The organism is Trichocoleus sp. FACHB-262 (assembly GCF_014696035.1).
In the GTDB taxonomy this organism is placed as follows: Bacteria; Cyanobacteriota; Cyanobacteriia; order FACHB-46; family FACHB-46; genus Trichocoleus.
On record NZ_JACJPK010000086.1, the window covers coordinates 1 to 57,671 of the forward strand.

At 49.6% G+C, this 57,671-nt stretch carries 50 protein-coding genes (1 of these 50 running past the window's edge); 27 read left to right on the forward strand and 23 right to left on the reverse strand.

Features of this window, described 5'->3' with window-relative positions:
• Window positions 1-68 precede the first annotated feature (68 nt).
• The 3 genes from H6F68_RS17570 to H6F68_RS17580 form a co-directional block, all read right to left on the reverse strand.
• Complete coding sequence (locus H6F68_RS17570; protein ID WP_190560990.1) at window positions 69-698, reverse strand: helix-turn-helix domain-containing protein; 630 nt, start codon at window positions 696-698, stop codon at window positions 69-71.
• Window positions 699-951: 253 nt separating this feature from the next.
• Window positions 952-1,770 carry an AIM24 family protein gene (locus H6F68_RS17575; RefSeq protein WP_190560992.1) on the reverse strand — a complete coding sequence of 273 codons (819 nt, stop codon included), beginning with the start codon at window positions 1,768-1,770 and terminating at the stop codon, window positions 952-954.
• 79 nt (window positions 1,771-1,849) lie between these two features.
• Window positions 1,850-2,161, reverse strand: coding sequence for a hypothetical protein (locus tag H6F68_RS17580; protein WP_190432285.1), 312 nt, complete (start codon window positions 2,159-2,161; stop codon window positions 1,850-1,852).
• Between H6F68_RS17580 and H6F68_RS17585 the strand changes: the two genes are divergently transcribed.
• Both H6F68_RS17585 and H6F68_RS17590 read left to right on the forward strand, forming a co-directional pair.
• The gene (locus H6F68_RS17585; protein WP_190560994.1) at window positions 2,160-2,963 is read left to right on the forward strand and encodes a class I SAM-dependent methyltransferase; all 804 of its coding nucleotides are present in this window, start codon (window positions 2,160-2,162) and stop codon (window positions 2,961-2,963) included. The genes H6F68_RS17580 and H6F68_RS17585 overlap by 2 nt on opposite strands.
• A gap of 154 nt (window positions 2,964-3,117) precedes the next feature.
• A complete protein-coding gene (locus tag H6F68_RS17590; RefSeq protein ID WP_190560996.1) occupies window positions 3,118-3,867 on the forward strand; it encodes a phosphoadenylyl-sulfate reductase in 750 nt (249 codons plus the stop codon).
• Window positions 3,868-3,999: 132 nt separating this feature from the next.
• Here H6F68_RS17590 and H6F68_RS17595 read toward each other — a convergent pair whose 3' ends face one another.
• Complete coding sequence (locus H6F68_RS17595; protein ID WP_190560998.1) at window positions 4,000-4,647, reverse strand: class I SAM-dependent methyltransferase; 648 nt, start codon at window positions 4,645-4,647, stop codon at window positions 4,000-4,002.
• 128 nt (window positions 4,648-4,775) lie between these two features.
• Here H6F68_RS17595 and H6F68_RS17600 point away from each other — a divergent pair, with 128 nt between their 5' ends.
• Complete coding sequence (locus H6F68_RS17600; protein ID WP_190561000.1) at window positions 4,776-4,988, forward strand: hypothetical protein; 213 nt, start codon at window positions 4,776-4,778, stop codon at window positions 4,986-4,988.
• On the forward strand, window positions 4,985-5,149 hold the full coding sequence (locus tag H6F68_RS17605; protein ID WP_190561001.1) for a hypothetical protein: 165 nt from the start codon (window positions 4,985-4,987) through the stop codon (window positions 5,147-5,149). Before H6F68_RS17600 ends, H6F68_RS17605 begins: the two co-directional genes overlap by 4 nt.
• A 42-nt stretch (window positions 5,150-5,191) precedes the next feature.
• On the opposite strand, the gene H6F68_RS17610 is transcribed toward H6F68_RS17605, so the two are convergent.
• Entirely contained in the window at window positions 5,192-5,341 is a 150-nt protein-coding gene (locus H6F68_RS17610; protein WP_190432275.1) for a hypothetical protein, read from the reverse strand.
• A gap of 212 nt (window positions 5,342-5,553) precedes the next feature.
• Window positions 5,554-7,356 (reverse strand): sensor histidine kinase, encoded by a 1,803-nt coding sequence (locus H6F68_RS17615; protein ID WP_190561002.1) that lies wholly within the window; start codon window positions 7,354-7,356, stop codon window positions 5,554-5,556.
• A 232-nt stretch (window positions 7,357-7,588) separates the two neighbouring features.
• On the opposite strand from H6F68_RS17615, the gene H6F68_RS17620 reads away from it, so the two are divergent.
• The 5 genes from H6F68_RS17620 to purF all read left to right on the forward strand — a co-directional run bounded on the left by H6F68_RS17620 (window position 7,589) and on the right by purF (window position 15,933).
• Window positions 7,589-10,072, forward strand: a complete 2,484-nt coding sequence (locus H6F68_RS17620; RefSeq protein WP_190561003.1) for a VIT domain-containing protein — start codon at window positions 7,589-7,591, stop codon at window positions 10,070-10,072.
• A gap of 78 nt (window positions 10,073-10,150) precedes the next feature.
• Window positions 10,151-11,035, forward strand: a complete 885-nt coding sequence (locus H6F68_RS17625) for an alpha/beta fold hydrolase (RefSeq protein WP_190561004.1) — start codon at window positions 10,151-10,153, stop codon at window positions 11,033-11,035.
• Window positions 11,036-11,100: 65 nt separating this feature from the next.
• A complete protein-coding gene (locus tag H6F68_RS17630) occupies window positions 11,101-11,781 on the forward strand; it encodes a Uma2 family endonuclease (protein ID WP_206755536.1) in 681 nt (226 codons plus the stop codon).
• A 76-nt stretch (window positions 11,782-11,857) separates the two neighbouring features.
• Window positions 11,858-14,212 (forward strand): phosphoribosylformylglycinamidine synthase subunit PurL, encoded by a 2,355-nt coding sequence (gene purL / locus H6F68_RS17635; RefSeq protein WP_190561006.1) that lies wholly within the window; start codon window positions 11,858-11,860, stop codon window positions 14,210-14,212.
• A gap of 185 nt (window positions 14,213-14,397) precedes the next feature.
• Window positions 14,398-15,933, forward strand: coding sequence for an amidophosphoribosyltransferase (purF, locus tag H6F68_RS17640; protein WP_190561007.1), 1,536 nt, complete (start codon window positions 14,398-14,400; stop codon window positions 15,931-15,933).
• Between the two features lie 132 nt (window positions 15,934-16,065).
• On the opposite strand, the gene H6F68_RS17645 is transcribed toward purF, so the two are convergent.
• From H6F68_RS17645 to cysS, 3 genes are all read right to left on the reverse strand, one after another.
• A complete protein-coding gene (locus tag H6F68_RS17645; protein WP_313930187.1) occupies window positions 16,066-17,448 on the reverse strand; it encodes a TldD/PmbA family protein in 1,383 nt (460 codons plus the stop codon).
• Window positions 17,445-18,884 carry a TldD/PmbA family protein gene (locus H6F68_RS17650; protein WP_190561008.1) on the reverse strand — a complete coding sequence of 480 codons (1,440 nt, stop codon included), beginning with the start codon at window positions 18,882-18,884 and terminating at the stop codon, window positions 17,445-17,447. The genes H6F68_RS17645 and H6F68_RS17650 overlap by 4 nt, the downstream gene beginning before the upstream one ends.
• 149 nt (window positions 18,885-19,033) lie before the next feature.
• Window positions 19,034-20,509, reverse strand: a complete 1,476-nt coding sequence (cysS, locus tag H6F68_RS17655; protein ID WP_190561009.1) for a cysteine--tRNA ligase — start codon at window positions 20,507-20,509, stop codon at window positions 19,034-19,036.
• A gap of 377 nt (window positions 20,510-20,886) precedes the next feature.
• On the opposite strand from cysS, the gene H6F68_RS17660 reads away from it, so the two are divergent.
• From H6F68_RS17660 to H6F68_RS17670, 3 genes are all read left to right on the forward strand, one after another.
• Window positions 20,887-22,056: a GTP-binding protein gene (locus H6F68_RS17660; RefSeq protein WP_190561011.1), complete on the forward strand. Its 1,170-nt coding sequence runs from the start codon at window positions 20,887-20,889 to the stop codon at window positions 22,054-22,056.
• A 116-nt stretch (window positions 22,057-22,172) separates the two neighbouring features.
• Window positions 22,173-22,472 (forward strand): ferredoxin, encoded by a 300-nt coding sequence (locus tag H6F68_RS17665; protein ID WP_190561013.1) that lies wholly within the window; start codon window positions 22,173-22,175, stop codon window positions 22,470-22,472.
• Between the two features lie 195 nt (window positions 22,473-22,667).
• The gene (locus tag H6F68_RS17670) at window positions 22,668-23,273 is read left to right on the forward strand and encodes a hypothetical protein (RefSeq protein ID WP_190561015.1); all 606 of its coding nucleotides are present in this window, start codon (window positions 22,668-22,670) and stop codon (window positions 23,271-23,273) included.
• Here H6F68_RS17670 and H6F68_RS17675 read toward each other — a convergent pair.
• Entirely contained in the window at window positions 23,248-25,296 is a 2,049-nt protein-coding gene (locus H6F68_RS17675; RefSeq protein ID WP_190561017.1) for a serine/threonine-protein kinase, read from the reverse strand. The two genes, H6F68_RS17670 and H6F68_RS17675, sit on opposite strands and share 26 nt — an antisense overlap.
• A 123-nt stretch (window positions 25,297-25,419) precedes the next feature.
• Window positions 25,420-27,558, reverse strand: coding sequence for a serine/threonine-protein kinase (locus H6F68_RS17680; RefSeq protein ID WP_190561019.1), 2,139 nt, complete (start codon window positions 27,556-27,558; stop codon window positions 25,420-25,422).
• Between the two features lie 304 nt (window positions 27,559-27,862).
• On the opposite strand from H6F68_RS17680, the gene H6F68_RS17685 reads away from it, so the two are divergent.
• The 4 genes from H6F68_RS17685 (at window position 27,863) to H6F68_RS17700 (ending at window position 30,729) form a co-directional block, all read left to right on the forward strand.
• On the forward strand, window positions 27,863-28,453 hold the full coding sequence (locus H6F68_RS17685) for a Panacea domain-containing protein (protein WP_190561021.1): 591 nt from the start codon (window positions 27,863-27,865) through the stop codon (window positions 28,451-28,453).
• On the forward strand, window positions 28,425-28,802 hold the full coding sequence (locus H6F68_RS17690) for a hypothetical protein (RefSeq protein ID WP_190561023.1): 378 nt from the start codon (window positions 28,425-28,427) through the stop codon (window positions 28,800-28,802). The genes H6F68_RS17685 and H6F68_RS17690 overlap by 29 nt, the downstream gene beginning before the upstream one ends.
• A 174-nt stretch (window positions 28,803-28,976) precedes the next feature.
• Entirely contained in the window at window positions 28,977-29,339 is a 363-nt protein-coding gene (locus H6F68_RS17695) for a VOC family protein (protein ID WP_190561025.1), read from the forward strand.
• Between the two features lie 31 nt (window positions 29,340-29,370).
• The gene (locus H6F68_RS17700) at window positions 29,371-30,729 is read left to right on the forward strand and encodes a recombinase family protein (RefSeq protein ID WP_190561030.1); all 1,359 of its coding nucleotides are present in this window, start codon (window positions 29,371-29,373) and stop codon (window positions 30,727-30,729) included.
• Between the two features lie 68 nt (window positions 30,730-30,797).
• Here H6F68_RS17700 and H6F68_RS17705 read toward each other — a convergent pair whose 3' ends face one another.
• On the reverse strand, window positions 30,798-32,126 hold the full coding sequence (locus tag H6F68_RS17705) for a sensor histidine kinase (RefSeq protein WP_199300152.1): 1,329 nt from the start codon (window positions 32,124-32,126) through the stop codon (window positions 30,798-30,800).
• Window positions 32,127-32,416: 290 nt separating this feature from the next.
• Between H6F68_RS17705 and H6F68_RS17710 the strand changes: the two genes are divergently transcribed.
• Entirely contained in the window at window positions 32,417-33,883 is a 1,467-nt protein-coding gene (locus H6F68_RS17710; protein WP_190561034.1) for a 1-acyl-sn-glycerol-3-phosphate acyltransferase, read from the forward strand.
• Window positions 33,884-33,893: 10 nt separating this feature from the next.
• Here H6F68_RS17710 and H6F68_RS17715 read toward each other — a convergent pair whose 3' ends face one another.
• Together H6F68_RS17715 and H6F68_RS17720 are read right to left on the reverse strand one after the other, a co-directional pair.
• Complete coding sequence (locus tag H6F68_RS17715; protein WP_190561036.1) at window positions 33,894-36,137, reverse strand: hypothetical protein; 2,244 nt, start codon at window positions 36,135-36,137, stop codon at window positions 33,894-33,896.
• 839 nt (window positions 36,138-36,976) lie between these two features.
• Window positions 36,977-37,375 carry a hypothetical protein gene (locus H6F68_RS17720; RefSeq protein WP_190432234.1) on the reverse strand — a complete coding sequence of 133 codons (399 nt, stop codon included), beginning with the start codon at window positions 37,373-37,375 and terminating at the stop codon, window positions 36,977-36,979.
• 336 nt (window positions 37,376-37,711) lie between these two features.
• On the opposite strand from H6F68_RS17720, the gene H6F68_RS17725 reads away from it, so the two are divergent.
• Window positions 37,712-39,640 carry a chloride channel protein gene (locus H6F68_RS17725; protein WP_190561038.1) on the forward strand — a complete coding sequence of 643 codons (1,929 nt, stop codon included), beginning with the start codon at window positions 37,712-37,714 and terminating at the stop codon, window positions 39,638-39,640.
• 333 nt (window positions 39,641-39,973) lie between these two features.
• On the opposite strand, the gene H6F68_RS17730 is transcribed toward H6F68_RS17725, so the two are convergent.
• On the reverse strand, window positions 39,974-40,369 hold the full coding sequence (locus H6F68_RS17730; protein WP_190432230.1) for an AbrB family transcriptional regulator: 396 nt from the start codon (window positions 40,367-40,369) through the stop codon (window positions 39,974-39,976).
• Window positions 40,370-40,887: 518 nt separating this feature from the next.
• Here H6F68_RS17730 and H6F68_RS17735 point away from each other — a divergent pair.
• Window positions 40,888-41,331, forward strand: coding sequence for an RrF2 family transcriptional regulator (locus H6F68_RS17735; protein ID WP_190561040.1), 444 nt, complete (start codon window positions 40,888-40,890; stop codon window positions 41,329-41,331).
• A gap of 147 nt (window positions 41,332-41,478) precedes the next feature.
• On the opposite strand, the gene H6F68_RS17740 is transcribed toward H6F68_RS17735, so the two are convergent.
• On the reverse strand, window positions 41,479-42,045 hold the full coding sequence (locus H6F68_RS17740) for a CU044_2847 family protein (RefSeq protein WP_190561043.1): 567 nt from the start codon (window positions 42,043-42,045) through the stop codon (window positions 41,479-41,481).
• 99 nt (window positions 42,046-42,144) lie between these two features.
• On the opposite strand from H6F68_RS17740, the gene cbiB reads away from it, so the two are divergent.
• The 4 genes from cbiB to sppA all read left to right on the forward strand — a co-directional run bounded on the left by cbiB (window position 42,145) and on the right by sppA (window position 46,967).
• Window positions 42,145-43,203 carry an adenosylcobinamide-phosphate synthase CbiB gene (cbiB, locus tag H6F68_RS17745; RefSeq protein WP_190561045.1) on the forward strand — a complete coding sequence of 353 codons (1,059 nt, stop codon included), beginning with the start codon at window positions 42,145-42,147 and terminating at the stop codon, window positions 43,201-43,203.
• 57 nt (window positions 43,204-43,260) lie between these two features.
• The gene (pyrR, locus tag H6F68_RS17750; protein ID WP_190561047.1) at window positions 43,261-43,818 is read left to right on the forward strand and encodes a bifunctional pyr operon transcriptional regulator/uracil phosphoribosyltransferase PyrR; all 558 of its coding nucleotides are present in this window, start codon (window positions 43,261-43,263) and stop codon (window positions 43,816-43,818) included.
• 116 nt (window positions 43,819-43,934) lie between these two features.
• Window positions 43,935-44,984 (forward strand): type 2 isopentenyl-diphosphate Delta-isomerase, encoded by a 1,050-nt coding sequence (fni, locus tag H6F68_RS17755; protein WP_190561048.1) that lies wholly within the window; start codon window positions 43,935-43,937, stop codon window positions 44,982-44,984.
• Between the two features lie 168 nt (window positions 44,985-45,152).
• Window positions 45,153-46,967: a signal peptide peptidase SppA gene (gene sppA / locus H6F68_RS17760; RefSeq protein ID WP_190561051.1), complete on the forward strand. Its 1,815-nt coding sequence runs from the start codon at window positions 45,153-45,155 to the stop codon at window positions 46,965-46,967.
• Window positions 46,968-46,982: 15 nt separating this feature from the next.
• On the opposite strand, the gene H6F68_RS17765 is transcribed toward sppA, so the two are convergent.
• On the reverse strand, window positions 46,983-47,267 hold the full coding sequence (locus H6F68_RS17765; protein ID WP_190561053.1) for a lipopolysaccharide assembly protein LapA domain-containing protein: 285 nt from the start codon (window positions 47,265-47,267) through the stop codon (window positions 46,983-46,985).
• 35 nt (window positions 47,268-47,302) lie between these two features.
• Here H6F68_RS17765 and H6F68_RS17770 point away from each other — a divergent pair, with 35 nt between their 5' ends.
• Window positions 47,303-47,452, forward strand: a complete 150-nt coding sequence (locus tag H6F68_RS17770; RefSeq protein WP_190561055.1) for a hypothetical protein — start codon at window positions 47,303-47,305, stop codon at window positions 47,450-47,452.
• Here H6F68_RS17770 and H6F68_RS17775 read toward each other — a convergent pair.
• The gene (locus tag H6F68_RS17775) at window positions 47,449-48,888 is read right to left on the reverse strand and encodes a phosphoglucomutase/phosphomannomutase family protein (RefSeq protein ID WP_190561697.1); all 1,440 of its coding nucleotides are present in this window, start codon (window positions 48,886-48,888) and stop codon (window positions 47,449-47,451) included. The genes H6F68_RS17770 and H6F68_RS17775 overlap by 4 nt on opposite strands.
• Before the next feature lie 497 nt (window positions 48,889-49,385).
• Here H6F68_RS17775 and H6F68_RS17780 point away from each other — a divergent pair, with 497 nt between their 5' ends.
• On the forward strand, window positions 49,386-50,423 hold the full coding sequence (locus H6F68_RS17780; RefSeq protein WP_242065557.1) for a hypothetical protein: 1,038 nt from the start codon (window positions 49,386-49,388) through the stop codon (window positions 50,421-50,423).
• Here H6F68_RS17780 and H6F68_RS17785 read toward each other — a convergent pair.
• Both H6F68_RS17785 and H6F68_RS17790 read right to left on the reverse strand, forming a co-directional pair.
• Window positions 50,420-51,133, reverse strand: a complete 714-nt coding sequence (locus tag H6F68_RS17785; RefSeq protein WP_199300154.1) for a hypothetical protein — start codon at window positions 51,131-51,133, stop codon at window positions 50,420-50,422. The genes H6F68_RS17780 and H6F68_RS17785 overlap by 4 nt on opposite strands.
• A 7-nt stretch (window positions 51,134-51,140) precedes the next feature.
• Entirely contained in the window at window positions 51,141-51,455 is a 315-nt protein-coding gene (locus tag H6F68_RS17790; protein ID WP_190561059.1) for a hypothetical protein, read from the reverse strand.
• Between the two features lie 156 nt (window positions 51,456-51,611).
• On the opposite strand from H6F68_RS17790, the gene H6F68_RS17795 reads away from it, so the two are divergent.
• The gene (locus tag H6F68_RS17795; RefSeq protein WP_242065558.1) at window positions 51,612-52,562 is read left to right on the forward strand and encodes an alpha/beta fold hydrolase; all 951 of its coding nucleotides are present in this window, start codon (window positions 51,612-51,614) and stop codon (window positions 52,560-52,562) included.
• Here the strand turns inward: H6F68_RS17795 and H6F68_RS17800 are convergent.
• From H6F68_RS17800 to H6F68_RS17810, 3 genes are all read right to left on the reverse strand, one after another.
• Window positions 52,559-53,953: an LCP family protein gene (locus tag H6F68_RS17800; protein WP_190561061.1), complete on the reverse strand. Its 1,395-nt coding sequence runs from the start codon at window positions 53,951-53,953 to the stop codon at window positions 52,559-52,561. The two genes, H6F68_RS17795 and H6F68_RS17800, sit on opposite strands and share 4 nt — an antisense overlap.
• Window positions 53,954-54,235: 282 nt before the next feature.
• A complete protein-coding gene (locus H6F68_RS17805) occupies window positions 54,236-54,595 on the reverse strand; it encodes a hypothetical protein (protein WP_190432210.1) in 360 nt (119 codons plus the stop codon).
• A 2-nt stretch (window positions 54,596-54,597) separates the two neighbouring features.
• On the reverse strand, window positions 54,598-55,092 hold the full coding sequence (locus H6F68_RS17810) for a DUF427 domain-containing protein (protein WP_190561063.1): 495 nt from the start codon (window positions 55,090-55,092) through the stop codon (window positions 54,598-54,600).
• A 325-nt stretch (window positions 55,093-55,417) separates the two neighbouring features.
• On the opposite strand from H6F68_RS17810, the gene H6F68_RS17815 reads away from it, so the two are divergent.
• A protein-coding gene (locus H6F68_RS17815; RefSeq protein WP_190561065.1) for a response regulator crosses the window boundary here: on the forward strand, window positions 55,418-57,671 show its 5' portion. Its footprint extends 1,193 nt past the window's final position; the window shows 2,254 of its 3,447 coding nt (coding positions 1-2,254); its start codon is at window positions 55,418-55,420; its stop codon lies beyond the right edge, outside the window.

Sequence of the window (57,671 nt, forward strand, 5' to 3'; positions counted from 1 at the left end):
TGGTGGTGGCAATGAATTGCTGGAGTGAATCCATTTCTTGTGAGTTAGTTACGAGTCCTTCTCTCAGCCTAATAACTTCTCCTTATCCTTACAACTTGATTAGGATTGCTATAGTTAATCAAGATACATTTTCCAGCTATGGGATGTTTGATATACAAACCAGAAATATTTGAGTTGCTCAGCTCACGACGAAAAACATGAAATCCCAAACTACGGAAGTCATCGTAGACATCACGACCAACTTGGTTATAGGAGTAACCTAAATGATTTCGAAGTCTTGCTGCTGCTTGTTCTGCATGACCTTTGAAGTAAGTTCCAACTTTAACAAATTTGAATGGTTTGCAATCTATTCTAGGAATCAAGCCAAGCAAAAACTCTTCACACTCACACAGAAACAAGAATTCTTGAACAGCCCAACGATCCTGCTTTAAAAACTCATTGCCATACCTTCTGAACATGGTTTCAGTTTGCTCAAAAGGTGCTAATTGTTCATTTGAGATAAAGAATTGATAATCGCATTTATAGTAATCTGCAAGAATCAAGACTTCATCACCTGTTGGTCGCTTCCCTCCGCTCTCTAAAGCAGTTAGAGTTGGGATTGAAATACCCGTTAGTGTTGATACTTCATCAATTGAAAAGTCAAACTGCTCTCTGTATCTTTTCAGCTTTGAACCAAAGAGGGACAGGTCAAAAGTCATAGAGCTGCATCCTTGCAGATCACTTTTTTTAGCATAGCTTCTAGCTAGTGGCGAAAACCAGCACTTTTACTCATCCCAATTAGGGCATGCACACATGGAGACAGAATTCACATAGATAACCTTCAGGCTACCTGTCCCAACCGAGGACGAAGCAGGCTAAAAACTGTTAGACCAAGTGCGAGATGCTGTTCGAGTTAGGGCAGAGAGCGATCGCCAACATATACCAACACAGGCGATCGCCCTACCTTACCCGTCAAGTAATTGGAGTAGAGGTAGATAACAAGCCACCCATTCTGGCATAGAGAGGTTGGGTTGGGGCGATCCACACCTTGCCGGTACCTCGGAACGTTTGGAGGAGACCTTCACCGCTAGTAAGGGCACCCAAAAAAGAAGTAGAAGCTTTCTCCACACTGAAATGCACCTCGGCGGTACGGAGGAGCGCAAAGGAGCCATCTACCTGGAGCGTTTCATTATTCAGTGTCAGCTCTAAGATTTCACTACGAGGTACGGGGATACGAAAAACGACTACCCCGGTGCCGCTGACCTTAGTTTGGTAGCGTCCTTCACCTCCCGCCACTCGCGCCGAAAAACTCTCAACCTTGTGGGCATCTACTTTAATCGCATCTTCGCAGCAGCAGAATAAACCTTGGTCAGCAAACAAAGTTTGCCCCTTCAACTGCATCAGCCAGTAGTGCCCAAAACTCGGTTCTAAGTAAAGTTCGCCAGTGCCTCGATACAGCGGCTTAAAGATCGTTTCTCCGGTGCGGGCTGCGGCAATCGCTCCTTTCATGAACCCGCCAACTCCCCCTCCTGCGCCCGTTGAGCTTTCCATCTCGATGTTGCCCTTGAGGAACTGCAACACCCCTGGCTCAGTTCGCACCGCATCATTCTGTAAACGAACTCGGAGTTGACGCAGATGCACTCCAGCCCGATTTAGCGAATAAACCTGTTCCGCGATCGCCAGAGAATCGCTCCCAGCCAAAGGTTTATACTCCAAAAGTTCAAAGACAGTACCGCCACGAGTTACGCTCTCTGTTACCTGGAAAGGGAGATGGTTTTCGGGAGTATTCATACCTGTCAAACCCCTAAAGCGCTACTGCTGGCAGCTTAACACGCAGGTCTAGAGAGGCATCTGACTATGAACAAACGTGTCACTCTGGGTCTACTTTGGTAAACAGTTCTAACAAACCTACAGTGCCGACAAAAAAAGTGTAAACCCCGTATTGCAGCGGTCTTTGTTGCCGAGAAGATGCAAAAACAGCTGCAACAATTCCCTCTACAAGATGTACCGCAACCGCAAAGCGCTCAATCGCAAACACTATGTTCAGGCTGCTGGGCACAGGGATATTCGCTAATCCCGCATAGAAATTCCAGGATTCCAAAGCGATCGCCCCTGTAATCAGAACGATAGAGATAACCTTGATCCAGGCAGACAAAGTTTTCTTGGCATCATTGAAATTCATGCAATCCGCTCAGAGCTTGGGGCAGTTCTTATTAAAACCGATTCTTAGCATCTTTATAGGAGCCGACAAGCTGCAATGGTTGGAAACGATTGATTGGCAGCAGGAGAGCGATCGCTTTTGCCAAGCCAACCTCACCTATCCCCACTACTACAGCAGCCAAAACTTTCATGGCATTACAGGTGGTTATCTCAATGCGATCGCGGCCATTACTTACGATGCTGTCACCGCTTTTGCCTCTCCGCCCAGTGAAACTTGGATTCGGCAGCAATTGATCCAGGCGATCGTAGGTCAACCTACCAGAATTTTGGATTTAGGCTGCGGCACAGGCTCAACCACTTTAATGCTGAAGCAAGCCTTTCCTCAAGCCGAGGTGATTGGGTTAGATTTGTCCCCCTACATGCTGGTGATGGCAGACTACAAAGCGCAACAAGCAGCGCTAAACATTATCTGGCAGCATACCTCAGCAGAAGATACTGGCTTTGATGCAGGCACTTTTGATTTAGTCACAGTTGCTTTCATGTTTCATGAAATGCCACCTAACGTGTCGCAACTAGTTCTGCAAGAATGCTTTCGGCTGCTGAAACCAGGCGGACAACTGCTGATTCTCGATGGGCATCAACCCAAATTACGTCGGACCAACTGGTTGATTACCCTCTTCCAAGAGCCTTACTCCAAAGTTTATGCCGCAGAAAGTGTCGATGATTGGCTAAATGTGGCTTATTTCGAGGCGATCGCCACCAAATCTGTAGGCTGGATTAGCCAATTGACCAGCGCTAGAAAACCAGAGGCAGAAAAACAGTAGCCTGAAGGCGATCGCCTAATAGCCTAAAGAACTAGGCCAAAGGTACTAGTGATAAAGCATGCCTCATGGTAATGACTACGGCTTGATAGAATAGTTTGATGCAATCAGACGATCCTTTGCTGGGGAGCAAACACCCTTTTAGGAAGAACACATCATGGCGCAGTTGACCGAGCAGACCCCGACTGAACTGAATATTCCTAGCCTCGACACAGAGCTTTCGACTCAAAGCCCACAAAAAATTCTGGAACGCGCCTTGAGCCTATACGACAACATTGCCATTTCTTTCAGTGGCGCAGAAGATGTTGTCCTGATCGACATGGCGTACAGAATCAAAAAAGACATCAAAGTTTTCAGCCTGGATACAGGTCGTTTGCATTCTGAAACCTACCAGTTTATCGATCGCGTCAGAAAGCATTACGGCATCACCATTGAGATGATGTATCCCGATACCGCTCAGGTAGAAGCTTTAGTCACAGAAAAAGGTCTCTTCAGCTTCTATGAAGATGGGCACAAAGAATGCTGTGGTATCCGTAAAGTTGCGCCTCTGCGTCGGAAGCTAGGCACCTTAGATGCTTGGATTACCGGACAGCGCAGAGATCAAAACCCATCCACTCGCGCAACTGTACCAGTGATTCAAGTTGATACCGCTTTCTCTAATGATGAACGCCAATTGATTAAATTCAACCCCTTGGCGAACTGGTCATCAGCAGAGGTTTGGATGTACATCCGGGCCTTTGAGCTTCCCTACAATCCTCTGCATGAGCGCGGCTTTATCAGCATTGGCTGTGAGCCTTGCACTCGCGCAGTCCTCCCCAACCAGCATGAGCGGGAAGGCCGTTGGTGGTGGGAGGACCCAAACAGCAAAGAGTGTGGCTTACATGCCATCAACCCCACCCAAGGTTGATCGAGAACCATACCATTTTTGTAGGGGCAGGTCTTGTGCCTGCCCACTGCTTATTTAGGGCACTCACCGGAGGTATCCCTACAATCGTTTTGAATGGCAGGTGGCTCAAAGACTGACGCATTGACCATACTTTTAGCCTTTGGCATTTTTCAGTAGCAGCTGACAGCCACAGGAAAAAGGATTAGCACTTTCAATGCGATCCTCTGCCAAAACCTCGATCGCTAAATTGCTGCGGTAGATCAACTCGTCATAGTCCATCAAAGCATTCCACTTGACCTTGCCTGTGGGAAAGCCCAACTGGGAACTGGCATCAGAGATCAACTCCTGCCATTTCTGTACTTCAGGATCGCGCGACTTGCAGTAATCCACAATCGCAATCAAGGCACCAGGCTTCGTCACTCGTAAAATCTCTTGCAGCGATCGCACAGGATCTGTCACGACACAGAGGGTAAATCCAGATGCTGCTGCATCAAAGCTGTCGTCAGGAAACTCGAGATTTTGTAAATCCATAATTTTGAGGGCAACATCTGCCTTGACCGACTTTTGCTGAGCCAGTTCCAGCATCTGTTCCGACAAATCTACGCCCACTACCTGCACTCCAGCAGGATATGCAGAGAGATTCAGCCCAGTGCCCACGGCGGCATCGAGGACGCTCTGCCCCGAACGCAACTGTAAGGAAGCAATCAGCGGTGCGCGATCGACGTGCCAGTAGCGCTGCATGATGGCATCATAATCAGCCGCTCCTTGATTGTAAGTTTCGATTACCTTATCTGTTTGCATACAGTTTCTACCCAGTGGAATTGTCTGCGAATCTCGATCGCCTCAGATCTTCAGCCAAGATAATCGCCAATTCCTCTGTTTACTACCACCAGAGGAATAAATTTACATAGTTAAAAGCTCCAATCAACTTGGGCGGAGATGACATCTACATCACCTGCCACTTTGCCTCTGAGCGTGCCCGCACCTGGGACCGATTGCTTAATCTCGCGATCGCCAAAAAACAGCTCAATTTGCCCCCTAAAGCTGAGGTTTTAGCACAACAAGTTCCTTTATTTATGAGTTACACGCAAATATGGCGTGTCCCATTGTTTACAGAAGCCAAGTCTAGAGGCACCAAATGACCGAGAAAAATGTTGAACAACAAGCTGCGGAAATTAATCAGGAGGTACAAGCCCTCGTGGAGAAAACTGACGAATGTGCCGCTCAGATTAATATGGAAGAAATGCTCAAGGTAGGAAAAAAACAGCTCAAGAGTTGCAACAGCCTACTGAGGGCTAGTTGATCAACTTCTTGCTCTGAAATCTTTGAATCTGCTTAACAAAGCTTAACTCTCTTTGTCAGATTGCTCTGATTGCTCTGGCTCTGATAGTTCTGCTTGCTCTTGCTCTCTTTCGGCTTCCATTTCTTTCAAAGCCTTATAAATCCAAAGCTTAGACAACTCCAGGGTGCTGATGCAATCGGGGATAACTGACATACTCAAAGACTCTGTAGGGTTAATACTTTAAGCATAGCGAGAGTGTGGCATTCGTTCCTGAAGATATATACCTAAAGTTGTACAAAAAATTGAGTTTCTTTGACTGAGGCGATCGCAACCCTATGATCGTGTACCCATGAAAACAATGGAAGAGGGTTTGGCTCTCGTCACTGAAGGGACGCAGTTCCGTCACAGCCTTGCTCTTACTCAGTTTAGACCTGAGCGACCGAGGGCGCAGAGACAGGTGCGGTTGCTTCCACCGGAGAGGACTTGATGGGTAGGGCGATCGCAAACTCAGTCCCGACTCCAGCAGTAGAGTGGCACTCTAAAGTCCCCCCATGCTTTTCAACAATAATTTGGTGGCTAATAGCCAGTCCCATGCCCGTGCCCACGCCGCGCGGTTTGGTGGTGAAGAACATATCAAACACTTGAGCTTGCACTTCCGGTGGCATGCCCATGCCGTTGTCGATAATTTTCACCATCACTCGGTCGGTGTCTAAACGCTCGGTAATAATCGTGATTTGCCGACTGCCCTGCTCCACGGGCTTCTCTTCTAGCGCATCGATCGCATTACTCAACAAGTTCATAAACACTTGGTAGAGCAAACCCGCAAATCCTTCTATCACAGGCAGATCGCCATAATTGCGCATTACCACAAGATCTTTTTTGATGCGGTTGTTGAGAATCAATAAAGTGCTATCGAGACAATCGTGCAGATTGACTGGATGTGGTTCGGTATCGTCTAGACGGGAGAAGTTTTTCAAGCTGAGGACAATCTGTCGCGCGCGATCGGCTCCTAGCTTCATTGAGTCCAAAACTTTTGGCAAATCTTCGGCCAAAAACTCTAAATCAATATCCTCAATTTGGTCTTGAATGGCTGGCGGTGGGTCAGCAATTTCCGTTTCGTAGGTGCGGAGTAACTTGAGCAAGTCTTCCATGTAGTTGTGAGCATGGCTCAAGTTGCCATAGATAAAGTTGACGGGGTTATTAATTTCATGGGCTACCCCTGCCAGCATGCGCCCCAAACTAGACATCTTCTCGCTCTGAATGAGCTTGGCTTCCTGCATTTCCCGTTCCCGTTCTAGGGCAGCAGCTTGTTCTTCGAGCAACTGCTTCACCCGCTGCACCAGTTGGTTAAAGGAAACTGCTAAAAGTCCAATTTCATCCCGTGTGGTGATAGGTGCTTGCAAGTCGAAATTCGATTCTTTTGTAATCTTCTGGGTGACGCGCGTGAGGGATTCGATGGGACGGGAGATGGTGCGGCTGGTCAGGAATGCCAGGATAGCGGCGATCGCAATGGATAATCCCACACTAGCCAGGATGATCTGGGCTTGTAAGACAGTGGCACGGCTTTGCTCCTCGTCAGCCGCTGCCTGTTTTTGGCGCACTGTTCTGGCATATTCTGCCAGCTCATGAATAAACTGATGGAACTCTATCGTTTCTGGAGCCGCGACTGTGCCGGAGAGCACCTGCTGGACTCGGGGGATTTCTTCTGGTGGCAGATTCGCTAAATCAATGCGGCTAATTTGAGCTTCTAGGTAGCGGGTGTAAGCCTCAACCGTATTGCCATACTGCTGTAGAAAAGCACTCAATTTCACATCGTTGTTAATCTGAGCAAATTCTCTCAGCTCAGCTAATAGCTCCTGAACCCCGCTGACATGACCCAACAAGTCTTGATTCGTTTGTTGAAAAGCTTGCGGCTGTGCAATTTGGAGGGCTAGCTCTCGTTGATGGGTCTGGATTTCTAGCAAGCCACCCTGCAAACTACTCAACATGCCACCTTCATCATCCGCCACATCCATTTGATGCCTTGCTTGCTCGTAAGCGCGATGGCCCTGAACTAGCCCCACTGTTGTGCCAATCACGGCGATACTGAGTGCTAAGGCATAACCACAGTTGATTTTGGCGCTCACACTAAAGAAGCGATTCAATCTATTAAGAGGCGGAGCAGACAAAGCTGGAGCTGAATTGTCGTCCGCTTTAGCAAGATTGGTGGAGTTAGGTTGAGTAGCCATTGCAATTTGTGAAGTGACTAGTTCTATTGGTAGAGTGCCCGCCGCTTCCCATAACTACACGCGATGTTTCACTCTTAACGGCAACCCCTGAACTTTTAGCGATCGCTGACACAAGCCAGCTTCACAACCCTGAGCACTGGTGAGCACCTAAGTGAGCACAAAGCTGAGCATGGTTAGTGAATAGACGTAACTACGCTGAGAATAACAAACAATAGCGTCGGAGGTTGCCGCCATGACTCAGACAACAGAACGCCAATTGAGTGGTTTATATGTCCAGACTGCCGAGCGTCAGCAACTCGCTTTCCCACTCAAGCACACCGCAGTGCATGCCAAGATTGCGGGGAATCTTGCGCGGGTAGAAGTGACGCAGAGTTTCGAGAACCCCTTCACCACCACCCTCGAAGCGGTTTACATTTTTCCGCTACCTGATGAAGCGGCAGTGGATGACATGCTGATTTGCATTGGCGATCGCACCATTCAAGGCAGCATTAAAAAACGCCAAGAAGCCCAGCAAATCTATGAGCAAGCCAAGCAGCAAGGACGCACAGCGGGGCTGCTAGAACAAGAACGGGACAATATCTTTACGCAGTCTCTCGCCAACATCAAACCAGGCGAACAAATTGATGTGGTGATTTGCTACACCGAGAGCTTAAAGTTTACTGGCGCTGCATCTCCTGAAGCACTGGGAGGGAGCTACGAGTTTGTCTTCCCAATGGTGGTGGGTCCGCGATATATCCCTGGAAACCTAATTGAGGAAAACGCGATCGGTAGCGGTTCGGCAGCAGCGCCGATGATGTTGAATCAAGATACTGATTTAGTGCCTGATGCGTCTCGACTCAATGCTCCCATCCTGCCACCAGGGATGCGTTCTGGGTATGATATCAGCGTCACTGTCGAGATCAATGCTGGTGTTGCCATTCAGGAGAGCCATTCTCCTTCCCATCAAATTCAGATTATCCCTCAGGGAGCGATCGCCCAGATTAAACTCGCAGGTGGGGATACGATTCCCAATAAAGATCTAATCCTACGTTATCAAGTCTCAGGAGCTGAAACGCAAACTACTGTTCTCACAGAAGCAGGCGATCGCGGGGGTCACTTTGCGGTCTATTTGATTCCAGCCATTGCGTATCGTCCCGATCAAATGGTGCCGAAGGATATGGTGTTTCTGATTGACACCTCTGGTTCCCAAGCGGGTGCTCCTCTAGCTCAGTGTCAGGAGCTGATGCGTCGCTTCATACAAGGTCTGAACCCTGACGACACCTTCTCCATCATCGATTTCTCGGATACCACGCAGCAACTCTCTCCCGTGCCGCTGCCCAACACACCCCAAAACCAGCAGCGAGCGATTCGCTATGTCAATCAGCTCACGGCTGGGGGTGGCACTGAGATGTTGCGAGGAATTCGGGCAGTGTTGAACTTCCCGGTCACCGATCCGGGTAGATTGCGGAGTATTGTGCTGCTCACCGATGGCTATATCGGCAACGAAAACCAGATTTTGGCGGAAGTGCAACGCCATCTTCAACCGAGTACTCGTCTTTACAGCTTTGGCGCAGGCAGTTCTGTGAATCGTTTTTTGCTCAATCGCATTGCTGAAGTCGGTAGAGGCATCTCTCGCATTATTCGCCATGATGAGCCCACCGATCAGGTAACAGAGCAGTTCTTCCGCCAGATCAACAATCCTGTTCTCACCAATATCCAGTTGCAATGGGAAGGAGCAGGCAGCGAACCTATCTTTTATCCCTCTGCACCACCGGATCTCTTTGCTGAACAGCCCTTGGTCTTATTTGGTCGCAAGGAGGATAAACACTCTGGCAAGTTGCATATCTCTGGTATAGCGGCGGGAGGAAAGCGCTATCAACAGACTTTTCAACTCCAGTTTGCAGAAGCAGGAAATCCCGCGATCGCTCAACTTTGGGGCCGTGCCCGCATCAAAGACTTGATGAATCAAATGCTCAGCGGTGACACCAAGGCAGGAGTAGAAGCCGTGACAGAGACCGCACTGGCCTATCAGCTTCTCTCTCAATACACTGCTTTTGTGGCTGTAAGTGATGATGTGAGAGTTGACGCCACAGAAGCTTCTGTCTCGGTTCAAGTCCCGGTAGAAATGCCAGAAGGAGTCAGCTATGAAGGAGTTTTTGGCAATGTTGCCTACTCTAGTCCACCCGCACCAATGGCCGCACCTGTTAGCAAGATGAGACGACAAAGACCTGTTTTTGACATCCCAGCACAGGATTATGATGTCACCCTAATTTCCCCCAATATGGTGGGAACTGAAGAGGATGACTTCTTACTTGCTCCTCCTGCTATGTCCCGTCCTTCTATACCTTCTCCTAGGCTGGCAGATGACGAAGGATTTAACTTAGGAGTATCATCCCAGAAAAGTTTAGGCTCGATACCTGAGCAGCAGCTACAAATTATTGATGCTACTGGACTTGACGTAAATGCGATCGCCCTCCTTACACAACACTTAAACTCTAACCAATTCCTAGCTCAGCACCTTGAGTCAGTTCAGCTTCTCCCTGACTTTAGGGGTGGTCAGGTAGTGTTTGAACTTCAAGTTAACAACGGTCGAGTGAGACAGGTCATGCTTAATGAAGAAGCATCATCCCTCAAGGAGCAGGCAGTAATTGAGGCAATTCGGCGATCGCTACAAGCTTGGCGACCTCCTCAAGAATTAACGGCTACGGTTAACCTGACTTTACGAGTCCAATCGTAGAATTCTAGCTCCCAACACAGAGAGATTACAGGGATACCTCACCCAGGTATCCTTTTTTTGTTTGTAGTGCTGCCTGTCATGTTTCCCAGCTTTCTCCCTCGGACTCTGCGATCGCTCAAAGACCCAACGGCGATCGCTTTAGCTCAACAAATTCAACAGCAAGCAATTCCTACTCCTTTAGCAGTTCAACCGATTCCCACGGCTTATGTACACCAAGGAAACGGAGGTAGCCCAATTCTCTTATTGCATGGGTTTGATAGCTCAGTGCTGGAGTTTCGGGCGATCGCACCTCTTCTAGCACAGCAGCAGGAAACATGGGCAGTTGATTTATTAGGGTCAGGCTTTACGGAACGAGTGGCTGATCTCCCTATCAATCCCAGCACCATTAGAACTCATCTCTACAGTTTTTGGCAGACTTTAATTCAGCGACCCGTGATTTTAGTGGGTGCGTCTCTAGGGGGTGCAGCGGCGATCGACTTTACCCTCGCCTATCCCCAATGCGTTGAGAAGTTGGTGCTGATCGATAGTGTGGGCTTTAGCGGCACCTTTCCGCTGGGTCAGTTCTTGTTTTCTCCCTTAGATCTGTTTGCAGTCGAGTTTTGGCGACAACGTAAACTCCTGCCGCTGACCTTCGGTACCACCTTCGGCGGTTTCAGTGCCACAGACCTAGAAGCCATTCGTTGTGCAGGGTTGCACTTAGCAATGCCAGGATGGGCGGAAGCGATCGCTAGCTTCACCAAAAGCGGTGGCTACAATTTATCGGCCCAGCAAATTGACCAAATCAACCAACCGACGCTGATTCTCTGGGGCGATCGCGATGACATGCTGGGAACTGCCGATGCTGAAAAATTTAGAAGGGCAATTACCAATAGCGAGCTGGTTTGGATTCGTGATTGTGGTCATGTGCCTCATTTAGAAAAGCCAGTCATCACGGTTGAGGAAATTTTGAAGTTTAGTCAGTAGGAGCGATCGCCTTTAAATGTAATGAACTTCTCGCTGAACTTGGAGGAGGAGTCCACTACTATTCAATGGAGAAGACAGATCGAGGTCTTGGCATGAGCAGCAGTTCGGTAACGTCTGAGCAACGGGTTGTATTAGACAAAATTAGCTGGCAAAAATTTGAAAATATATTAGCAGAGCTAGGTGCAGAACGTGCCACTCGCTTCGCCTACTATCGGGGGCGGATGGAAATGATGAACCCGCATGAGGAACATGAGCGCTATCGCAAACTGATTGAATCGTTTCTGTTGGTTCTAGCCGATGAAACGTATCTAAAAGTCGTTGGATTCAATTCAGCTTTGTTGCAGCAACCCGAACTGCAATGCGCGATCGAGCCGAATGCTTGTTTCTACATTTCTCATGCGCCTGAGATGATGGGTAAATCTGATCTTGATTTGTCCCGTGATCCAGTTCCCGATTTAGTTTTGGATATTGCCTTTACCTGTAGCGCGATCGATAAGCTCCCAATTTATGCGGCTTTAGGCATTCCAGAAGTTTGGTGCTACACCAGCAACAACAGCACCCCTGCGCCAGAACATCAACTCTCAATTTATCAGTTACAAAATCAACAGTATTTCACTAGTGAAACCAGCGCTGTCTTTAATTTCTTGCCTGCGGCGAGAGTGCTGGAATTTATCGAGCAGAGTGATTCTCTGGGTTTAGTCCAGTCCTTGCAATTGCTACGAGCTTGGGTGCAAGAAAGAATTTAAGACAAACAATTTGGGGAAAGGAAACGCGGAAAATATCGATAAAATTGAAACCTGTCCAGATTCGCGCAAGGCTTCTATGTCCGCCATTTCCTCGGCTCCGTTTTCTCCGGAAGAAATTACTTCAGAAGGTATCAAACCAGAAGAATACGAAGAAATTTTCAATCGCTTGGGTCGGCACCCCAACAAAGCCGAGCTGGGCATGTTCGGGGTAATGTGGTCCGAGCACTGCTGCTACAAAAACTCTCGGCCTCTGCTGAAGCAATTTCCGACCGAAGGCGATCGCATCTTGGTTGGCCCTGGAGAAAACGCGGGAGTCGTGGATTTGGGCGACGGGCTTCAGTTGGCATTTAAGATCGAATCCCACAACCACCCGTCAGCCGTGGAGCCGTTCCAAGGCGCGGCAACCGGGGTAGGCGGAATTCTGCGCGACATCTTTACAATGGGTGCTCGTCCGATCGCGATTCTCAATTCTCTGCGCTTCGGCTCCCTGGATGATGCCAAAACTCGACGCTTGTTTAATGGCGTGGTGTCAGGAATCTCTCATTACGGCAACTGCGTGGGTGTGCCGACTGTGGGTGGTGAGGTTTACTTCGACCCTGCCTACTCTGGCAACCCTTTGGTGAATGCGATGGCCTTGGGGCTAATGGAAACCCCAGAAATCGTCAAATCAGGAGCTAATGGCCTTGGCAACCCCGTACTCTATGTCGGCTCCACCACTGGACGCGACGGAATGGGTGGAGCCAGCTTTGCCAGTGCCGAACTTAGCGATGAGTCAATGGACGATCGCCCAGCCGTACAAGTGGGTGATCCGTTCCTAGAAAAATCCTTGATTGAAGCTTGCCTAGAAGCCTTTAAAACGGGTGCGGTGGTTGCCGCTCAAGATATGGGTGCAGCGGGGATCACTTGCTCCACCTCCGAGATGGCCGCGAAAGGTGGCGTGGGCATTGAGCTAGATTTAGATCTCATTCCGGTGCGCGAAACTGGCATGGTGCCCTACGAATATCTACTCTCCGAGTCCCAAGAGCGGATGCTGTTCGTAGCACACAAAGGCCGTGAGCAAGAACTGATTAATATTTTTGAGCGTTGGGGACTGCACGCAGTTGTGGCGGGCACCGTGATCCAAGAGCCGATCGTGCGGATTCTCTTCCAAGGAGAAGTCGCCGCTGAGATTCCTGCCACGGCCTTGGCCGACAACACCCCAATCTATCACCGGGAACTGATGGCCGAAGCCCCAGAGTACGCCCGCAAAGCTTGGGAATGGACGAGCGATCGCCTGCCGCCTTGCTCCGCTGCTGGCATTGAACTAGAAGGCAGCAGCAAAACCTGGAATGAAGTTTTATTCCAACTGCTGGAAACCCCCACGATCGCCTCGAAGCGTTGGGTATATCGCCAGTACGACCATCAAGTACAGAACAACACCGTTCTCATGCCCGGTGGTGCCGACGCGGCAGTAGTGCGCGTGCGTCCTGTTAACAGTTCCCCTGCTCGAGCCAATACCGGAGTTGCGGCTACTGTAGACTGCAACCCCCGTTACGTCTACTTGCATCCCTACGAAGGTGCGAAGGCAGCGGTGGCCGAAGCTGCCCGCAACCTTAGTTGTGTGGGAGCCGAACCCCTGGCTGTGACCGATAACCTCAACTTTGGTAGTCCCGAAAAACCCATCGGCTACTGGCAACTTGCCGAAGCTTGCCGAGGTCTATCTGAGGCTTGCACCGAGTTCAAAACTCCCGTTACAGGCGGCAACGTCTCTCTCTATAATGAAACCCTAGACTCCGAAGGCAAACCCCAACCGATTTACCCAACTCCGGTCGTCGGGATGGTTGGCTTAGTTCCAGACTTGAACCGAATTTGCGGTCAAGGTTGGCAAGCCACAGGCGATCGCATCTATTTATTAGGACTCCGCTGGGATACTCAGGAAACTGCAGCCGTCACCCTAGGTGCATCTGAATATCTCGCTGCCGTTCATACCACCGTGGCAGGGAAACCACCCGTCGTTGATTTCGACTTAGAGCGGCGAGTCCAAGCTGCTTGCCGGGAAGGTATTCGTCAGGGTTGGGTGCGCTCCGCTCATGACTGTGCTGAAGGTGGCCTTGCGATCGCCCTTGCTGAAGCTTGCATTAGTGGCCAGAAAGGAGCCGAAATTGCTCTGGATATCTCCGACTCCCAACCTACCTCTCTGCGCTGGGATCAGCTCCTATTCGGGGAAGGCGGAGCCAGAATCCTGGTTTCTGTAGCTCCAGACCAAGCTGCAAATTGGGAAACCTATCTGCAAGAGCACTTGAGAGAACACTGGCAAAATCTCGGTCAGGTGGGTAATCCGAACGCTGGTTTACGGATTTCCACTGGCCCCTCGGTTCCGGTTATCGACGTTAGCATTGCAGATATGAGCGATCGCTGGCTCAATGCCATTGAGCGTCGCTTAGCAGTCTAAAACAGTAGCGCGGCAACTGTAGTTGTAGCACAAGATACAAATTCCTTGGGTTAAGGCCAAGGAGTTGTTCCGTTTAAGGTTTTTGGTGGGATTATTAAAGAAACGTTAAGTCTACTGCTGGCTGTTCAAAGTTTCGATCTCAATCCCGCCCCATCCGATTCAACCTACTAGGAGCTGACCGCAGCATGATTCCCACCCATTCTGATCTTGCGTTCCCTGAAGATTCCTTGCCTTTGACTAGTGATAGCCAGGGCGAAGGGAGCGGCGACGCTCGACCCGACAAACCAGAGGAAGCCTGTGGTGTTTTTGGTGTTTATGCCCCCGAACAAGCTGTTGCGAAGCTAACCTACTTTGGTCTATATGCTTTACAGCATCGGGGCCAAGAATCGGCTGGGATTGCCACCTTTGAAGGTGACAAAGTCCATTTGCATAAAGACATGGGGCTGGTTTCCCAAGTGTTTAACGAGTCGATGCTGAGTACGATGCCTGGGCATTTAGCAGTCGGCCACACCCGCTACTCCACTACAGGTTCTAGCCGCGTCGTTAATGCTCAACCTGCTGTAGTGGAAACTCGCTTGGGTTCCTTAGCCCTGACTCACAACGGCAACTTGGTCAACACCGAAACTCTGCGCCAAGAGCTGTTGCAAAACAACTTTAATTTAGTCACTACTACCGACTCAGAATTAGCGGCTTTCGCGATCGCCGAAGCCATTAATAGCGGCAAAGATTGGTTAGAAGGCACCATTAGCGCTTTGCACCGTTGCCAAGGAGCCTTCAGCTTCGTCATTGGTACTCCCAGCGGCATCATTGGTGTGCGCGACCCCAACGGCATTCGCCCCTTAGTCATTGGAGTAATTCCCAGTCCTGACGAAACCACGCCAGAGCGCTACGTCCTCTCTTCCGAAACTTGCGGCCTCGACATCATTGGCGCTGAGTTTCTCCGAGATGTAGAACCCGGAGAACTGGTTTGGATTTCTGAAGCAGGTTTAGCTTCATTCCCTTGGGCACCACAGCCTCAACGGAAGCTTTGCATCTTTGAAATGATCTACTTCGCTCGTCCTGATAGCGTCATGAGTAAAGAAAGCTTATACAGCTATCGGATGCGGATTGGTCGCCAACTGGCCCAAGAATCCCCGATTGATGCAGATATTGTGATTGCTGTCCCCGACTCTGGCATTCCTGCCGCGATCGGATTCTCTCAATCTTCTGGTATCCCCTACGCTGAGGGCCTGATCAAAAACCGCTACGTCGGTCGTACCTTCATTCAGCCGACCCAGAGCATGCGGGAAGCTGGAATTCGCATGAAACTGAACCCACTCAGAGACGTGCTAGAAGGCAAGCGAGTGATTATCGTAGACGACTCCATCGTCCGGGGTACTACCAGCCGCAAGATTGTCAAAGCTTTGCGAGATGCTGGGGCGACCGAAGTACACATGCGGATTTCCTCGCCACCCGTTACCCATCCTTGCTTCTATGGCATTGACACCGACAATCAAGACCAGTTGATTGCAGCGACCAAATCTGTTGCAGAAATTGCTGAACAGATTGAGGTAGACTCCCTGGCTTATCTCAGCTGGGAAGGCATGCTCATCGCCACCCGTGAAGATCCCAACAGCTTCTGCTCCGCTTGCTTTACAGGTGACTACCCCATCGCCATCCCTGAACCCGTGAAGCGCTCCAAACTGCGCCTAGAAAAGGAAAAAGTCGGCACGACCCCTTAAAAGTCGTAAAAAGTCGTATCGTCACCGATTCCCCCTAACCTGACAAAGTTGGGGGGAATCTGCTTAAAAGCCCTCAAGTCTGGGGAATCAAAGCTCTTACAGGTATGCCAGAAAAGGAGCGGTGCAACGAAATTAAAGTGTGTAAGTAAACCCTTCCACCAACATCCCTGGCACCCAACAACCTCCTAACTGACGGCCTCCATAAGTGCCCACCTCAGGGATAAACTCCTGAAAATTAGTGCAATCAATCAGATTCTCACCCCAAAAGCGGTACAAACTCTCGTCAAAGCGTAGATTTTCGATGGGGGCGACAATTTCGCCGTTTTCTACCCAGAAACAGGCATAGCGAGTCATCCCCGTAATCCGACCCGTCGGGCGATCGCTCCAATTTAAATAATGCAGGTTCGACACATATAATCCTGTGTCCAACTCCGCCAAAATTTGCTCCCGTGCTAAACCACCTGCGTTAATTTCTGGCGATCGCAAGCCTTCTGAACCACTAGCTCCATTTGCTGCCAAGCCATACTCTTTGGCGGTGCGATCGCTCACCAGCGTATTCACCAGTTCACCCGCCACAATCAGCGGCAACTCTATCGGAGCGGTTTCTCCCCACTCATTGAATCGAGGCACCAAACCATGTTGAAAATTCTCTTTGAGCGTGAAGCGGGGAGACAAGCGCTTTTGACCCCGCCGCAGCTCCTTCAAAGCACTATTCCCTTGCTGCAAAGCGGCTTCACTAATGCCACCCCAAGACAGCATCCCAACCAATTCCGCGATCGCTGCTGGGGCGAAATAGGTGCGGTATTGTCCGCGTGAGAGTTGTTTAGGGGAAGTAGAAAGCAATTGCAGTTGGGCTTTAGACTCTTCAATTTGGGTTTTGTAAGCCTCTGTATCCCAAGTGCTCCCTGCCAACGTGCCTTTGACCGCTTCCCCGCCAGTGCCAAACAAAGAATAGTCCAGAGCAAAAGAATCTGTAGCAAACCAATGCTTCTGACCGCTAGAGTCGGCATAGCCCCGCACTAGCAAGCCTGCTGCATAAAGTCCCGCGAAATCCAACTCGGCCACAATGGGTAGCACAGTGGAGGTGACTGCTTCAGGCGCGAGCAGTTGCCCTAAGTGCACATCGTGGCTGGTGCTGGTGCCCGCTGGAATGACTAAATAGGGGTCAATTGGGAGCTGAGAGACTTCTTGCCGCAGATCTGCTAAGGCAAGTTGAGCTTGCTGCAAGTCCACTTCCAAATCGCCCGTAAGCGGAAAACTGCGATAACTCGTGCGCTGGTCACGAATCAAGGTGAGCTTAAGTGAGCCATCAGCCACATTCCCGATTTGCCGTACTTTCGCTTGATTGAACCGAACAAATTGGCTGCGTTCGCTGCTAAGTTTTACCGTTAAAAATTCACCCGATTCGGCTTGGCGCAACAGTGCCTCGACCACCTGTGCAAAGCTAGATTCTAAAGCAGTTAACTCTGCGGAACTCCGGGGAGAAATTACAGATGAACTGATGGATGAACTCACGCACCACCTCCAAAGACCTCAATATTGGTAAAGGCACAAACAGGAGCGGCATGCCCCACCCAAATAGTCTGATTTGGCTCCCCTTTACCGCAGACTGGAGAACCATATAGCTTCCAGGTCGAGCGATCGCCGAGTTGAGACAAGCTGCGCCAAAATTGCGGTGTCGTTCCCCGGTAGTTGGGATTGCGCAGCGTTTTTGTAAGTTGACCGTTCTCAATCAGCTTGGCGTATTCGCAACCAAATTGAAATTTATGCCGCTGGTCATCAATCGACCAAGAGCGGTTGGATTGCATATAAACGCCCTGCTCAATGTTGCCGATGATCTCCTCAAAACTGGCGTTGCCTGGTTCTAAATTCAGGTTAGCCATGCGATCGATCGCCGGACGATTCCAGGAAGTAGCCCTCGCACAAGCCACTCCTGGGAGGCCGAGGCGAGCTTGGCTTTCTAAACTACCTAAACCCCGCTCCAACACACCCTCGCGAATTACATACTCACGAGTTGCAGGTACGCCAGTATCGTCGAAACTATAGCTGGAAAACTCACCCGGAACGGTGGGGTCAAAGGTGATATTCATCAGCGACGACCCGTAAACCAACTCCCCAAAATCTTTTGGTTTGACGAAGCTGCCTCCTGCGTAATTCCGCTCATCGCCTAGGATGCGATCGAGTTCTAGCGGATGGCCCACGCTTTCATGAATTTGCAGCAGCATTTGGTCTGGGTCCAGAACCAACGTCGTAGCTGTGGTGGGGCATTCCTCGGCGCTCAGCAGCTCCACCGCTTGCTCCCCCACCTGCTTGACTTCAGCCCATAGTTCGGGAGTCAAAAACAGCTCCATGCCCCCTTGATGGCAATGCGCCAACCAGCCATTGTGACTGCGGCGCTGCACGACTGGGCCTGCTTGAGCAGTCGCCGCGTAGTCGGTCGCTAAAGTCAGGAATTTCTGATAAACCTCGGAGCCGTTGCTGCTGACAAACCAAGTTTCGATTTCTCTGGTATGAGCAGCAGCACTAGTTTGCACAATCTGATCAGACACGTTCAAGGTTTGGCAGAGCTTGACCAAAACCTCGTTAATTTCCCCAGCCGTCAAAGACTGCAAGGGTTTCAGAAACGGTGAGCTGTACTGCCCCACCACTTTAGGCCGCTCTGCCACAGTAGTCGGGTGAATTGACCATTGGCTAGCCGTAAGGGCTTGCTGGTAAGCGGTTTTAGCTGCGGTTTGCAGACTTTCCAGCTTGAGAGAATTGGTGGCTCCATACCCCAGTTGGCCATTCACCAGCACTTCCACCATGACGCCCTGCGTCAGAGATTTGCCATTAGTTTCAGGTTTGCCATCCCGGACAGCGTAGGTTGAGGACGTGTCTTTTACGGCTCGCAGACCCAACCAATCAGCGGGAAGATCCAGAGCCGCGATCGCCTTTGAGAGTTCAGATATCATCGTTCGTTGTCAAATAGCGCGAGCTTTGAGCAGAATCACAAAAGCAATAGATGAAGAGAGGAAACCTCATGGCTTCCCCTCCATTATCGGCTTTAGCACTGGTTGTTAGGGTTTCACGAGTCTCATAAATCCCTAACCAGCAAAATTAACTAGCTGCGGTGCCAGGTTGTGACGCCACCGGGTTGATCAACTAGCGTGATCCCTTGAGCTTTTAACTCATCCCGAATGCGATCGCTCTCTGCAAAGTTTTTGGCCTTGCGAGCCTCCTGTCGTTGTTGAATCAGCGCCTCAATCTCTGCATCACTTAATCCACCTGTGACAGTACCTGACTCTGGTGCCGCTTCTAATCCTAGAACTTGCGCCAAGCAAACCAGCGTTTGCCATTGAGCGCGTAGTGTTTGAGCATCCACCTCAGTTTTGCCTTGGTGAACCAAGAGGTTACCTTCGCGGATCAGAGCTTTTGCAAGTTCAAACAAAACGGCGACACCGCTAGGGGTGTTAAAGTCGTCATCCATTGCTGCCTGAAAGCGTTGCACAGGATCACTCTGAATATCAATCCGCATGTTGGCGGAATTCCCAAAGTCAGGATCTTGGCGATCGGGCCAGTCCAATTGCTCCCCGTATTGATAACCGAATAACAATCCTTCTTTCAGCGTGTCCCAACTGTTATTAGCCGAGGCGATCGCTTCATCGGTAAAGTCGATGGGTTTGCGGTAGTGGGCCATCAACACAAACAGCCGTAACACCATTGGGTCTAGGCCATGATCCAACATTTGTCGAATCGTGGTGAAGTTGCCCAAGGATTTAGACATCTTCTCGCCGCCCACGTTCACCATGCCATTGTGCAGCCAGTAATGCGCCAAGGAATGACCTGTGGCCGCTTCCGACTGGGCGATCTCGTTTTCGTGGTGCGGAAACACCAGATCTGACCCGCCCACATGGATGTCGATTGTGTCGCCTAAGTGCTCCCGAACCATTGCCGAGCACTCGATGTGCCAACCCGGACGACCTTGACCCCAAGGAGACTCCCAAAATTCCTCGCCTGGTTTCGCCGCTTTCCACAGGGCAAAGTCGAAAGAGTCTTGCTTTTTTTGTTCCTCTACGGATACCTCAACACGGCCACTCGCTCCCGCCTGCATGTCGTCTAGCTTGCGCCCCGACAGCTTCCCGTACTCAGAAAACTGCCGCACCTTGTAGTAAACATCGCCATCCGCAGCATAGGCAAAGCCTTTTTGCTCTAGCTCATGAATCAGACGTTTGATGCCATCGAGGGTATGCGTAGCACGGGGATACTCATCGGCTTCGAGGATATTCAGCCGCGCCATGTCCTCAAAATAGGTTTGGGTATAGCGATCGGCGATTTCTCGGGGCGAAACACCTTGCTCCCGCGCCCGGTTGAGGATCTTGTCGTCAATATCAGTGAAGTTTTGCACGTAGCGCACATCAAAGCCACGCCACTGCAAATAGCGCCGCACCGTATCCCAAACAATGTAAGAGCGAGCATGACCCAAGTGGCAGTAGTCGTACACCGTTACGCCACAGCAATACATCCGCACCTTGCCAGGTTCAATCGGCTCAAAAGGTTCTTTGCGACGGGTGAGGCTGTTGTAGAGCGTTAGGGTCATTGTGAACTAGGAATATTTGAGGGACGTAGGGCTAAACATTTCGATTCTACTAGGGTAAGGCACAGCCTCCCTTTTCTTACCGTAGTAGATACAGGTGACAGATCTAGAGTTTCGGTAGGGCGTGTTAGCGCAGCGTAACGCGCCATTGCTCAATTTCTCGGCACGATTCATATTGTCGGTGCGTGATGTGAACATCACACACCCTACGGAGTGCTGTTTTGAGAAAGGCGATCGCACAACCAGTCATTCGTTAGAGCGATCGCCTACTATAGGAGATGGCCCAACATCGGCTTGAGACTTCGTTACACTCCTGCGGATTGTTGAGGTTGCTTCGACTCCAAAAAACTCTTTTCTAGCAAATACTGACTAGTCACACTATGCAATCAGCCACTGATCTCGCTCAAACTCAGGCAATGGATGCCCCCAAGCATGGTCTGCCAGTCACGATCATTACTGGATTTCTCGGTAGTGGGAAGACGACCCTTCTGAACCACATCCTGACCAACCAGCAGGGCGTGAAAACTGCGGTTCTGGTGAATGAGTTTGGTGAAATCGGCATTGACAACGAGCTGATTGTGAAGACAGGCGATGACATGGTGGAACTCAGCAACGGTTGTATTTGCTGCACCATCAACAATGACTTGCTAGAAGCGGTTTACAAAATTCTAGAACGGCAAGAGCGCGTAGACTACCTCGTGGTTGAAACCACTGGGTTGGCCGATCCCCTGCCTGTAGCGCTGACGTTCTTGGGCACAGAACTGCGTGACCTGACTCGACTCGACTCAATTGTGACGGTGGTTGATGCGGAAAACTACAGCTTGGATTTGTTCAATAGCGAAGCGGCTTATAACCAAATTGCTTATGGCGACATCATTTTGCTCAACAAAGTGGACTTGGTAGATGAAGCCGATGCAGACTCTCTAGAGCTGAAGATTCGGGACGTGAAGAAAGACGCTCGAATTCTCCGAACCACGAAGGGAAATGTCGCCTTGCCATTGATTCTGAGTGTGGGTCTGTTTGAATCAGATAAATATTTCAACCCTACTGATTCTGAACCGAATCCAGATCATCACCACGACCACCATCACGACCATGACCACCATCATGACCATGCTGAGCATGATCATCACGACCACCAAGGTCATGACGACCACTCAGCTTGCGATCATGATCATGGGCAGTGCACTCACGACCACCACGATCACGACCATCACTCCCACCACTTAGAGAATGATGGCTTTACCTCTCTGTCTTTCCAGAGTGACAAACCCTTCGCGATTAAGAAGTTCCAACACTTTTTAGACAACCAATTACCTGCGGGCATCTTCCGAGCTAAAGGCATTCTCTGGTTTGACGAAAGCCCCAAGCGTCACGTCTTCCACCTCAGTGGCAAGCGCTTTTCGCTGGAGGATGACACCTGGAACGGCCAACCCAAAAACCAATTGGTGCTGATCGGTCAAGACTTAGATCACGATGCCCTGCGATCGCAACTAGAAAAGTGCCTCTGCATCCCTTCCACCAGTCGCGGTCGTGGCTTTGGTAAGTAATTAACGCCAGTTGGCGGAGGTGGCGATCGCTAACTATGTAGAATCCTCGTGCTTTTCCCTAGGCCAGAGAATTCTGGCTCTTTCTAGAATGGGAAAACAGCACGGGGATTTTTTAGTTGGAAGATCCGGCAGGTCAGCGTCAAGTTTTAGTTTGTCAATATCAGAACTGTCTAGCTAGAGGCTCAGCTCAAGTTTTGGCAGCGTTTCAGTCTCAGCCTGTTCCTGATGCCAGCATCAGTGCCAGTGGCTGCTTGGGCCAGTGCAATATGGGACCCAATGTGCGAGTGGTACCCGATGAAGTTTGGTATTGCCGAGTCCAACCCAGTGATGTCCCGGCTGTGGTGGAAGAGCATTTGCAGGCAGGACATGCCGTTGAATCTCTATTGCATCCTCGCTTTCATCCCAAAAGGTTTTAAGCTTCTAGCCCGTGATGCATCGGTCAATTGCAATCTGTGGTGAAATCTATATTTTTCCTAGCAGGGTGCTAAGAAATTGCGAGAATTAACCCAAAATAGCTGAGTCCATCTTCAGCGATCGCTTGGGCATCCTGAAGGTGATGTGAGTTTGTTACTGCTAGCCCAAATTTTTCCCTTGGAGTGCCAGGAGTTCCGGTGATCTACCCCCGCTTGCGTCGCTACTGCTTAGCTGCCTCTGTAGCGTTATCTACGGCTTTAATGGTTGGTGGCAGCGCTATCAAAGCTGCGGCTATCCCCGATGATATTTTCACACCACACCTCGCTAAAATCAGCCAAGGGTTGCCGCCCAATTTGGTGATGCGCTTGCCATCGCAAATTAGGTTGAGCGGCCCAGGGGATCGAGATTTTATTGATGAACTGATTGTCAAAGTTTTTCCTTCCCAGTCGCCTCCTGGCATGACTGTAGGTTTGTTTACGTGCGATATCAGCCCCCAGCCTTGCTTAATCGGTAGCTTCTCGGTAGACAGTAAAGACTCAGAAAGCGCCCAGATCGAACTAAAAAAACATCAAGCTGCGGCGGCTCCGATCAAGCTAGCAGAAGGGGTACGCGGTTATTTTCTGCCAGGTCCCAACCTTAAACCCGCCTCTCGATTTTCTTCTGTGATTTGGGAGCAAAACGGCTTAGTGTACACCGTGAGTTTCTTTTCGGGAGAGCGGCAAAATATTCTGAATATGGCTTACTCTATGGCCAACAATCCACCGATTAACCGCGTTGTCACCCGTCAAACGATGGCTCGTTAGGGGTGGTAGGGGTCTGAGATTGTAAGGTCAGATTGAGTTGATAACGAACAATGTCGGGTGAATTAGAAAGAATCACAATTTCGTAATAGCCAGGACGAGGTAGCGTGCCCGACCAACTCGTTTTGGGTGTGTCGTTGATCAGCGCTTGAGCCGCAGCAGAACGGCGCTCAGGAGAATAAATGGACAAGCGAGTGCCTTGGTTAGGAGACTGCAAGGCGACTCGGATCGTCTGCCCTTGGCTTAAATTGGCCACGTAAACTTTCCCTTCCCCAGGCTTGAGCGTTGCGGTCAAGGTTTGGCTAGGGTTTTTAGGGCCAAGCTGAAGTGGGGAGAAAGCAGTTCCAGATTGAATGGCTTGAAAGGTTTCCGCCGCGATCGCATACCAAACCTGACCAAAGGTATTGGGGTCTAGATAGCGCTCTTGTTGCTCTGGAAACAAGCGATAGAACTTGGCATCCACCAACTGAGCAAAGGTCGGACGGCTAAGATGCTGTCGCTCTAGTTCCATCACCCACTGGTCGTAGTCTTGCTGGCTGTATCGTCCCAAGCGGTTACGAGACTCTTCACTCAGAGGTTCTAGCTTATTCAGCAGCTTTTCTGCCGTGGTATTCCACTCACGGCGCAGTGCCCGATCCGATGCATCAGAGCCGAGACGACGGTTGTCGAGTTCGGAGTGTTCTGAGTAAAAAACCGTATCGACTAAATCCACAAAGAGGTCGTAGCTGATGTTTAAGCGCCGACGGCGATCGCGTAAAGCTGCGTGGGTGCCATTTTCCGACTTGGGAGTTGTGCTGGCAGCGGCGGCAGCTTTGGCAGTACGAGATTGAGCTGCTGCTTGTACCACCGTTGCAGAGCTGGATGAATCTTGCCGAGCCTGCTGCATTTGTCGTAGCGATCGCCAAGCAGTTCCAGCCAACAGACCCAGCACGAGCAAGGTGAGTCCAAGCGCAGCAACCGCTAAAGCCGAACCCATCCAGGTAATATCGCTTTCCGGTTCCACCCGCTCTGGCTCTAAGGCCACTACAGGTTGCGGTTTTGGCGCTGGCTCTAATTCTGCTTCCAGGTTTAATTGCGGTTCTAGCTCTGTTGCCAACTCCAGCTCTGGCTCTACCACAGGCAAATCTGCGACGACAGGAGGCGGGTTGTTATGTTGGGGAGCCAGTGCCAAGGCAGCAGTGGGAGGAATGTAAGCGGGTTGGGCAAATAGAGCTTGCAAAGCGCGAATCACTTTGCCCGCTGAACCATAACGATTTTGCGGCTTGGCACTCAGCATCCGATTGAGAATTTGGGCCAATCCTGGTGAAACCGTCGCCCAAGGTTCCCAATACCACAGTTGTCGTCGCGGGTTGTAGAGGGTCTGAGGCTCCTGCCCAGTCAGTAAAACAACTGCGGTGGCAGCTAAGGCATAGAGGTCACTGTTGCGGTAGACTTTGTCAGATTGCAACTGCTCTTTGGGGGCATAACCTAGCTTGCTCAGATGTTTCTTCGGACCCGGATAATAGAGTTCTAGATCAGTAGCAATCTCCTGAATTAAGCCAAAGTGAGTCAGCATCGGCACTCCATCTCGCTGCCGAATCAAGATGCTAGCTGGCGAAAGATTGCCATGAATAATGCCCCGACTGTGAATATGCAGCAGCACAGGCAGCACATGCCAAAATAACTGCAACACTTCTGCCTCAGAGAAAACTTGGTGCTGAGTTAAGCGCTCCTTCAACCAATCCCCGCAGGTAACCCCCTCAACATACTCCTGCACCACAAACAAGCGATCGGCGTAAGGAATAATGCCCCGAAACCGAGGAATCTGAGGATGCTGTAGCTCATACAGAATCGCCGCTTCTTGTTGAAAGACTCCTCGAATAACTTCTAGTGAGTAAGCACCAGGATGGCGGAGGCGGAACTCCTGTAAGAGATAGAGCTCATTAAACCGAGTTTGGTCTTCGGCCAAATAGGTACCTTGCTCCAGCAAGTCGATTAGGTGATATCGACCTGGCAAAATTGTGCCTAGAGAAAGGGATGGCTGCATAGCTCAGAGGTAGACTCCAATCAAATCATAGAGAGTCTCTTGTCTCTACCCAACTAACTGCTGGGAGGATCTTAAGCTGATCGAGGCTTTATTTCTGCTTTTGTAGAATTATGTGCTGAAAATTTAAGGTGCTGGTGGAGTTGGCTCTGAGTCGGGTGAGGGTGATGGTGACGGTGGCGGTGAGACAGGGCTAGGAGGTGTAGAGATGACGTTATCCGCTGCGAGGTTCAGTTGAAACGTCACAGGCGCAGTGGCTGCTGAAACCACCACAAATTCGTAGTAACCATCTTGAGCCAATTTTCCAGACCAAGTAGTTTCCGGCGAGTTTTCTAGCAGGGGTGGTTGAGAGCTAGTAGGCGGATAGATTGACAGCAGCGTTTTCTGGTCAGCTTGCAAACTCAGCCGAATTAGTTGGTTTTGGGACAGTTGGGCGATGAAAGCCTTGCCTTTTCCTGGAGCTAGGGTGCCACTCACTTCTTGGCTAAAGGAGCCTGGAGCAAACTGGACTTTTTCTAGGCTGGTTCCTTCTTGCACGGCTTTGAGTTCGTCAGCGGCGATCGCGTGCCACACCTGACCAATGGGTTGGTTGACAAAATCTTGGCCCTGTTGGTCGGGAAATAACTGGAAGAATTTGGCATCCGCGAGGGTGTAAAGCGCACGGGTGCTGAGGTTGAGTTTGTTGACGCTACCCCGCCAGCGATCGCGATCGTTACGGTCATATTTACCCATCTCGCTGCGAGCTTCTGGGCTGATGTTTTCTAGTTGGTCGAGCAGTTGGTTGGCGGTTTGATCCCACTGGGTGCGTAAGTCAGCATCTTCTGCCCCAGCACTAAGTTGGCGGTTTTGCAGTTCGGAATGTTGAGCGTAAAACACTTGATTCACGAGGCGCACGAAGAACTGGTAATCTACGCCTAAGTTACGGCGGCGATCGCCCAACGCTTCCTTGCGGTTTTGCTCCTCCTGAGACAGTTCTGGAACTGCCGGGGGTTCGACATTGGGCACCACAACAGGTTGCTCGTTTGGCGGAGCAGATGGGGTGCGATCGGCCAAATCACCCAGCCAATTACTACTCAACCACCAACCTCCAGTAGCGGCTCCAGCCATCACCAACAACAGCAAGAGCACTTTACCAAAACCGAACGAGTTGCCACGGCTAGGGGGAGCGTAGGCAGGTGGCGGAGCCACGGTGTAGTTGCTGACGGCAGCTTCAGGCGGAGCAGGTGGGCGACCTACGGCCACGGTCGCAGCCGTGGTTTGGACGGGTGGCGGGTAAACCGGGGCAGGAGCGGGCGGAGCATAAACCGGAACATCGTAGCGGTTGAGGTCGTGCCGTACCTCGCGCACAGATTGATAGCGATCGCTGGGACGCTGAGCCAACATGCGGTCTAAAATGGCGCTGAGCTTGGGGCTGAGGCTGACCTCCTGCCGCCAAGTCCAGCTCATGTTGTAGCTATCTAATAGATCGGGTGGTTCTTTGCCCGTCAGCAACACCAGAATTGTGACGGCCAAGGCATACAGGTCGCTGTGGGGAGAGGCAACGCCCATCTGCAACTGTTCATCCGGGGCGTAACCGATTTTGCCTAAGCGAGTCGGAGAGCTAACGCCATTACCCACAGACTGAGCCAAAAACTGTGAGGCCACGGTAGCCGCAATTTGTTTTACACCGCCGAAATCGATTAAAACTGGCAGCCAATCAGCACTCCGCAAGATCAGGTTGTCTGGAGAAATATCGCGGTGAATGACTCCTAAAGAGTGGATGTAGTCCAGAATCGGCAAGATTTGCAGTAGTAGCTGAGTCACTTCTGCTTCATTAAACCGCTGCCCTTGCAACTTACGGGTATCCAGCAAGGCTCGATAGGTTTGGCCCTCCACATAGTCTTGCACCAAAAATAAGCGGCTGCGATCGGGGAGGGCGGCGCGAAAGAGTTCGCGAAACCGAGGAATTTGCGGGTGTTGCAGCTTGTAGAGAATGCCTGCTTCTCGCTCAAACAATTCTTCGGCTTTTTGCAGAGCGTAGGTGCCTTGAACCTGAGGCGCAAATTCTTTCAGGACACAAGGTTCGTTAAAGCGGTTTTGGTCTTCTGCTAAGTAAGTTCGTCCAAAGCCTCCATGCCCCAATTCCCGCACTACTCGATAGCGATCGCCAAGCAGCAGCCCAGCATAAACACCAACGGTGACAGGTGCTTGCAACTTTTCGCCACAGAGATGGCAAAATCGGCTGGAATCCGGGTTTTCGTGTCTTTGACTGCAATAGAGGGGCATGGTAAACCTACAGCACTCCCATTAAATTTCGCGATCGCTCATCGATTTACTAACTACGCGCTTGGTCAGGCTTGATCCAGATTACCCTTTCAAAGCTAAAAAGTTTGGTGTCTAGAAAAGTGTGCTTATAGTACAATTGAACTATATCTTCTAGCTGTTAATAGCTTGATTGGTACTGAGAAGAATTGCTGCGAACACAAGTAGGTAGATGTCCGCCTGTGTTAACGTAAATTAACGAAAGACATCCAAACAGTTTTTTCTTTGCTACGATAAAGGGCTTTTTGAATCGCTGTTGAAATTAATTATGGTCAACTGTCTTGATGTTGCCCGCTATTTCATAATTAGGGCTTACGAGGACGGTAGAGAAGCTGAAATGACCAATATGAAGGTTCAGAAGCTTCTGTACTATACTCAAAGCCTATATTTGGCACTACATGATGACCCGTTGTTTGATGAGGAAATTCAAGCATGGCGGTATGGCCCAGTTTGTCCGATTGCTTATAGGTTTTACAGCAACTTTGAAGCAGAACAACTACCTGTTCCCGATAAGGATTCCCTGGAATATCTTTCAACAGAAACAAGGAAACTGCTAGAAGAAATTTGGGAGTATTTTGGTGAGTACCACGCCTACTATTTGAGTGGTATGACTCACTTAGAGTTCCCCTGGAAGAAGGCTCGTAAGGGTTTACCGCCTGAAGCTAGCTCCATTGAGCCGATATCGCTAGAAGACATGAAGGTATTGGGCTATCAAAAACTTGATGAGATTGAGCGCAATCATCCCATATACAAACCGCTAGTTGCAGAACTATTAGGACAAGCATTTGAACAACAGGTCTCATCAGAACGTGTAAACAAAGGAGAAGTGCGTGACTGGCTCAACTCCCTTTTCGATTGAGAAGTCCGAGAATTTTGCACGTTCTCTAAAAAAACTCAGCAAAGCTTACAACAAAGAATTTATAGAAATTGTTGTGAACATACTGGAGGGTCTGATAGATGCTCCATACCCACCTAGTTCTCGTGACGAACCTTTGCCTAGCAAAATAAAACTTCCTGAAGGGTGGACGTTCCACAAGCTTGAGTTTCGCTGCTCCAAAGGTGCATCTGGTCAGATCAGGCTCATGTATTTAGTGAACGAGGAAGCTTCTGTTATCAAACCCCTATGGATTTACAGCCACGAGCAATTTGTCAAGCGCCCTCCTGACAAAGATATAAAGAATTCAATTGAAGAAGCTCTAGATCCTTGATAAGCGGATGCACTCAATGGGCGAGGCAGAAAGCGGAGGAGTGAGCATGAACTTTGCGTTAAACATGGTTATTATCTGCAAGTAGGTATTCGGCACAGCCATAAATGTCAGCGCAATTATAAAGGCGATAATGAAAGCGATCGCCCCACTTCCCTACGTTTTTCCCAACTGGCTATGCAGATCACCAAATGTCTTCACACCGCTTTGCTAGTTGCTGATTTGGCGCGAGCTGAACATTTCTATGGCACAGTCTTGGGTTTGCCGAAAGCCGAGCGACCTCTAAATTTTCCGGGGGCTTGGTATCAGGTAGAAGATTATCAAATTCACCTGATTGTGGCTGACAGCGTTCCTGCTGATTTGGTGGACTCGGAGAAGTTAGGACGCAATCGCCATCTGGCTTTTTCAGTCACAGATTTAGCCGCTGCCAAAGATCAACTTTCGGCGCATGGTTGCTCCATTCAGATGAGCACTTCCGGTCGCCCCGCCCTCTTCACCCAAGACCCCGACGGCAATGTCATTGAGCTAGGCGAGGTATAAACCTCTAACTGCTAATCGCTATTCCAACTCCATGAAAATCATTGCCTATGTTTATAGCGACCCGTTGCTAGAACCTGTACCCGATCCAGAAATTTGGGGTTGGGAAGTCGATCGCATCTATCAAGACTTAGGCATGCGAGATGCCACCCTTAAGGAAATTGCTTTTCCCAAGGGCAAAGCGGCTCAGCAACAAAAGCGGCCTCAATTGCAACAGTTGCTCAGCGATTGCCAACAAGAAGCGGTTGATTATTTACTGGTACGCCGACTGGAAGAGTTGGGAGATTCGGTACAAGAAGTCAGCGATCGCCTCGCTCAACTAGAAGATTTAAGCGTGCAGTTGGTGGTTCTAGAAACCGCAGTCGGGACTGGCAACCAAACACCCCTGAAGCGCTCTGATTTGCTCAAAGTATTGGAGGAAGTGCAGCAGAGCCAGCGGAGCCGTTTAATTCGGCAAGGCCATGCTCGCAATCGCATCAAAGCTTTGCCGCCGCCGGGAAAAGCCCCCTTTGGTTATCGTCGGGGCAAGGATCGTTATGCGCTCGATCGCAGCCAAGCCCCGATTGTAAAAGATTTCTTTGAGCGGTTTTTGCTCTACGGCTCCTTGCATGGAGCAGTGCGGTATCTAGAGAAAAAACATGGCAAAAAAATTTCGGTTTCGACGGGGCAGCGCTGGCTCAACAATCCGGTGTATCGGGGAGACTTGGCTTACAAAAATGGGGAAGTGATCTCAAATACCCATGTGCCGATCATGTCGCGGGAAGAAGCCGCCCAGGTCGATCGCTTGCTGCGGCGTAATCGTCGGCTCCCACCCCGTACCGCGAGTGCTCCTCGTTCTCTGGCAGGTTTGGTGGTTTGTGCTGAGTGTCAATCTGGCCTGACCGTAACACGGGTGACGGCTCGCCGTAGCGACCAGGAATATCTCTACCTCCGCCCGATCGCTTGTCCCCGAAAACCTAAATGTCGAGCCATTCCTTACGAGCAAATTCTAGAGCAAACCATTCAGACCATTTGCCAGGAGTTGCCACAAGCGGTGGCCCAGGTGAATATGCCAAATCTCGGCGGGATTCAAGGCTCCATAGAGCACGCGATCGCTAATAAACAAGCCATACTCAATCAACTGCCTGAACTGATTGAACAGGAGACTCTAGACCCTGAAACCGCTGAACTGCGGGCCTATAAACTCCGCACCGAAATGTCGCAATTGCAAAACCAACTGGCACAGCTTCCTCCATCCAATTTGCCTGCGATCGCCCAAGCCGTTTCGATTCCAGAATTTTGGCTCGATCTCTCCGAGGCAGAGCGACGGTTCTATTTCCGCGAATTCATTCGTCAAATTCAACTGATCCGCCAAGATCAAATCTGGCAACTTCAGTTGGTATTTATTTTCTGAAGTGATGATTGTGGTGGCGTTTGCGAAATGCTCAGAGCAATAGGTTCGCCTGAGCCACAGTTCTGCAACTAACTGAGCGGTGCCTTTTGTCGCAACGGCAACTCGATCGCGAATGTTGTGCCTTCTCCTGGAGTGGAGCAGCAATAAATGCGGCCTTGGTGCGCTTCGGTAATAATTTGATGCGAAATAGATAGCCCTAGCCCCGTTCCCACTCCTCTCGGCTTAGTGGTAAAAAATGGCTCAAACAAATGCTCTTGAACATCAACAGTAATCCCAGGACCGTTGTCCGAAATCCAGATGCCGACTCGATTCGCGCCCACGGTGTCAGTCTTGATCACAATTTGCCTTAGTTCTAGCGAACTAGACAATGGAGATTGAGTAGAATCAGGGCTAAGCTCTCCTTCTAGCAATGCATCAATTGAGTTGCTCAGTAAGTTCATAAACACTTGGTTGAGCTGATTGATGTGGCATTCCACGAGAGGAATTTTGCCAAACTGCCGCACAATCTCAATTTTCTGTTTATAGCGGTTTTGCAGCAGCACCAAAGTGCTTTCAATCCCAGCTTCCAAGTCGGCTGGCTTCATTTCTGCCTCGTCGAGGCGGTAGAAGTTGCGTAGGTTCAGGACTATTTCTCGAATTCGCTCGGTGCCCAACCGCATTGAGTTCATAATCCGAGGCAGATCTTCCACAATGAAATCAAGTTCAATGTTAGGTGAAGCGGCTTCTACCTGGACGGTTTCTTGCGGATAGCGATCGCGGTAGGTTTCGAGTAATGCCAACAAATCCCCCACATGCTCCTCCATGTAAGGTAAGTTGCCGTGGATAAAATTGATCGGGTTGTTAATTTCGTGAGAAATCCCAGACACCATCTGGCCTAACATTGACATTTTCTCGGTTTGCGCCAAATGCAAATTCATTTTTTGCAATGCGGTTAAAGCTTCATTCAGGCGTTGGTTTTGGGTTTCTAGCTCCTGAGTACGTCGATCAATTTTTTTCTCTAGTTCGGCGTTGCGCTTCACCAATTGCTTTTGCGATGCCAGAACTTGGGTCGAGCCAATCAGGAGACTAGATCGCCGCCGCAAGCTCAGAAACGCGATCGCTGGAATCACGGCAATGGCATCAAAAAAAGTTTGTCCACTAAGCGCTGCATCCAGCCCCGTGATACTCGTTGCATGAGCCGCATGACTCCAACTGCCACTCCAAAAAATCCCAGCGGTAATGGCGGCAAAGGCATCAATGCCAGTGCAACGATTACGCCATAAGCCCAGACTAATTAAGCCAGCAATCATTAAGTAGCAACCCGCAATTACCAAATTAGCGGCCCCATCCAGCCACACCAAATTTAGTCCTGTCAGGTTCAGCCACTCAAGATGTAGATTTGCTGAGAAAAACGCCATATATAAAAAACAGGCAGGTATCATTTCCGCATTGCATCAAACCGAGTGTTTACCATCACGTTTGTTATTTCAGCCTCGTAAATAGCTACAAAATTTTTGCCGCTTCATCTACCTAGGCTTGTATGTCACCTACGTTCTCCCAGGTAAATATTCACGATTTTTTCACCTAACTGTCGAATCTCTGGCCAGACGTAGCAGCTTATACGATAGCCAAGGCATGATAGAAAGCTTGTAAAGTTGCTCAGCGCTCAGGTCAAGATATGAAGAACTAGAGCCAAGAGGGATCAAAATTGCCAAGTACGATCGATCGAGTTCAACCGCCACTGGAATTTATTCCACCCGCTTTTAATCCCCTAGTGCTTCGGGTTGCTCAAGGACTGCTGCCACTTTGGTTGCGATCGCGGACTGCGATTACCCAAATTCAGGCCAGCAATGTTGAGGAATTGGTAGACTGCTATCGCCAATTTCAAGCGGGTAAAATTCGCTTTCTCATGGCGTTTCGGCACCCCAGCACTGATGATCCATTCTGCATGGCACATTTGCACTCCTCAATTCTGCCGCGCGTGGCGAAACAGCAAGGAGTGGCGCTACAGCACCCGATTCACGCCCACTTTATTTACGATCGCGGCATTCCGCTGTGGGCGGGATCACAAATCGGCTGGCTGTATTCCCGGTTAGGAGGTACGCCGATTCATCGTGGCAAAGTCGATCGGACGGGGTTGCGATCGGCCCGGAGCTTGTTTGTGGATGGCAAACTACCACTCGCAGCGGCCCCAGAAGGTGCGACTAACGGCCATAACGAAGTGATTAGTCCTTTGGAACCCGGTGTGGCTCAGCTCGGCTTCTGGTGCGTGGAAGATCTGCTCAAGGCCGATCGCTCCGAACAGGTACTCATCGTGCCAATGGGCATCCAATATCGCTATGTGACACCTCCTTGGCAGCCGATTGAGCAGTTGATGAGCCAGCTAGAAGCCGATAGCGGCTTATCGGTGGCTGAGAGTTCTAAAGGAACTGAAACTCCCAGTATTAAAGGTCTTCAGGGCCGAGAAGCAGCACTCTACCACAGGCTCTATAGCTTAGGCGAGCATGTTTTGACGTTGATGGAAGAGTTTTATACTCGCTTCTACCATCGCACCTTGCCTACACAGTCCGCTCCGCCTTCTGGAGCAGAAGACTTGCCCGAGCAGAACATTTTTCAATCAGATCACGCTCCTGTTTCGCAAGCCGATCAAGCTTTTACCCATCGCCTCAGAGCCTTGCTGGATGTGGCCCTACAAGTAGCAGAACAGTATTTTGATTTGCAGGCTAAAGGGAGTTTGATCGATCGCTGTCGCCGACTAGAGCAAGCAGGCTGGGACCGCATTTACCGCGAAGACTTCAGAAATCCTGAGGGAGTGTCTCTCTTGGAACGCGGTTTGGCCGATCGTGTGGCGGAAGAAGCCAACCTGCGGATGTGGCACATGCGACTAGTGGAGAGCTTTGTCGCGGTGACAGGGCGCTACGTCCTAGAAAAACCAACAGCAGAGCGCTTTGCCGAGACAACGTTGCTGATGTGGGACATGATTTCTCGGATTAAAGGCAACAGCCCTTTTCAGCGGCCTCAACTAGGTAAGCAAACGGTACAGATGACGATAGGGCAACCGATTTCAGTCACAGACCGCTGGGGTGCCTATAGCGCCGATCGCCGAGGGGCCAAACAAGCGATCGCAGACCTCACTCAAGATCTGCAAATCGCTTTAGAGAGCATGATTCAATAAAACGCGACTCTTACTTCGCCTGAGTTTTCTCTGGGGGCTTGCCAGAATTCCGCACATTCACGACCTTGCCTAACAGGTCAAACCAAAAGGATGCCCCCATTGAAATGGCAATGCCACTAACGAGCCAGCCCAACATCGTTTTGAGAAATGGTAAAGGCCAGCCTCGATTCTGACGGCCCTGGGCAGTTAAATTAACTTGGTCCCACCCAATCGGTAATGGTAGATCCTGTAAAGCGGCATTGACCTGGTTTTCAACAGCATTGATATCGTTGGCTCGGGTCGCAACTTGAGTTGCACTAGTCGCGATCGCATTGCGTAATAATGTGTCTCTAGATAAGCGGTTAACAATGTGAAATGTGTCTGCATTCACAGCAAATGCAATCAATGAGCCAAGGATGATTGCCACCCCTTTGGCATTTCGCTTATAAACCCCTGTCGCCCGGTCCATTGAGCGATCGAACCAGGTTTCAATTTCAAATTGAAACTGCTTGACTTCATTCTCTACAGTGGTTGATTTTTCCTGCGCTCGTCTCGCTAGTACAGAAAGGCTAGCTTTGATGGGTTGAGGCAAGCGGGCGATCGCATTCACCACACTGGTATAAGCATCAATATTTTTATCTTTAACGATGCCTGAAACTTGTCGATAAATCTCTGTATTGTGCTTAATTTCCCAGTCAAGCTCTTCTGAAGTGGCGGTGAGCCAAGCAATGATGGCCATCCGGTTATCCACACTGCTAAAAGAATCTTTTTGGCGTTTTAATCCATTGATTTGCCTAAGGAAGCTATCTTGCCGTTTTACCGGGATCGAAGCTGTGGCGATGTATTGGCTCGCATTGTCAATATAGGCGTCTCGCGCCCCTAACATTTGGTCAAGAGTATACAAAAGCTGGATTTCCCCACGATCAAAACTACGGATAATGTCATCCAAAAGGTGACGTAAGCTATCTAGCTTGATGTGAAGTTGCGTTCCTCTAGTAATATCCCGAAAGCCTTCTAGAAGCGCATCGATCTCACCTAAAAGCTCATGTTTAAAACTGCTCAAAGGAAGATTCTTTGAGGCATTAAGCTCAGTTAGAAAATCAACATCTGATAAGTAACTTTCAGCATTGCTGATATAACCATCCCGTACTGACAGCATTTGATGAATTAAGGCAATACGGCTCTCAGTTGTGCTTTTGTCATGGCTAGCAATCTCAGTTAAGCTTTGCTGAACAGTTTCGAGTTCTGTGAAGAGTGGGGTGTCTTGGGTAATGACAGCAAATTTTTCCAGTACAGTTCTAATGTCTTGCACCAGTTCGTGAGCTAGTTTTTCTGGGAGTAAGCCATTAATTTTTTGTTCAATGATCCTTAAGAGCCTGCGATATGTTGGGCTGTCTTTGTCGTTCACCGCCTCGACAATTTCTACTAAGCTAGGCCGAATCAAACTTTGCAAAATAGGCCTAATCGCGATCGCCCCACTGGTCGGATCATCCTCAAAGATCTCTCGTCTTAAGGCTTGTAGCCGCCCAATAAATGCTTGAGCTTGAGGATCATCAGAACCTACCTCTTTGCATCGCTCAATGTAGCGATCGAGCCGATAAGCAATCCACTTGATGCTACCTTCTAGAGTTGATTTATTCGTTCTAAAGTCTTCCAGGATTGTATTAAATTGCTGCGTCAGTACATCAAATTCGGCTTGTAGCTGAGTTCGGAGTGCCTCCCCTGAGGCATCTTCTTCTAAAGCTGTGGTCGTGTCAGTAGGAACAGTGACTGACGGCGTATAGATAGCAGCTTGAGCTTCGGCGATCGCTGTTTGCAGATTGATTTGAATAAATTCTTCTAATTTTAATTCACTTAACTTTTGCACTAATACCGGAATTCCGGAAGTTTCTAAAAGCGTAGTCGTGAAAGTTTCAGCATTAATGTAGGAAGGACCACTCCGTTTGGAGCCTCCAAAGATACTTCTGCCACGACCTATAGCGGAGCTAATTACCCAAGTGATACTCCTGAAAAAGTTTTCTGCCCAACCTTTAGCTTCCTGGTTAATGTTTTTAATGAGTGGATTGGAATATAAGCGATCGGCAAAGTCTCTCACATCTTTTTCTTCTGTTCCCTCACCACCTGTGAGCAAAACTTCAATGGATTTCTTGAGATGAACTGCTCGCCATTGCAAAAGTGTGGCAATTAATTCTTGGATTTCTGAAGCTAATAGGCTCAGAATTAAATAAATAAATATTAACCCAATAGCGATATCTAAAACTAAAGGTAGATTCATCTGCTGTTTAACTCCATTGCGGCACACCTGCTTTTAGCACCATAAGCGCATACCACTATACGATGTCCTGCTTTTAGTGCCTAAACAGCTTAAAGATCTTTAAAGCAAAAAAACAGCGATCGCCTTTTTTGATTTCAGAGGCGATCGCTGTTTTTTTGAATTTGTCTCTTTTATCTAACTTAAAAAAAGAATTGAATCGGTTTAGTTAAACAGCAATTTCTTGAAAAATCTGTTATCCCTTAAACTCTTGCTAAAGGGGAGCTATAACCACCTAGTAGACGCTCAAGCTGCTGCCGATTCTGCTGTTTTGTCTCCATCAAAGAGGTCAAGTCAGGCATTTCTTGCCAACAATGAGTGCAGAACCAATAAACCTCATTGTGACGAGCATGACGTAGGAGACGATCGGAGCAGCAAGGGCACTTATGCATATAGTTAGTAACCAATTTGAATTTTTTAATTCTGTAAAGAAAACGTGTAAGTAGGCTTTGCAGCTCTCTTATTAAACTTAAGTTACGCCTAGGAGGAAAACAATGGTTTAGTTACCCAATGACTAGGGAGATCCCCCCCTAAAGCTTGTTAAGTTTGATGTGAAAAAATAGTGGCTAAATATTAAAGTTTCATGACTGAATGCTTCAATACATCCATCCCAAGATGGAGTTAAAGCGAGTCTCATGGGCCACCATACGGCTTTGGAAACTGCTACAAAACTTCAACTCATCCCGACGCTGAAGCGATCGAAAAAATTGCAGAGCTCGCAAAGCTTACATAACTTCGATGAGTTGCCCCGTCATCGGTGCCAAACAGGTCTTATGGCTGAGTTCGGTGAAATAACTCCAGACTTAAGGATCTGTCTCGTCAATACCTAAAGTTTCAGTAATATGGTTCACTACCCCTGGAACTGATGCTTGAGGAACCGCCCAATCTCCCACAGCTGTCAATGTCAAACCTAAAAGCACCACGCTGCTAGCGATCGCAAAAAGAGATGGATATTTGGAAAAACCGAAATCACGCAGAATTCTAGCGAACGGATGACTTTGACGCCGTAAAGTGCGGCTGTCTGCTAGCTGCTTCAGCGTAAAAGGATCACGGACAAAATGGCCACTGCGGCTGACTACAAACCGCTCTCGACAGTGAGAACAAGTTAACAGCCCATTCAAGAGCCGATGCGGCCCAATTCTGCCATCGCGATGGCATAGGGGACAAATGACAGCGTCATGATCAAAAGTGTGAGCATTCATTAGAACTTTCCACTTGCCCAGGAACTACTCAGTACGCTTGCCTGCTAAGGCAGAGAATCTTACTCTGACGGTTCTCTTACAGCTAGTTTTCCGCAAAATGGCATTGCTAACATCGTCCAGTTAGCTGAATTTCCAAGGCTATTGTGGCAATGCGATATCACTCTAACCTAACTAAGCTGTAACAGCCTATAGTATCTATCCATTCGTTCTAGCATTTGATGAATTCTTGGCTTTGGCAGGAGTTTAATGCTTGTCGTCAGGCTTCAAGATCAATCACAATGAAAGACTAGAAATACATAAAAGTTAAGCTTTATCTAATTTTTCTATTGACTCTCAATGTCTTTGATTCCAGCCCCAGATGGGTTGGCTGAGCAACCGACGCCAGCCCCCTCTACTTCTCATTTTGCCCATATTTTCAATCGCTTACAACCCACACCTGAAACGGTCGTGCTCATTTTGGCGATCCTGATTGGTGGCGGTACTGGCATGGGAGTCGTGACCTTTCATTATTTAATCGAATTAATCCATAGCTTGATGCTAGAGGATTTGATGGGAGCGATCGCCCCTTGGGGAGCTTGGACCCTAGCCTGTGTGCCCATGCTTGGGGGTGTCATCGTTGGCTTTATGCGCTGGCGCTGGCAAGACTTTGGCCCTGGCATTTCCTCTCTCATTGCCGCAACGCAGGGTAAGCGCGAAATCTCTCCCATTCGCCCTGTGACCAAGATGGTAGCTGCGTCAGTTTCCTTGGGCACCGGAGCTTCCTTAGGCCCAGAAGGACCGAGTGTAGAAATTGGCGCTAATTTTGGCCTCTTGCTTGGCCAAATCCTGCAAGTATCTCAAGAACGGCAGCGTCTCTTATTAGGAGCAGGGGCGGCGGCAGGTCTAGCAGCAGGATTCAATGCGCCGATCGCAGGAGTATTTTTTGCGCTTGAAGTGGTTTTAGGCACTACGTTTGCCACCTCAGCGGTGAGTGTCGTGCTCTTAGCCGCGGTGGTGGCAGCATTAATTGCTCAGATCGGTTTAGGAGCACAACCTGCCTTTGCCTTGCCCGCTTACGAAGTTCGCAGCCCATTAGAACTACCGCTTTATATCGGTCTTGGGTTATGTGCCAGCTTAGTATCTGTGGCTTACACCCAAACCATCAAGCTCGCGCAAACTTTTTTCCGGGGTGAAATTTCAGGATTTGCTTGGGTGAGCCGCATTCCCCGCCCAGTTCATCCCGTCATTGGTGGAGCTTGTGTGGGTTTAGTCGCCCTCGCTCTGCCCCAGACTCTTGGGATTGGCTACGAAACCATTGAGGCTTTGCTCCGAGATGTAGAATTTTCGTTGCCTTTATTGCTCCTGCTCCTGGCTTTCAAACTTGCCCTGACTGCTCTGAGTTTGGGCAGTGGTTTAGTGGGTGGAATTTTTGCCCCAGCTATGTTTTTAGGAGCGGTGCTAGGCGCAAGTTATGGCAAGATTCTGGCGGCGATTCTGCCTGCTGGTGCGATCGCTATTGCCGCCCCCCCTGCTTATGCAATGGTGGGTATGGCTGCTGTTTTGGCGGGAAGCGTGCGAGCACCCTTGACAGCGATTTTACTGTTGTTTGAACTCACACGCGACTATCGCATTGTGTTGCCCTTGATGGCTGCCGTTGGCTTGAGTGTCTGGGTGATCGAGTCGCTGAAGCCTATTTCAAAGCCAGGTTTGAATTTGAAGCAGATGGGAGTCAACGTTGAGCCGGATCAGGGGCAAGAAGCCTTAAAGCACCTGACCGTAGAAGAGGCCATGCAACCTTCTCCGCTCATTCTGCCGTATGCTTTACCTGTGCTAGAAGCTAGCGAGATTTTGCTGCATGGGCATCTGCATAGCGCTTTGCTAGTGGATGAGACAGGGCAACTGAGGGGAATTGTGACGCTGCAAGATATTAATCGCGTGCTAGCAGCCCCAGAGAGGACAGCAAATTCAGTAGCAGAAGCGTTATCACCGCAACCATCAGCCACATTAGCAAGTCAGCCTGTGGGAGAAATTTGTACCAGTGAGCTGCTGTATGCTTACAAGGATGAATTGGTGACGGAAGCGATCGATCGCATGGGAGCGAGAGGATTGCGCCAGCTTCCCGTAGTCGATCGAGAGCCTCCTCATCTAGTGGTAGGCCTGTTGGAGCAAGAGCGAATTCCCTTAGCATGTAACTTGGCTGCTACTCGCAAAGCCCTACAGCGACACCTCACGGCTCCGTTAAACTCTGAGGAAATTTCTTTACCCACATTAAAGCAGCCCGCTTAATGACAAAGCGAGCTGCGTCAGAAATTAGTTTTGTTCACGACTGAGGATTCAGGTTTTACTTCTTGCTTTTAGTCGTCCAAACACTGGTGAACATCATCAACATACCGCCAATGAGGATAGCGATCGCTAATGTGGCAGCCGATAAATTCATCCAATCGATATTTTCCATAAAAAGAATCTACACAGAAATTACAATTACAAATTTAATGTAAAAGTCCGGCAAGAGTGCCTTGGATTGATTACTCTTGCAGGAACTCTAGTTGACGATTCGATGGATTCTGGCTTCATTAGCAAAAATTGCCGCTCAAATCTGAGAGTTTGGCAATAAGAAACTTAAGAAGCAGCTTCCTGGTCTTGCAGATCAATTTGCCGCAAATGAATATGCTTACGGCCTAAAGAAATTTCAAATTCGTCTCCAGGTTGGAGATCCATTTGCTTGGTGTAAGCAGAGCCAATGAGTAAATTGCCATTGGATTGAACACTGATGCGGTAGCTTGCACTGCGTCCACCCCGACCATTACCATTTTGCTTGCCGTCTAACTCAATGCCTTCAGCATCAATCAGAGCATTGAGAAACTTCATCATGTTGACTCGTTCCACACCACTTTTAGTCTGAGTGTAGTAGCCACATGCCTTCGCTTTTTCTTCCTTACTAAGAGTGTCTAACTCTTTGACTTTTTTGAGGAGAGCTTCACCTGTCAGAGGTTCAATTTTTTTCTTTTTAGTCATCAACTTGAGTCTAAAAAAATTAACAAGAGGTCTAGATTACTTCTTGCTGATCGACGCTGAGATATGGAAATCTGAGCTGAGTATCAGCTTGTAAAACTATACTACACTGATAAAGCAGGCTTGTTCACAATATCTATTGATTTTAAGAAGTAATTTTTTGATTTAGTACTTATGAAGTATAGGTAATGTCTAGATAAGTCAGATAAGCATTAGAACTGCTGATTAAGATCCAAAGAAAATATCATTATTACAGTCACCTCAAGCTGGTGGAAGCAGAATTATTCAACCTTTGTGAAGAGGCTGATGGAGCAATCTACAACTAAAATCCTTGCTCTTATTCGGAGGTAGTCTAGGATGTTTGAGACAGAAGAGGAAAACTAATAAAGCAGAGCTTGCTGAGGAGAAGATGAGGGTAAATTACTGCATTTTACTGCTAAGGGTGACTTTGTAATTTATGGTGCGACACCCACTTTAGATGAGAATGGTTGCGTCTGTTACGGCAACTTTTTTGGGGAGCAATGAAGCTAACAACTCGTGGTCATTACAGTGTTAAAGCCTTATTAGATTTAAGCTTGCAACCGGGTTATGGTCCTACCTCCGTCAACACGATCGCCCGTCGCCAAGATTTGCCTGCCCCTTATCTAGAAAAGCTATTGATTGAGATGCGTCGAGCGGGGTTAGTGAACTCGCTCCGAGGGGCTCAAGGCGGATATCAACTAGCGCGATCGCCGGCTCAAATCTCTCTGGGTCAAATCTTAGAAGCGGTTGGTGAAACAATTGAGCCATTGTCACGCTACGCTCCGGACGCAGAGCAAGCCGAGGATTGGGTGACCTTTACCCTCTGGAATCGCTTACACCAAAAGTTGAAAGAGGCGCTATACAGTATTTCCTTAGAAGACCTTTACTATGATGCCCGAAGCTGGCAAGCGGCTCAAGGAGAATCGACAAGTTTTGTAGTTTAATTTTGGTTCTAAAAAAGGAGGAGCCAACAACCTTTTCGATTAGGTGTTGACTCCGACATCAGCTCCATTGGTAGGCTGGGTAAAATTTAATACTGACTGCGCTTAGAGATGCACTGATCCGACAGCGCTGCATCAGCAAAATATAGACTAAACTGGTTGCCTAAATTGGTTGTGATGGTTATGAATTTGGCGGCTAACTTCTCCATAAGCTGTTCCGTTTGCTGACTCATGGATTGGCTCATGGACTTGCCTATTGGCTGTACAGTTGACCTGTCCCTGCACAAGTTCATCAGTTGGGTTTTCCTCGGCCCCTTCTACTTGATTGTTGTAAGAGCACTTAACTGTAATTTTCATGCTGCTTTGGGCTTTGCCATTGGCGATGTAGGGCACGCCTGCGTCTGCACTAAAATTGATACCAAACTCCAGGGTGACTTCATCAATGTTGCCAGCCCCAAAGTTTTTGAAGGCATTGAGCGTATAAGCGGTATAGCTGCGGAGGGTATTTTGCACCATCTGCATTGAGCTATGGGAACTCATAGACTTAGCGGCAGCACCAGGCCATCCCTTTCCTCCTCCCCGTTTTTGTTCAACTTCTTCGGTGTCTTCGTAGGATGAAGTGTCAGAAACTGGAGTATTCTCAACGTTTTCCTGAGCTTCGATGTAGATGATTGTGCCGTCGTCAGACTGAATAGGAACGAGTTGATGGGAGGACATAGCAATTAAACTTCCTGCGAGAGTAGATGCATCTGTTGATTGTGCCTAAAAAAGCCAGGTACACTCCGATGGGCCATACCCCTTTTTGACTTTATTGGCATGACTTCAGGAGTATCTTTTTTTAGCCATCTCTTCGCAGCTTTAGAATCATTCACCCCACCATCCACGATCGCCCTTTGGGTATTAGCGATCGCGGCTTTGATTGATTACACCATCGGAGATCCCTGGGGCTGGCCTCATCCGGTGCGCGTCATGGGCTGGGCGATCGCTCGTTACCAACAATTCGTGTTTCGTTACCTCAAGTTAGCTACGGGGCAGCGGGTGGCAGGAGTATTTTTGGGACTTGGGCTGGTTGTTGTTAGCGGCTGGGTTGGTTGGGCGATCGCCACAGGTGCCACTTGGATGCATGCAGGGTTCGGAATTGCTGTGCAAAGCATTCTATTGGCCTCTTGTTTCGCGGGGCGGAGCTTGAGGTCTGCTGCTGAAGATGTGATGCAGCCTTTATCCAGCGGAAATTTGGCCCAGGCGCGTACTCGTTTGAGCTTTTATGTCGGACGCGACACGGAGAATTTATCAGAACCGGAAGTGTTACGAGCCATATTGGAAACCGTCACGGAGAATGCCACGGATGGGGTGATGGCTCCCTTATTTTATGCCTTGCTGGGTGCCGCTTTGCCAGGAGTCGGAGTAGTGCCTTTGGCCCTCGCCTATAAAGCTGCCAGCACCCTAGACTCAATGGTGGGTTATAAAGAAGCACCCTACACGCACTTGGGGTGGTTTAGCGCCCAGATGGAAGATCGCTTGACTTGGCTACCCTGCCGTCTGGTTGTGCTGACGCTAGCCTTGCTCTCCGGAAAACCGCGATCTGTGTGGCGGATTTGTCGCAGAGACGCGATCGCCGATGCTAGCCCTAACTCTGGCTGGAGTGAGTGTGCCTATGCGGCAGTTTTGGGTGTGCAAGTGGGAGGCACCAATTGGTATCGCGGCGTTGCCAAACATAAACCCTTGCTAGGAGAACCAATTCACGCCATTATGCCAGAACGAATTCACCAAGCCTTGCAATTGACCCGCATTAGCTTTTTGCTTTGGTTAGGATTGGGACTTTTTGGTTTAACTCTGTGGTCTGAAATGGTTTTCTCTACAGGCCAGTTGCCCTAAACTTTGCCTAAGCCGCTTAGGGTGTTTCTGGCGAATACAGCTCCTAGTAGAAACTTTATGGCCTCCGAAATCATAGAAATTCTTTCAGCCGAGGAATTACGTCGGACTTTGACCCGACTAGCCTCTCAAATTGTCGAAAAAGCGAATGATTTGTCTCAGCTGGTTTTACTGGGGATTCGCACCAGAGGCGTGCCCTTAGCTTATGCATTAGCGCGACAAATCGAGGTTCTGGAGCAGGTGCAGGTGCCAGTGGGAGCTTTAGACATCACGTTTTATCGAGATGATTTAGATGAGATTGGAGTGCGTACCCCCGATAAAACCGATATTCCTTTTGATCTAGCTGGGAAAACAGTGGTTTTAGTAGATGACGTGATCTATAAAGGGCGGACGATTCGAGCGGCCCTCAATGCAGTGAATGATTATGGTAGACCTCCAGAAATTTGGCTGGCCGTTTTAGTCGATCGCGGCCATCGAGAACTGCCGATTCATCCAGATTTCACAGGGAAAAAACTGCCCACCTCGAAAGAAGAGAAAGTGAAGGTCTACCTGCAAGACCTGGATGGCCGAGATGGAGTGGAACTAATTCCTCGTAAGCCCGATGGCTGGGGTGGTTAATTGCCTGGATGACTTGATTACTGAACTCGATTGCTGAATGAAGGGAAGTGTCTGGAGTGCTGCCATCCAAGGTATTCTGATCAAGACTTCCCTTTTGCTTGACTCATTGGTCTTTTGTGAACGCGCCCCTCACTTCCCCCACCGAAACCCAATCCCGCAAAGCTGATCACATCCGCATCTGTTTAGATGAAAACGTGCAATGTCATCAGGCGACAAATGGACTAGAGCGCTATCGCTTTACCCATTGCTGCTTACCAGAGATTGACCGCAGCGAGATTAACCTAACCACTCAATTTCTGGGTAAACCGCTGGCGGCTCCCTTGCTGATTTCCTCGATGACAGGCGGCACAGAGCTAGCCAAAACCATTAATTACCGCCTCGCCACAGTTGCGCAGCACTACAAAATCGCGATGGGGGTTGGTTCTCAGCGGGTTGCAGTCGAGAATCCAGAAGTTGCGCCGACCTTCAATGTGCGGTCGCTTGCTCCCGATATTTTGCTATTCGCGAACCTGGGGGCGGTGCAACTGAACTACAGCTATGGCCTAGATCAATGTTTGCGGGTGATTGATTGGCTAGAAGCTGATGCTTTGATTCTGCACCTGAATCCATTGCAAGAGTGCGTGCAGACCAAAGGCGACACTAACTTCCGAGGCTTACTCGCTAAAATTGCCACGCTTTGCCAGAAATTGCCCGTCCCGGTGATTGCCAAAGAAGTCGGTAATGGCATCTCGGCAACAATGGCGCAAAAGCTGATTGAGGCTGGAGTACAGGCCATTGATGTAGCGGGTGCAGGGGGAACTTCCTGGGCCAAGGTGGAGAGTGAACGAGCTACGGATGCCAAACAACGACGCTTAGGCGCTACGTTTGCCGATTGGGGCTTGCCCACCGCAGAATGCATCACCACCATCCGGGCGATCGCCCCTACCCTGCCTCTGATCGCCTCCGGTGGTTTGCGCGATGGCTTGGAAGTGGCTAAAGCGATCGCCTTAGGTGCAGACTTGGCAGGTTTGGCCCAGCCCTTCTTGCAGGCAGCTTGTGAGTCGGAAACCGCTTTGGCGGAACTGGCAGAGGTGCTGATTGCCGAGATCGAAACGGTACTCTTCTGTACAGGCAACTCGACTATTGAAGCGCTCAGGCGATCGCAAGCTCTGGAGCTAAAGGCATAATTCACCTTTAGAGCTGGGTTTGGGCATGCTGAAAGAGCGGCGGCTTCGTGAGAGAGCAATTAGCATAGAGGAATGTTTTAGGCACCTAGCTAAAGCTTGACCAGTTAGTTTCTCCTTGAAGCCTGATGCTTGCTGAGGCGCTATTCACTTTTGCCAGGGATTCTCTCAATGCGTGACTTTCTCAAATACACCTTTGCTAGTTTGGCAGGGCTGATCCTCTTTTGCAGTCTAGGAGTGGGGGGGCTAATATTTTTGCTCATTGCTGCTGCGTCAGTTGACTCAGGCCCCCAGGTGAGAAACAAGTCCGTTCTAACGTTTGATTTATCCCTGAACATTACCGATTCCAAGCCTGCCACTAGTACGAGTCAGGCGATTAGTGAAGCTTTATCGAACGACAATAATGACTCCGTCTCTCTCCAGACAGTGCTGCAAGCGATTGAGGAAGCGACTCAGGACGACCGGATTACCGCGCTTTACCTGTATGGCAACATGAGCGCGGGTAGTAGCAGTTCTGGCTTGGCGACCTTGAAGGAAGTGCGGGAAGCGCTAGAGGAGTTTCGGGCCAAGGGCAAAAAGATTATTGCCTACGACATGGAGTGGGGAGAGAGAGAGTATTACCTCGGCTCAGTTGCCAACACTGTTGTACTCAATCCAATTGGTTCAATGGAACTGAACGGGTTTAGTTCCCAGCCAACTTTCTACACCGGAGCTTTGCAAAAGTATGGGGTTGGCGTTCAGGTCACTAGAGTTGGCAAGTACAAATCAGCCGTGGAACCATTCCTCCTCACTAAGCAAAGCTCTGCCAGCCGTGAACAAACGGCCAAGCTCCTAGGAGACCTCTGGAGCGAGTTCTCCACCACCGTCAGCAAAGACCGTAAACTCAAGCCTCAGCAAATTCAAGCGATCGCCGATAACCAAGGCGTTTTGTTAGCCGAAGAAGCTTTGCAACGGCGCTTAGTTGATAAAGTGGCTTACTTCGATGAAGTTGTGGCCGAGTTGAAGCAAATGACGGACAGCGACGAAGACGAGCGCTCCTTCCGCCAAATTAGCTTGCCGACCTATGCCAGAGCGGTTGAATCCGACACGGAAAAATCTTCCAGCAATCAAGTCGCAGTGGTATATGCCGAAGGCGACATTGTAGAAGGGATTGGCGGCCCTAGCTCGGTCGGAGGCGATCGCCTAGCCAGACAACTGCGAGAACTGCGGCTCGACGATGATGTCAAAGCAGTTGTATTACGAGTGAATAGCCCAGGTGGTAGCGTCACCGCTTCCGAAGTGATTCAGCGAGAAGTAGTGCTGATCAAGAAAGTCAAACCGATTGTGGTGTCAATGGGAGATGTGGCCGCGTCCGGTGGTTACTGGATCTCCACCTATGCCGATCGGATCTTCGCCGAACCTAATACGATCACTGGTTCCATCGGCGTATTCGGCCTCTTGCCCAACGTGCAAAAACTAGCCAACGCCCAAGGCATTACTTGGGATGTGGTGAAGACCGCCCGCTTTGCTGATAGTGAAGGCATTACGCGCCCCAGAACACCCCAAGAATTAGCTGTGCACCAGCGCGTCGTAGATCGCATCTATGACCGCTTCCTGACCAAAGTTGCTGAATCTCGCAAACTGCCCAAACAGAAAGTAGCAACCCTAGCTCAAGGCCGAGTGTGGTCAGGCACATCCGCTAAACAACTCGGCTTAGTCGATGCGATCGGTGGTCTCAATGCTGCCGTCGAAGATGCCGCCAAGCGAGCCAAGTTGGGCGATGACTGGAAACTAGAAGAATATCCTAAGACCCGCAGCCTGGAAGACCAAATTCTCAAGCGGCTCATCGGTGATCCAGCCGCTCAGGTTGCTGAAACAGCTACCGAAAAAGTCGATCCATTCACAGCCGAGTTGCTCAAAGTGCAACAAGATTGGTCCACCCTGAAAGCCTTCAACGATTCTCTTGGGGTCTATGCCCGCCTACCCCTCAACCTACGGATCGATTAGATCGAAGCCTCAGTTTTACCAATCTTCAGACCAGCTATCGTCACTCTGAGCCCTTCCACCCGGATTGACTGAGGAACCAGAGTAACTCCGAATAGAGCTGCTGAAACCCCATAGAAACTGGAGCAGCGCCATCCCAACCATACCCAGCCCCACACTAAACGCCAGCACAATCCCAAACGGAATTTCCACCGACTTAAACAGCAGAAACTCAAAAGAGACAGGCGTAAAATTCTGCACTGAAACAATGGCGATCGCCACAACCCAGGCAGCCAAAAGTAGCGAGGCGAGTAGATTAACCATTGGTAGGGGGTGAGGAGAAAGAGGAGGGATGAAGGATGAAAGGAGAAGAGGGAGTCAGGAGCCAGAAATTAGGAGACAGAAGTTCCCCAACTAAAGATACCGAAGTTACCTTTGGAGGGGGTCTGGGGGACGCAACCGTCCCTCAGCGGGGGTTTGGGGGCAAGCGCCCCCAAGGCTTTTCTTAAACACCCACAGGTTGAATCTGATGAATCACCCGATCCATATGCTGAGCAATTTGGGTTTCCTTCTCAGGAGAATTTGTCTCCATATAAACCCGCATCAACGGCTCAGTTCCAGAGGGACGTAGCAACACCCAGCTACCGTCTTCTAGGTAAAGCTTAATGCCATCCTTGCGACCCACTTCCTTCACCTTAATCCCTGCCACTTCCGACGGTGGATTCTTAGTGAAAGATTCCAAAACCGCTTCCTTGTGAGGGTTTTCCAAGTGCAAGTCGAGACGCTTGTTGTAGAGCGGACCACCTGCTTCGGCGATAACTTCTGTTACCAACTGGCTCAAAGGCTTACCTGCATAAGCGATCGCCTCAGCCACCAACATATCTGCCAAAACCCCATCTTTCTCAGGGATATGGTCGATGATGCTGAGACCGCCCGACTCCTCACCACCGATCAGAACCGTGGTTTCCCGCATCTTCTGGCCGACATACTTGAAGCCCACTGCCGTTTCGTGAATTTCTAAGCCATACTTAGCGGCAAAATTATCTAGCAGATGGGTTGTGGCCACAGTCCGCACGATCGCGCCATTTTTGCCTTTATTCTTGACCAAATGGCGGGCCAGCAACAACAGCACCGTGTTGGGAGTCAAGACATTGCCTTGCTCATCCACAATGCCGAAGCGATCGCTATCTCCATCTGTCGCTAAGCCCAGATCTGCGTGATCGCGCTTCACGGCTGCAACCAATTCTTCTAGCTGCTCGCCTTTCGGCTCAGGCATGCCCCCACCAAACAGCACATCTCTGTAAGTGTGGAACGCTTCTATTTCACAGCCACAGTGCATCAGCACTTCATCCAAATAACCTCGTGAAGTAGAGTAGAGCGCGTCATACTTCACCTTGAGCTTAGCGCTGCGAATCCGCTCGACATCTAAAAGTGTATAGATGAACTTTAAATATTCTGGCTTGGGGTCAAAGGTAGAAATGCGATCGCCATTGTTAGTCGATGCAGGCGCGTCACTCGCTCCTTCAATATTGGCGACAATCGTATCTGTAATTTCGGTCGTTGCAGGACCCGCATAGTCAGGAATATATTTAATCCCGCAGTAAGGGGCAGGATTGTGGCTCGCCGTGAACATCAGCGCTCCGGCTGAGTTGAGGTGACGAGCATTATAGGCAATGACAGGCGTTGGGCAGTCCCGATCCACGATTTTGACAGTCCAACCTAACTCTGCCAACACTTCAGCAGCCGTTTGAGCAAACTCATCTGCTAAGAAGCGAGTGTCATAGCCAATTAAAACCGGTCGATCCTGAGAGTAAGCGGTTTTGAGATAGCTGGCGATCGCGCGTGTTACCCGCCGCACATTAGCAAAGGTAAAGTCGTCAGCAATGATCCCTCGCCATCCATCCGTACCAAACTTAATCGCTTTCGAATTGCTGCCTGCACTCATAGTTGCCACTTTGCTTAATTCACCCTCAATAGTACAAGAACCTTTCGGTCCCAGGTGTAGCAATCTGCGCTGGCATTACGCCTTGCCGTTAGCCTAACTGGCTCTGGCTTATGAGATTTTATGTAACTAGAGTGAGACATTATTGACATAATTTATACCTTAAGGAAGGTAGACTTTTCTCATAAATCATGTAGCCAGCGGCTAATTTCTGACTTCAGACTGAATTGAGTGTCCACTGGATCTTCACGAGATTGAAGATTCTCAACAGCCTGTTTTACTTTTCAGCAAAAATACAGGATACTTGATGTCTAATAGAGCATTTCTCAGAAAACTGTAAATATCTGCGTATTTTCTTCCTTGCTTATTGGTGCTGAATGACTCAGCCGCCGCCTGAGATGATCAAGTTTTGATTTCTAAATTCAAAAACCCTGTTGATAATTGTGGATTTGGTAATGACTCATTCCCTGGCATCTACTGCGGCTAAAGAGCAATCGTCTATGGCATTGCCGTCTCAGCTGCAACGGATTGCAGCACCAAGCCCAGGTTCCAGGGGGGCAGTATCAGAATCTAAGGTTCATTCCTTAGCAGCCATTTGGGCCAGAAAATACGTCGTTGCCGTCACTTCTAAGGAAACGACAGAGCAACTGAAAACGAGTGACAACCTGGCGGCGATCAATTCCAAAGAGGGGCGCACTCTCACTGCCAGCAAGCTACTCAAGCAGTTAACCTTAGCCAGCGCTCAGGCTTGGTCCACCACAGAAACGTTGCTCTCCGAAGAAATGGAGCGCCACGATATTGACCCCAGCTTGATCGACCCCTGGCAAATTGCAGCTGATGCTCACAACTTGTTCAAAAAGTCATTAGATGCTTACGCTGAGCGCATTACTCCTCGGCGGTTGTCAGTGGTGGTGGGGAATGACTTTGGCCGAGTGCGGCGCAAATACACAGCTCAAGACCCACGCGCGATCGGCTTTGTCAGCATGCAGTTTCACTACACTGGCAAAATGCTGCTAGAAAAACTGCCACCGACCGAGCGATCGCTGTTAGAGCCTTACTTCAAGGTCATGGATGACCACATGTACATGCCCCTGCGGGACGCTTATAAAGCAGCGGCAGAGCATGACCTTGGCTCCCCCGTTTTGGAAGCAGTACAAGCTCTATTGCCTGTGAGCACCAAAATTGCTCATGCGGTTTGCAGCCAAGTCGGGCGATCGAATCCGGGTTATGAGAGCTATAGCGGTTTGCTCAACTCAGCCTCCGTTCGAGTTTCCAGCATCCGCGATGTAGAGATGTTCCAGGTGTACCTCTGCCTGTGCATTTTGGAAGACAGCATTCGCTCGGTGCAGCAAGAACTCTTCCCGCTTTGTGTCATGCTCTACCCGCGCCTCAACGTCAGTTGGAAGTTGGTGCAAGACATGCTACAAACGCTGGGCTGGGAAATGCACGATCGCCTCACCCCAGATCATCTAGCGCTATTTTTACCCTACCTCCGTACCTTGACTGAGATGTTTTCCGCTGAAGTCTTTCAGAATTAAGGTTTCAAACAATTCTGAGCTGGGCAAAGGATTTCTACCGTCTTGATCGCGGCATTTGGTGCAAACGCTTGAGTCTCGTTGTATTCCTGCGCGGGTGAAGGGTAGATGCCTGCAAATTGAGCTTTATCTTGGGTCTGAGGGCGGAAATGAATCCTGTCAGCGGGTTGCTGAGCGAACTTCACGTACTCTCTCGATTCGTTGGCCGTATGGTAAGACAGCGTTGCCTGACCATAAATAGTTTCGGCCTGCTGGAGTGCCATGCTAGGGCCAACACCCTCAGCCGTTTGGAACTGAGGATTATCTGTTAGCAAAATTTCAAACTTATCTGTATCCGCTAGTTGGGTGACAGCAGGATACAGGATGTAAAACAGGGTTTCTTTTCCTTGCTGCACCGCGATCGCATCAAAGTCAACAATGTAGGGTGACTCAACCTTGAAGGATGTTTCTGGCCCTAATGCCTGCTTCACCTCTCCTAACGTCATGCCAAATTGAGCCGCTCCAATACCTTTCGCGGAAATCGTCTGGGCTGGGGTAGGCGACTGGGTTGGTGCAGGGCGATCGCTGGGGCTGGCTATAGCTGTAGCACTGGGACTACCAGCAACACTTGCCGGGGGACTAGATGATGTTTGTTGAGGTACTGAATTGCAACCTAGCAGGGGCACCAAAATACCAAGCCAGAGAACGTAAAGCCTCGCCGGAAAATGTTTCACAGGGCAATTAATATTCCAAGAACAGCATGTCGAAAGTTTCTGGCTGACTAGAGGCAGTCGGGGGGAGAGATCGTGCCTCTGGAACTATACCTGACCGCATTTGTTGCAAAGTTGTTTCTAACGCCGCAATTTGTCGATCCAGTTGGGTCATTCGCTGATTGATTTGCTGGGTGCGTTGCTCAATTTTTTGCTGCTCCTCTTGCAGCCGTTTTCGCTCTACTACCAGCTTATAAACATCCAGATAGACCGTCGCTTCGGTTTGCTGACGGGGCATTGTACTGATCTTCGGGGTGATACTGGGGCGGATGGGTCTTGGCGGCATCTTCAAAATCCCTTTTTGCTGCTAGTGTTCCCAAAACTTAGGGTTTTCTTGGTACTCCAGCCTATGTTCTAGCCATTACCGCGCATTCCTGCGGGCTTGTTGCCACAATAAGGATTGAAGCTTATGCAGTTTTGCCAGTAGTTTTCTAGAAATTCCATGATGCCCCCCGTTTCTAATGCCTCAGCCGTGACTTACTCCCATCTCACTGCCTTGACCTGGAACTGGCAGGGATTTCCAATTTCTTACCATACCCAAGGCGATCGCGGGCCTGCTGTAGTTCTAGTACATGGCTTTGGGGCATCCTGGGGACACTGGCGCAAGAATATTCCCGCTCTATCCACTACTTGTCGCGTTTACGCCCTAGATCTGATTGGCTTTGGGGGTTCCGCTAAAGCCAAACCCGGCCCGTTGCAGCCTGGGGAGCAAATCGAGTACACGATGGAAACTTGGGGGCAACAGGTCGCTGATTTTTGCCAAGAAGTCGTGGGTGGCCCTGCTTTTCTGGTAGGGAATTCGATTGGTTGCATTGTGGCGATGCAAGCAGCGGTGGATCGGCCAGAAATTGCTTTAGGAGTTGCTTTACTCAACTGTTCCTTACGGCTACTGCACGATCGCAAGCGGTTGGGATTGCCCTGGCATCGGCGAGTCGGTGCCCCTGTGCTACAGCGTTTACTAGGCGTGAGTTGGATTGGGCAGTTCTTTTTTAGCCGCCTCGCACAACGCAAGGTGGTGCGGAAGATCTTATTGCAAGCATATCGAGATCCAACCGCAGTTTCGGATGAACTAGTGGATTTATTGATGGCCCCTACTGTGGATGCAGGAGCAGCAGCAGTCTTCTTGGCTTTTACTCGCTACTCTCAGGGGCCATTGCCAGAAGACTTACTACCCGTCATACCTTGTCCCGCGATTATTCTTTGGGGTGCCGAAGATCCTTGGGAGCCGATCGCTTTGGGTCAGGAGCTCGCCAAGTTTCCTCAAGTTCAGCAATTTATTGCGCTGGAGGGTTTAGGGCACTGTCCGCAAGATGAAGCTCCAGAGCGGGTGAATCCGATTTTGCAGGAGTGGATTATGACTCAGGCAACTCACTCCGAGGAAGCTGTACCTTAGCGGCTTTGCTGGCGCAGCCAGTCCTTACCCACTTGAATCGTGACATCTGATTGCAAAGCTCCTGTGCTCTCGATGCGGACTTCACCAACTCCTAAAACTTGGCGCAAGGCTTCGGCGCTTTCGGCATCTCCTTGTTGGGCTACAATCCGCGTCACATTCAGCGGTTCGGTCCAAGGATCATTGACGGAAACATTCTCATATCCTGCCTGATTTAGCGCACTCATCACGCCATCTGTAGCCGCAGACTCACGGGTGCTGTCTTGGATCGCGACTCGCAAATAGGCGGGGTTGGTGGGCAGAGAACTACCCACACCAAGATTGAAATGCTGGGCCATCAGTGATTGAATGCGATCCTGATCAGGAACCCAATAACTTGCTTGGAATTCTCCTGGAGCGCTAAAATCGCCAGGCACCATCAGCATCTTCACGTTAGAGCGGTTGGTCTGAGTGGCAAATCCGACCAAAGCCATTAACTCTTCTACGCTCAGATTTGTGTCGAGGTGCGACTGAATCACAGACAGAATCTTGGGAACGCGAGCCAAGGTAACGGGATTGAGCGCTTGCTCCATTAAGGCTCGCATCAGCATTTGCTGGCGTTGAATGCGGCCAATATCTCCATTCTCGTCGTAGCGAAATCGCAAAAACTGTAGAGCTTGGTTGCCGTTTAAGCGACGTTTACCAGCCTTAAGATTAATGTAGAGGTGTTGGCTGTCATCCTGATACTTCATGTCTTTGGGGATGTAGACCGTGACACCACCCAAAGCATCGATTAGTTTTTCAATTCCCTGCACATTGATCCGAACATAGCGATCGATACCCACGCCATCGAGTAACTCGCTGGTAGCTTTGGCGCTGAGGGCAGGACCACCATAGTAGTTCGCTTCATTAATCTTGGTGACTCCATATCCTTCCACGTAGGCACGGGTGTCGCGAGGAATGGATAGCACCGCTAACTTTTTGCTGTCTGGATCGAACCGAACCAGCAACATGGTGTCAGTCAAACCATCAAGCGAGTTGATTGTGGCTTGATAACCTAAGTTACGCGCGTAAGCAGGCGGATTTTGGACGTCGGTGGAGAGGACCTTAGCGCCCAATATCAGAATGCTGACGGGACGGGTGAGTTGAGGTAAGCGGAAGTTAGGATTGCTGGAAATGCTCTCGCCTTGCCCAAAGACTGCTGCTTCTTCAGCGCTGAGTTTACTCTGCATCAGTGGGGTGGTTGCCAGAGATACCGCCAACAAAGCTCCAGCCGTCGCTGATAACATAGCGACCCCAGTGAGGCTAAACAATAGCCAAACCAAACGTGAGTTACTTGATTTCGTCGGTTTCTTGGGCACGGGCTGATGACGTTTCGGCAGCGATCGCTGGTAAGGGATCTTTTGGGTCGACACTGGCTTCCTCAACACACACTAAAGCAAAAATAGCTGATGCTACTGGAGTGACTTGGAAACCTCTGCACCCAAATTGCTCAAACATAGGGCAGCCAATCTCAGGCTGGCAAGCCAATAGTTTTCCAGCCTCTGTCCAGTTCACAGCAGCATGTTAACAGTATTCCCTGGATTCTGTGCCAAAACTGGACATTTGATGCCCCTCTCTTAGGTTTAGCTAAGGAACGAACCCTTTGGCTTCAAACGCAAGAGAGAGTTATCGCTCATCTAAAAGCAGCTTCCTACTTACGGTAGGCGATCGCTGAGATGACTGACTCCAGGCAAACGCAATGGTTTACGCTGCCATAGCCGTACCATTAACCAGATGTTGACCAAAAAATAGCCAGAGGTGAGCAAACTGCTCATCAATAGCAAGGGTAGGGTGAGAGATTCCGAAGTTTGGGCTCCAGTGCCTAATAAGATATACCCAAACAGCCATCCTAGGGCGAGGGTTACAACCAAGCGACTCAGGGCTTTTCTCTGACGGCCTCCTTCATTGCGATACAGCGTCCAGATGGCGGGAAAAAAGCCGACGACTGGGATCAAGTAGAAGAATATCTGTAGCCGTTTTAAGTCCTGGCTTTCTAAAGGGTCAACATCTTTCATGCTTACCAACCCCAAGTCCCCGATGCGCCTTTAAACGGGCCAACAATATCTGAGGTAATCCAACCGCCGTAAAAGTTTCCTGGTTGGGGCTGGACCTGTTCTCCATCGACGTAGCAGGCTTCCATCAAGTGGGGATAAAACGCCACATAGTCCTTAAGCGGCTCAAAAGCAGGAGTCGGCTCAGGGTAAAACCAAGCGGCATTCGGAGCCTGGCGATCGCCGACGGCAACAGTGTAGTAACCTGCCCGTCCTTTCCACTCACACCAAGATGCTTGAGCAGAAGCAATTAAAGAGTCTGGATTAATATCCGCAGGAGGAAGGTAATAAACGGGAGGATGACTGGTTTCTAAAACTCGTTTTGCTTGATGGGTGTCTGCGATCACGACGCCATTAAAGACTATTTGAATATGCTTAGGAGAATCCTCTAAGCGGGGCGGACGGGGGTAGTCCCAGACTGATTCTTGTCCTGGCCCTGGAATAGTACGCTCACGGTTCACTTACAATCATCTCCTCAGAAAGACAACCTCAGCCAGCAAAATTTGTATCATGAATAATTCCGATTTTTCAGCCGTGCTGGAGCGGCAAGCGCTCAGAGAGGGCGATCGCTCTCCTATTGGCAGGAGGCTAATTTTGTTGGTGGGGCTAACCATAGGCTAACAACTGCTGAGAAATTTCACTGCCAACTCAGTTCCCCGCTCCAGATCGGGAATACTGCATGTGTCATCCTGGCATCTAAGCTGCAAAGCTGAATCCATGAGTGCCAGTCTCAGAATCAATGGCAAACTCTATCAGTTCTACTTCTACTCTCAGAGGTTTTAGCAGATGCTGAGTGAACTGCTTTTCGGCGCTAACCTTTTGTTGGCAGGCTACTACCTCAGTACTGTCTTTCTCGCGGCTCGCAGAGCGGCCCGACAGCCGTTGATACCAGAAGTAGCTTGGTTGGCTCCGCTCTCGAAAGCACTGTCTCTGACTCCGTTGAGCCACCCCACTTTGGTACTAGAAGCGCCAGCTATGGGGCAGATGACTGAGCAAATGATTCAGCCAACCATTGAGCAAACGGTTGAGCGCGATCAGGCCAGAAACCCCCTCAAGATGACTGGTTCCGGCTCTAATTTGACACAAAAACAAACGGAGCAAAAACAAGCGGCAGCAGCGATCGCTAAACGAGAGCAATATTTAGCTGCTTTAGTCGAAGTGCAGCAGCAACTCTTGGTCTGCAAGGAAGATTGGCAGGGTTACACTTCAGTCCTCCAACTCCTAGGCCAGGTTTCTGGAGCTAGCCGAGTTTACATCTTTGAAAACCACTTTGAAAACTCTCATCGGCACAGTTCTCAGTTACTGATGAGCCAACGGGCTGAGTGGTGTACCGCAGGCGTTCAACCCGAAATTGACAATCCCGAGCTACAAAATCTTTCCTATGCCGACTTTTTCCCCCGCTGGGCCGAGAGGTTGTCGCAAGGCGAGATTGTGGCGGGTATCGTGGTTGATTTCCCTGAATCAGAACGAGTAATTTTGGAGCCGCAAGGCATTCTATCGATTTTAGTGTTGCCCTTTATTGTCAATAGCCGATTTTGTGGCTTCATTGGTTTTGATAACTGTGTAGAAGCCCGCGCTTGGGAAACCTCGGAAATTGATTTGTTGCGGGCTGCGGCTGCCGCGATCGCCTTAGCGCAAGAACGCCATCAAGCCGAGGCAGTGTTGCAACAACAGTTTCAGCGCACGCTCTTACTCAAGAAAATTACCGAAGAAATTCGCCAAAGCCTGGATGCCTCCCAAATTTTTCAGACTGCGGTGCAACAGATTGGTCAAGCTTTTGGCGTGAATCGTTGTGTGATTCGGACCTATCTTACGACCCCTACCCCTCGGATTTGCTTGGTGGCTCAATATGCTGAATCCGGTTTTATCTTGATCAATCAGGCAGAAGTGGCCGATATTTCTGCGGTTAATAATCACTTGGTAGCAGCAGTTTTGTCGCAAGACCGAGCGATCGCCTACACCAATGTCTATGCTGAACCGCTATTAGAGCCTTATCACTTTATTTTTGATCCCTTAGAACTTAAATCTTTATTGACGATTCGCACCTCCTATCAAGGGGAAGCGAATGGCGTAATCAGCCTCTACCAGTGCGATGACTTTCGCGCCTGGACTCCTAATGAAGTGGAGCTTCTAGAGTCAGTGGCCGCCCAAGTGGGGATTGCTCTGAGTCAGGCGCATTTGTTAGAGCAAGAAAAGCACCAGCGCCAAAAGCTGACTGAACAGAATGAAGCCCTAGCACAGGCAAAGCAAGCGGCTGAAACAGCTAACCAAATTAAGAGCGAATTTTTAGCCACAGTTAGTCATGAAATTCGTACACCGATGAATGCGGTGATCGGTCTGGCGGGCCTCTTGCTCGATACAGGTCTGACCATTCAACAGCGAGATTTTACTGAAACCATTCGTAGTAGTGGAGAAACGCTCTTAACCATCATCAATGACATCTTAGATTTCTCTAAGATTGAATCTGGCAAGTTGGAGCTAGAGCAACAGCCCTTTAATCTCTGTACTTGTATTGAAGGAGTGCTGGACTTACTAGCACCCAAGGCGGCAGAAAAAGGGTTGCAAGTGGCTTATGTCCTGGAGACACAAGTTCCTACTTCAATCGTGAGCGACGTCACTAGGCTCCGACAAATCTTAGTTAATCTGCTCGGCAATGCGATTAAGTTTACGGCAGCCGGAGAGGTGGTGGTTACCGTCGCTGCTCGCAAGTTAGGGGCAACCCACGCTTCTGCCAGTTCTGGGGCAGCGAAATATTCGATTCGTGTGGCGGTGAAAGATACTGGAATTGGCATTCCTAGCGATCGCCTTCACCGTCTGTTTCATCCCTTTAGTCAAATTGACGCTTCCACTAGCCGTCAGTATGGCGGTACTGGGTTAGGGTTGGCCATTAGTCAGCGATTAAGCGAATTGATGGGAGGCCGCATTTGGGTGGAGAGTGAAGTCGGGGTAGGCTCTACTTTCTATTTTTCCATTGTGGTTGAGGCGACACCTAACGCTGTAGAGAGCGAGTTATCAATGCGATCGCCCCAGTTTGCTGGAA

What these genes read in the sequence shown, in the direction of transcription:
- H6F68_RS17630 (WP_206755536.1), top strand. Translation starts at nt 11,101, where the DNA reads ATGGAGAAGACAGATCGAGGTCTTGGCATGAGCAGCAGTTCGGTAACG.
- H6F68_RS17715 (WP_190561036.1), bottom strand. Translation starts at nt 36,137, where the DNA reads ATGAATCTACCTTTAGTTTTAGATATCGCTATTGGGTTAATATTTATT.
- pyrR (WP_190561047.1), top strand. Translation starts at nt 43,261, where the DNA reads ATGGCCTCCGAAATCATAGAAATTCTTTCAGCCGAGGAATTACGTCGG.
- purL (WP_190561006.1), top strand. Translation starts at nt 11,858, where the DNA reads ATGTCCGCCATTTCCTCGGCTCCGTTTTCTCCGGAAGAAATTACTTCA.
- cysS (WP_190561009.1), bottom strand. Translation starts at nt 20,509, where the DNA reads ATGACCCTAACGCTCTACAACAGCCTCACCCGTCGCAAAGAACCTTTT.
- H6F68_RS17585 (WP_190560994.1), top strand. Translation starts at nt 2,160, where the DNA reads ATGCAATCCGCTCAGAGCTTGGGGCAGTTCTTATTAAAACCGATTCTT.
- H6F68_RS17660 (WP_190561011.1), top strand. Translation starts at nt 20,887, where the DNA reads ATGCAATCAGCCACTGATCTCGCTCAAACTCAGGCAATGGATGCCCCC.
- H6F68_RS17650 (WP_190561008.1), bottom strand. Translation starts at nt 18,884, where the DNA reads ATGATATCTGAACTCTCAAAGGCGATCGCGGCTCTGGATCTTCCCGCT.
- H6F68_RS17775 (WP_190561697.1), bottom strand. Translation starts at nt 48,888, where the DNA reads ATGAGTGCAGGCAGCAATTCGAAAGCGATTAAGTTTGGTACGGATGGA.
- H6F68_RS17575 (WP_190560992.1), bottom strand. Translation starts at nt 1,770, where the DNA reads ATGAATACTCCCGAAAACCATCTCCCTTTCCAGGTAACAGAGAGCGTA.
- H6F68_RS17705 (WP_199300152.1), bottom strand. Translation starts at nt 32,126, where the DNA reads ATGGCGTTTTTCTCAGCAAATCTACATCTTGAGTGGCTGAACCTGACA.
- H6F68_RS17590 (WP_190560996.1), top strand. Translation starts at nt 3,118, where the DNA reads ATGGCGCAGTTGACCGAGCAGACCCCGACTGAACTGAATATTCCTAGC.
- H6F68_RS17580 (WP_190432285.1), bottom strand. Translation starts at nt 2,161, where the DNA reads ATGAATTTCAATGATGCCAAGAAAACTTTGTCTGCCTGGATCAAGGTT.
- H6F68_RS17605 (WP_190561001.1), top strand. Translation starts at nt 4,985, where the DNA reads ATGACCGAGAAAAATGTTGAACAACAAGCTGCGGAAATTAATCAGGAG.
- H6F68_RS17790 (WP_190561059.1), bottom strand. Translation starts at nt 51,455, where the DNA reads ATGCCGCCAAGACCCATCCGCCCCAGTATCACCCCGAAGATCAGTACA.
- H6F68_RS17615 (WP_190561002.1), bottom strand. Translation starts at nt 7,356, where the DNA reads ATGGCTACTCAACCTAACTCCACCAATCTTGCTAAAGCGGACGACAAT.
- H6F68_RS17695 (WP_190561025.1), top strand. Translation starts at nt 28,977, where the DNA reads ATGCAGATCACCAAATGTCTTCACACCGCTTTGCTAGTTGCTGATTTG.
- H6F68_RS17780 (WP_242065557.1), top strand. Translation starts at nt 49,386, where the DNA reads ATGGCATTGCCGTCTCAGCTGCAACGGATTGCAGCACCAAGCCCAGGT.
- H6F68_RS17795 (WP_242065558.1), top strand. Translation starts at nt 51,612, where the DNA reads ATGATGCCCCCCGTTTCTAATGCCTCAGCCGTGACTTACTCCCATCTC.
- H6F68_RS17685 (WP_190561021.1), top strand. Translation starts at nt 27,863, where the DNA reads ATGGTCAACTGTCTTGATGTTGCCCGCTATTTCATAATTAGGGCTTAC.
- H6F68_RS17720 (WP_190432234.1), bottom strand. Translation starts at nt 37,375, where the DNA reads ATGAATGCTCACACTTTTGATCATGACGCTGTCATTTGTCCCCTATGC.
- H6F68_RS17805 (WP_190432210.1), bottom strand. Translation starts at nt 54,595, where the DNA reads ATGAAAGATGTTGACCCTTTAGAAAGCCAGGACTTAAAACGGCTACAG.
- H6F68_RS17570 (WP_190560990.1), bottom strand. Translation starts at nt 698, where the DNA reads ATGACTTTTGACCTGTCCCTCTTTGGTTCAAAGCTGAAAAGATACAGA.
- H6F68_RS17625 (WP_190561004.1), top strand. Translation starts at nt 10,151, where the DNA reads ATGTTTCCCAGCTTTCTCCCTCGGACTCTGCGATCGCTCAAAGACCCA.
- H6F68_RS17595 (WP_190560998.1), bottom strand. Translation starts at nt 4,647, where the DNA reads ATGCAAACAGATAAGGTAATCGAAACTTACAATCAAGGAGCGGCTGAT.
- H6F68_RS17680 (WP_190561019.1), bottom strand. Translation starts at nt 27,558, where the DNA reads ATGCCCCTCTATTGCAGTCAAAGACACGAAAACCCGGATTCCAGCCGA.
- H6F68_RS17765 (WP_190561053.1), bottom strand. Translation starts at nt 47,267, where the DNA reads ATGGTTAATCTACTCGCCTCGCTACTTTTGGCTGCCTGGGTTGTGGCG.
- H6F68_RS17700 (WP_190561030.1), top strand. Translation starts at nt 29,371, where the DNA reads ATGAAAATCATTGCCTATGTTTATAGCGACCCGTTGCTAGAACCTGTA.
- H6F68_RS17610 (WP_190432275.1), bottom strand. Translation starts at nt 5,341, where the DNA reads ATGTCAGTTATCCCCGATTGCATCAGCACCCTGGAGTTGTCTAAGCTT.
- H6F68_RS17620 (WP_190561003.1), top strand. Translation starts at nt 7,589, where the DNA reads ATGACTCAGACAACAGAACGCCAATTGAGTGGTTTATATGTCCAGACT.
- H6F68_RS17740 (WP_190561043.1), bottom strand. Translation starts at nt 42,045, where the DNA reads ATGTCCTCCCATCAACTCGTTCCTATTCAGTCTGACGACGGCACAATC.
- cbiB (WP_190561045.1), top strand. Translation starts at nt 42,145, where the DNA reads ATGACTTCAGGAGTATCTTTTTTTAGCCATCTCTTCGCAGCTTTAGAA.
- purF (WP_190561007.1), top strand. Translation starts at nt 14,398, where the DNA reads ATGATTCCCACCCATTCTGATCTTGCGTTCCCTGAAGATTCCTTGCCT.
- H6F68_RS17725 (WP_190561038.1), top strand. Translation starts at nt 37,712, where the DNA reads ATGTCTTTGATTCCAGCCCCAGATGGGTTGGCTGAGCAACCGACGCCA.
- H6F68_RS17735 (WP_190561040.1), top strand. Translation starts at nt 40,888, where the DNA reads ATGAAGCTAACAACTCGTGGTCATTACAGTGTTAAAGCCTTATTAGAT.
- H6F68_RS17675 (WP_190561017.1), bottom strand. Translation starts at nt 25,296, where the DNA reads ATGCAGCCATCCCTTTCTCTAGGCACAATTTTGCCAGGTCGATATCAC.
- sppA (WP_190561051.1), top strand. Translation starts at nt 45,153, where the DNA reads ATGCGTGACTTTCTCAAATACACCTTTGCTAGTTTGGCAGGGCTGATC.
- H6F68_RS17770 (WP_190561055.1), top strand. Translation starts at nt 47,303, where the DNA reads ATGAAAGGAGAAGAGGGAGTCAGGAGCCAGAAATTAGGAGACAGAAGT.
- H6F68_RS17730 (WP_190432230.1), bottom strand. Translation starts at nt 40,369, where the DNA reads ATGACTAAAAAGAAAAAAATTGAACCTCTGACAGGTGAAGCTCTCCTC.